We start from the raw sequence: 55,049 nt of genomic DNA, 5'->3' as shown, positions 1-55,049 counted from the left end.
GGCTGGGAACGCCACGAACTGATGAACCAGTACTTCGACACGCCGGAGCGTGACCTCGCCCGGGCCAAGGTCGCCCTGCGCCTGCGCCGCGACGGTGAAGAAGTAATCCAGACCCTCAAGACCCGTGGCCAGAGCGTCGCCGGCCTGTCCGAACGCAACGAGTACGACTGGCACCTGCCCAAGGCCAAGCTGGACCTGAAGAAACTCGAGGGCGAATGCTGGCCCGAGGCACTGGCCGAACTGGACAAGAAAACCCTCAAGGCGATCTTCACCACCGACTTCGTCCGCGAACGCGCCGAAATCGCCTGGGGCCGTGGCAAGAGCAAAGTGGTCATCGAGGCCGCGCTGGACCTGGGCCACGTCGTGGTCGGCAAGCAGAAGGAAGAAATCTGCGAGCTGGAGCTGGAGCTGCGCGAAGGCGAACCCGCCGCGCTGCTGGAGCTGGCCGCCGAGCTGGCCGCGACCCTGCCCTTGATGCCCTGCGATATCAGCAAGGCCGAACGGGGCTATCGCCTGCACGACGCGGGCAGCTATGCCCTGAGCCTTCCGGCCCCGCAACTGACTGTCGAAACTCCGCTGGACGACGCGTTCGCCGCCTTGAGCTGGCACTTGCTGGGCAGCAGCCAGCGGCTGGCCGAGCAATACCGTTTCAATGGCCATTGGCGCCTGCTGCAGGACTGGGTGGACAACCTCGCCGAACTGCGTGCGCTGCTCAGCAGCCTCGGCCAGGCCGCGCCGCGTCAATCAACTCATGATCTGCGCGTTGCCCTGGACGCGCTGCTGGAAGACTGGCGCCCACTGGTCCAGGCCGGCATCGAAGACGAAGACGTGCGCAAGGCGGCCCCGGAACAGTTCCTCGAAGAACTGCAAGACCCGCGCTGGGGCCTGTTCTCCCTCGAAGCCTCGCGCTGGCTGCTGGCCCGTAGCTGGGCCGCCGACCGCAACACCCGTGGCAACCGCCAGGGCGCGGCGCAACTGGGCAGTTGGTTGCCGCGCCTGTTGAGCGAAGAAGCCTCGTCTTTGCAGCTGCAACGCTACCAGCAACAGCCGGAAGACCTGGCCGAGCAATTGCCACGCATCGAACGGATCCAGGCCTGGCTGCACCATGCCCGCCACGTCCTCGACATTCCGGAAATGGACCGTCTCTACGGTGAATTGAACAAGCTGGCGCAACTGGCCAACGAACCGATCACCGACGAGCTTCTGGATGCGCGCAAGCAGCAGGCGATCGCGGTGTATCAGAATCGGGCGTGGAAGACTTTGTTGCGCCTGTAAGATCGCCATCGCGAGCAAGCTCGCTCCCACAACGGTCCAGCGTTGCACACAGATCTTGTGGCCGCTGAAGATCAACCGTGGGAGCGAGCTTGCTCGCGATGAGGCCAGCCCAAACATCGCAAAAACAAGCTCAGCGCACCACCGGCAAACTCGTCGTCGACTTGATCTCCGACAGCGCCACGATCGAGTTCACCTCCTGGATCCCCGGCACCATCGACAGCTTCTCGAAGAAGAACCGCTCATACGCCTCGATGTCCGCCGTGACGATACGCAGCAGAAAGTCCACCGCCCCCATCAGCACATAGCACTCCAGGACTTCGGGAAAGCCGCGGATCGCCTCGGTGAACTCGGTGAAGTTCGAACGACCGTGGGCGTTGAGCTTCACTTCGGCGAATATCTGCGTGTTCAGGCCGATTTTCTTGCGATCCAGCAATGTCACCTGTCCCCGAATGATGCCCTCCTCCTTCATCCGCTGGATCCGTCGCCAGCACGGCGATTGGGACAAACCTACCTGCTCGGCAATCTGCGCGCTGGACAGCGAAGCGTCCTCTTGCAGCAGTGCGAGTATCCTGCGGTCGTAGCTGTCCAGCTCGCTATGCATAAATAAACCTTTAATAAGCCAGATATTGATTGGAGTAATTCGCCAGAACAGCATAAAGGCATATCTTAGATAAGAAATACCTCGGGACGCATGTAAATATTTCTCCGCATACCCAGGAGATGTTCCATGCCCTCATTCGAATCCACCGCCACGCCCCCACTGCGCGCCGACGTCTGGCACACCGCCAATCCTCATCGTCGCGTCGAATATCAAGTGCTGGGCGAGGCCGAGCCGGACCTGCCTTGCCGGGTGCTCAACCTGTTCGCCTTGCAGGGCCTGACACCCGATAAAATCCATATGGAGCGCCACCATGATCAACTGTCCATGGAGGTCCTCATGGGCGGGCTGAGCTGGCACCGTGCCCAGGTGATCGCGGAAAAATTACGTAACTTGATCAGCGTGAGTTCGGTAGACATGCAAGACGTTGAAATTGCACGGGCTGGATCGGTCCAGGCAGTGAATTGAGATCGCTGCGGCAAGAATTCGAAACTCATTGGTCGGGTAGTGGCCCAACGGTACATAGCGTCGCGACTATTCTTTTGCAGACCAGGCCAAGACATCGAGGTGTCTGTATCGCGGCTTTGCTGCAATTGTCCAATAGGAATTCGAACGCTCATGTCCACCAAACACGCCACTCAGGACCGCTGGCTGGACCTTAACGATCTGCTGCGCCAACTGGTCGCCCAAGGCATCATCAGCCAGGATTCAGCGGAAACCGCACTCAATGCGCGTCGGCGCCACACCGCCAACAGCCAGTTGCACCCGCTTGAATTCATTGCCAACCAGCACCTGGACGACCTGAGCCGTCCCGGCAAGCGCCTGGATCTGGAGAACCTGACGCTATGGCTGGCCGAGCAGGCCGACCAACCCTACATGCGCATCGACCCGTTGAAGATCAACGTGGCAGCCGTTACGCCCCTGATGTCCTACGCCTTTGCACAGCGCCACAAGATCCTCGCCGTGGCGGTCGATCGCGACGCGGTCACCGTTGCCAGCGCCCAGCCTTACGTCAGCAGTTGGGAAGCGGACCTGACCCACGTGCTCAAGTTGCCGGTCAAGCGGGTGGTCGCCAACCCGGTGGATATCCAGCGCCTCAGCGTGGAATTCTACCGCCTGGCCAAGTCGGTCAGCGGTGCTACCACGGTCGAGCAGCAACCGAGCAACCTGAGCAACTTCGAACAACTGCTCAATCTCGGCGCCAGCGACCAGGAACCGGACGCCAACGACGCCCATATCGTCAATATCGTCGACTGGCTGTTCCAGTACGCCTTCCAGCAGCGCGCCAGTGATATCCACATCGAACCCCGCCGCGAGCAGGGCACCGTGCGCTTTCGCATCGACGGCGTGCTGCACACCGTCTACCAGTTCCCGCCGCAGGTGACGATGGCGATCATCAGTCGCCTCAAGAGCCTGGGTCGGATGAACGTCGCGGAAAAGCGCAAGCCCCAGGACGGACGCGTCAAGACCAAGACCCCGGACGGCGGCGAAGTGGAGTTGCGGCTGTCGACCTTGCCCACGGCATTCGGCGAAAAAATGGTCATGCGGATCTTCGACCCGGAAGTGCTGCTCAAGGATTTCGACCAACTCGGTTTTTCCGCCGACGACCTGCGCCGCTGGCAGGACATGACGCGCCAGCCCAACGGCATCATCCTGGTCACGGGGCCTACCGGGTCCGGCAAGACCACGACCCTCTACACCACGCTCAAGAAGCTGGCGACACCGGAAGTGAACCTCTGCACCATCGAAGATCCGATTGAAATGGTCGAGTCGTCCTTCAACCAGATGCAGGTCCAGCACAATATCGAGCTGTCGTTTGCCGCCGGCGTCCGCGCACTGATGCGACAGGACCCGGACATCATCATGATCGGCGAGATCCGCGACCTGGAAACCGCCGAGATGGCGATCCAGGCAGCGCTCACCGGACACCTTGTGCTCTCGACCCTGCACACCAACGATGCGCCGAGCGCCATCAGCCGCCTGCTGGAGCTTGGCGTGCCGCATTACCTGATCAAGGCCACGGTCCTCGGGGTCATGGCCCAGCGCCTGGTACGTACGCTGTGCCCGCATTGCAAGGCGCCGTTGGCCCTGGACGAAGACGACTGGCAAACCCTGACGCGCCCCTGGCAGGCACCCTTGCCCACCAATGCCCAACGGGCGGTCGGTTGCTCGGAGTGCCGTGACACCGGCTATCGCGGGCGTGCCGGGGTCTACGAAATCATGCAATTGAGCGACAGCGTCAAAGGCTTGATCCACCCCGACACCGATTTGCTGGCCGTACGCCGCCAGGCGTTCAAGGAAGGCATGCGCAGCCTGCGGCTCTCGGGCGCGCAAAAGGTTGCGGCGGGCTTGACCACCGTCGAGGAAGTATTGCGGGTAACGCCACAGAGCGAGCAGAAGTAGGCACCATCCGGCTCAAGAGGCAGAAATATCCCACAAACAAACCGGAACGGACCGTAGCGAAGATAATGACCGCTTGCCCTACACTCAGGGTTCGCTGGTCCATTTCAATTCGCACAGGGAACCGTCATGCAGATCGGTAGCGTACTTTTACTGTTCATCGGCCTCGTGGTCGCCATCCTGTTCATGGGGTTCAAGGTTGTGCCCCAGGGCTACCAATGGACCGTCGAGCGCTTTGGCCGTTACACCAATACGCTCAAGCCCGGCCTGAACATCATCATTCCGGTGATGGACCGCATCGGGCGCAAGATCAACGTCATGGAAAGCGTGCTGGATATTCCACCCCAGGAAGTCATTACCGCCGACAACGCGACGGTACAGATCGACGCCGTGTGTTTCTTCCAGGTCGTCAACACAGCCCAGGCCGCCTACGAGGTCAACAACCTCGAACACGCCATCCGCAACCTGTTGCAGACCAACATCCGCACGGTGCTGGGGTCCATGGAACTGGACGCCATGCTCAGCCAACGCGACGGCATCAACGAAAAACTGCTGCGCACCGTGGATGAGGCCACGGCGCCGTGGGGCATCAAGATCACCCGGATCGAGATCAAGGACATCAGCCCACCGGCCGACCTGATGGCCGCCATGTCCGGGCAGATGAAAGCCGAACGGATCAAGCGAGCCCAGATCCTCGAAGCGGAAGGCCTGCGAGCGTCGGCCATTCTTACCGCCGAAGGCAAGAAACAGGCGCAAATCCTCGAGGCCGAAGGCAGTCGGCAGGCCGCGTTCCTGGAGTCGGAAGCCCGCGAACGCCAGGCGCAAGCCGAAGCCCTGGCCACCCAGGTGGTGTCCCAGGCAATCGCCGACGGTAACGTCCAGGCCGTGAACTACTTCGTTGCGCAAAAATACATCGATGCCCTCGGCAAACTTGCCTCGGCCAACAACAGCAAGGTGATCCTGATGCCGCTGGAGGCCAGCCAGGTCATTGGCGCCGTCGGCGGCATCGGCGAGATCGTCAAGGCTACCTTCGACAGCAAGAAAGCCTGAGGCGCGCGTATGTGGGGTTTCCTGCAACAGATGTCGTATTGGGACTGGCTGGCGCTGGGCGTCATCCTGCTGATCCTGGAAGTGTTCGGCGCCGGCGGATATCTGCTCTGGATCGGCATGGCCGCCGCTGCGGTCGGTGTGCTGGCCTTCATCCTCCCGCAGATGGCGTGGGAGATGCAGTTCCTGCTGTTCGGCCTGTTCGCCATCGCGACAGCCCTGTATTGGTGGCGACGCCAGCGCAGCGCCGTGCGCCAGAGCGATCAGCCACACCTGAACCTGCGCGGACAGGAACTGATCGGCAAGGTCTTTCAGGTCCACGAGGCAATCGTCGATGGGCGGGGCAAGATCAAGGTGGCCGACGGCGTGTGGTTGGCGAAGGGACCCGATTCGCCTGTTGGCGCCCGGGTCAGGGTGGTGACGCAGGAGGGGACGGTGCTAACGGTTGAACGGGCGGAGTGACGCGTCATGGAACTGAATCGAGCCCTCGACAATCCAACGTCATAGTTAACCCAGTGGAGTCACCTATCATGCGTCTCAAACTTGCTGTCGCGACCCTAGCCTTGCTTTCTCTTCCTGTGGGCTCGGCAATGGCCGACACGTTTTGGCGTAACGTCATCTCGTCCGGTGCAACCACCGGATCCACCTACCTGACCTTCAAGGATAACAAGCTGATCGTCGCCGCCCAGGACGACGCCGGCAGCTTCGTCGCCAGTGACGGCAGCATCCGTGGCCCTTACCTGGAAGCCGCGATGCAGAAAGTCCGTGCCGACAACCCAGGCCTGCAGGCCACCGACATGGAACTGGCCAACGCGATCCTGGCGAAGAACGCCGTCGCCCAGCATTGATTCCCGGCCAATAAAAATGCCGCTCGATTGAGCGGCATTTTTTTGCCTGGAAAATCTTTCGGGGCTCCCACAGGTAACAGGCGTTATTCGCCGATAGCAGCCTTGTAGCCCGTCGCATCAAGCAAGTTGGCCAGGTCAGCCTCAGCATTGGACGGCTTGACCTTGAAAATCCACGAGGCATAAGGCGTGTCGTTCAATGCTTCCGGCTCGCTGCCCAGGGCTTCGTTGACTTCGACGACTTCACCTGCCACGGGCGAATAGATGTCCGAGGCAGCCTTTACCGACTCCACCACACCCGCTGTATCACCGGCCACGAACACCTTGCCAATTTCCGGCAACTCGACAAACACCACATCGCCCAAGGCTTCTTGCGCGTGATCGCTGATGCCCACGGTGACAGTACCGTCGGCTTCCAGGCGCGCCCACTCATGGCTTTCGGCGAAACGCAGTTCGGCAGGGATATCACTCATATTCTGTGTCCTCAAGAGAAGTGTCAGCGGCCGGCGGCCCGCCGTAAAAAGGTTAGATCAGGGTTTTGCCATAGCGGACGAAGGTCGGCTTGACCACCCGTACCGGGTACCACTTGCCACGAATTTCCACCTCGGCACGGTCGGCGGTGGCCATTGGGACACGAGCCAAGGCAATTGACTTGCTAAGCGTAGGAGAAAAACTACCACTGGTGATCTCCCCTTCGCCAACATCTGCGATTCGAACCACTTGATGGGCGCGCAAGACTCCGCGTTCTTCAAGCACCAACCCCACCAATTTGTGCCGCACGCCCGCAGCGAGTTCGGCTTCCAGCGCTTCGCGGCCGATGAATTGGCGACTGGCCGGCTCCCAGGCGATGCTCCAGGCCATGTTCGAAGCCAAGGGCGAAACATCCTGGTGGATGTCCTGGCCATAGAGGTTCATACCAGCTTCCAGGCGCAGGGTGTCGCGGGCGCCAAGGCCAATGGGTGAGATACCGGCGCCCACCAGGTCGTTGAAAAAGCTTGGGGCTTCATGGGCCGGAAGAACGATTTCCAGACCGTCTTCTCCGGTATAGCCGGTACGAGCGATGAACCAGTCACCGTCGGCGCGACCTTCGAAAGGCTTGAGTTGCTGGATCAATTGGCCGCGAGATTGCGTGACCAGTTCAGCGATCTTGTGCCGGGCGTGAGGCCCCTGGATCGCCAGCATCGCCAGTTCTGGACGCTCATGCAGTTGCACGTCGTAATCGCCGAGCTGCGCCTGCATCCAGGCCAGGTCCTGATCGCGGGTCGAAGCGTTGAAGACCAACCGATAGCCGTCCTCGACCCGGTAGATGATCATGTCATCGACAATGCCGCCCTGCTCATTGAGCATGGCGCTGTACAGCGCACGGCCCGCGTCCTGCAAGCGATCGACATCGTTGGCCAGCAAGCGCTGCAACCAGGCTTTGGCTTGGGGACCGGCAACGTCGATCACGGTCATGTGGGATACATCGAACACACCGCAATCGCGACGCACCTGATGGTGCTCTTCAACTTGCGAGCCATAGTGCAAAGGCATATCCCAACCGCCAAAATCGACCATCTTCGCACCGAGGGCGAGATGAAGGTCATACAGAGGCGTACGCTGTCCCATGGGTTTCTCCTTCCGGGCTTGGCGAAGGTGCGGACGGGCACTGCACAGCACGAGCATCTGAAAAGAAGAGTTTTCTGACGCTCCCAGCTACCCGGTCCGACAGACGGACCGCACCGAATGCCGCGCATTGTATCCGCATGATGTAGGACTGACACCTAGGAGGACGCTCAATAGTTGAGATCGCCTGCTAGGGGTTTCGATGGGCCGAACGTCGTATCAATCCGATGACCGGTAACAGCCCTACCAACACCAGCGTCAATGCCGGCAACGCCGCCCTGGCCCATTCTCCCTCACTGGTCATTTCAAAGATCCGCACCGCCAGGGTGTCCCAACCGAACGGGCGCATCAGCAAGGTCGCCGGCATTTCCTTGAGCACATCGACGAATACCAGCAGCGCCGCACTCAGGGTGCCCGGCAACAGCAACGGCAGATACACCTTGAAAAACAATCGTGGTCCACTGACGCCGAGGCTTCGGGCGGCCTCGGGCAAGGACGGACGAATTCGCGCCAGGCTGCTTTCCAATGGACCGTAGGCCACCGCCAGGAAACGCACCAGGTACGCCAACACCAGAGCCGAAAGACTGCCCAGCAGCAGCGGTTTGCCCGCACCGCCGAACAGGTTCGACAGCGGAATGACCCACTCACGGTCCAGATAGCTGAACGCAAGCATGATCGAGACCGCCAGCACCGAGCCCGGCAACGCATAGCCCAGGTTCGCCAGGCCGACACCGGCACGGATGGAGCGGGTCGGCGCCAGTCGTCGGGCAAAGGCCAGCAGCAAGGCGACACATACAGTAACCAGCGCAGCCAAGCCGCCCAGGTAAAGGGTATGGACGATCAGCCCGGCATAACGCTCGTCCAGGTCGAAACGACCGCGTTGCCAGAACCACACCACCAGTTGCAGCACCGGAATGACAAAAGCGCAGGCAAACACCAGGAAACACCAACCGCTGGCCGCTAACGCCTTGAGCCCTTGCAGAGGGTAAAGCGCCTTGACCCGAGGTCGCTCGTTGCCGGCTCGCAGGGCACCCCGGGCACGGCGTTCACCGTAGAGCACCATTATCACCGCCAACAGCAGGAGACTGGCCAACTGGGCCGCACTGGAAAGGCTGAAAAAGCCATACCAGGTCTTGTAGATCGCCGTGGTGAACGTGTCGAAATTGAACACCGACACCGCGCCGAAGTCCGCCAGGGTTTCCATCAAGGCCAGCGCCACGCCCGCGCCGATTGCCGGCCGCGCCATCGGCAGCGCCACGCGCCAGAACGCTTGCCATGGCGACTGTCCCAGCGCCCGGGCCGCTTCCATCAGTCCTTTGCCCTGGGCCAGGAAGGCGCCTCGGGCGAGCAGATAGACATAGGGGTAGAACACCAGGACCAGAACCAGGATCACCCCGCCAGTGGAGCGTACCCGGGGCAGGCGCAGACCGCTGCCGAACCATTCACGCATCAGCGTCTGCACGGGGCCGGCAAAATCCAGCAGGCCGACAAAGACAAACGCCAGGACATAGGCAGGAATCGCGAACGGCAGCATCAACGCCCAGTCGAGCCAGCGCCGGCCGGGAAACTCACAAAGACTTGTGAGCCAGGCCAGGCTGACGCCCAACAGCGTTACGCCGACGCCCACGCCAAGGATCAGCGTCAAGGTATTGCCCAACAGGCGCGGCATCTGGGTTTCCCAAAGATGGGACCAGATCTGCTGGTCGATGCTTTGCCAGGACAGCAGCAGCACGCTCAAGGGCAGCAGGACCAACGCAGCGACCGCGAAGACCAGGGGATACCAGCGGCGTTGGGCGGGGTGGGCCAAGGAAAGTTCTCGTTAGGCAAACAGTAACGTGGCGAGGGAGCTTGCTTCCGCTGGGCTCTGTAGGAGCTGGCGAAGCCTGCGATCTTTTGATCTTTTGATCTTTTGATCTTTTGATCTTTTGATCTTTTGATCTTTTGATCTTTTGATCTTTCGCTTGAAACTCAAGGGGCTGGGGAAAAGATCGCAGCCTCGTTGCACTCGACAGCTCCTACCAGCTCCTACCAGCTCCTACCAGTCCCTGCCAGCTCCTACAGGCCTGGTGGGAGCAAGCCCCCCCTCGCTCAATTCCAGCCAGCACGATCCATCATGCGAATGGCTTCGGCCTGGCGCTTGCCCGCCACTTCCACCGGCAAGGTGTCGGCCTTGAACGTGCCCCACGCGGCGACTTCCTTGGAGGGTTGCACTTTCGGGTTCGCCGGGAATTCCTGGTTGATGTCGGCAAAGATGCTTTGTGCTTCTGGCGTGGTCATCCACTCCACAAGCTTCTTCGCGGCGTCTGCATGCGGAGCGTGCTGGGTCAAGCCAATGCCCGACAGGTTGATGTGCACGCCGCGATCGGCCTGGTTCGGCCAGAACAGCTTCACTTTCAAATCGGGTTTCTGCTGGTGCAGGCGACCGTAGTAATAGGTATTGACGATGCCGACGTCGCATTGACCCGCGTTGATCGCTTCCAGCAGCGCGGTGTCGTCGGAGAACACGTCGGTGGACAGGTTCCTCACCCAGCCCTTGAGGATTTCCTCGGTTTTTTCCGCCCCGTGGGTTTCGATCAGGGTCGCGGTCAGGGACTGGTTGTAGACCTTCTTCGACGTCCGCAGGCACAAGCGGCCTTCCCATTCCTTGCCCGCCAGGGCCTCATAAGTGGTCAACTCGCCCGGTTTGACCCGGTCAGTGGAATAGGCAATGGTCCGCGCCCGCAGGCTCAGGCCTGTCCAGGCGTGGGAAGAGGCGCGGTATTGAGGCGGGATGTTGGCGTCGATGACCGGCGAGGTGAAGGGCTGGAGAATGCCCATCTGCTCGGCTTGCCACAGGTTGCCGGCATCCACGGTGAGCAGCAGGTCGGCGGTGGCGTTTGCGCCTTCGGCCTTGATCCGCTGCATCAGCGGCGCTTCCTTGTCGGTGATGAACTTCACCGCCACGCCGGTCTTTTTGGTGTACGCGTCGAAAACCGGTTTGATCAACTCATCGATGCGCGAGGAATAGACCACCACCTCATCGGCGGCTTGAGCGGCGGTAGTGCCGATCAGGGCCAAGGCGAGGACGGACAGCAGGCGTTTGGTTGCCGACATGGGAGCGGTCTCTGATTTGTGAACGAGCGCAAATGATAAGGACTCACATTTGGCAGCTCAATCGAACAGTTGCCGGACACATTTCCAAATGTTGCATAGCGGGGATGGTTCCGCCCTTTTCGCGAGCAGGCTCGCGCCCACATTGACCTGTTTCAACCTGACCCTATGGGGAGGGGTCTCAAGCCTTGGCCAACTCCGGCAAATCCCCGATCAACCCCAGCGCCTCGCGCACGAACAATGCCTTGGCCTCAGGCATCTGATCCACCAGTTTCAATCCGGTATTGCGCAACCAGCGCACCGGCAGCGGATCCGCCTGGAACAACCGCTCGAAGCCCTCCATCGCCGCCATCAGCGCCAGGTTGTGAGGCATGCGCCTGCGTTCGTAGCGGCTCAATACTTTCACGTCCGCCAACCGCTCACCGCGCCCCGCCGCCTGCAATAGCACTTCGGCCAGCATGGCGGCGTCAAGGAAGCCGAGGTTCACCCCCTGCCCGGCCAACGGATGGATCGTATGGGCCGCGTCGCCAATCAGTGCCAGCCCCTCGGCCACGTAGCGCTTGGCGTGGCGTTGGCGCAGCGGCACGCACAGGCGCGGGTCGGCATCGACTATCGTGCCGAGCTGACCTTCGAAGGCGCGCTCCAGTTCGTTGCGGAATCCAGCGTCATCGAGCGCCATCAAGCGCTGCGCCTCGCCGGGGGTCGTGGACCAGACGATCGAACACCAATCCTGCTGGCCGTCGCGCGCAAGCGGCAGGAAGGCCAGCGGGCCGTTGTCGGTAAAACGTTGCCAGGCCGTCAGTCGATGAGGCTTGGCGGTGCGCACGCTGGTCACGATGGCGTGGTGCAGATAATCCCATTCACGCGTGGCGACACCTGTCAGGCGACGCACGGCAGAATTCGCGCCGTCGGCAGCGATCACCAGCGGTGCCCGCAAGGTTCGGCCGTCAGCGAGAGTAAGCAGCCAGTCATCACCGGAGCGGCGCATCTGCTCCAGACGCGCATTGGCCAGCAAGCCCAGGTCGCAGTCGTGCAACCTGTCCAGCAAGGCATCCTGCACGACGCGGTTCTCGACGATATGCCCCAGCACTTCGGCATGCAGGCTGGCGGCAGAAAAATGAATCTGCCCGGTGCCGCTGCCATCCCAGACGTGCATGTCGGTGTACAGGCTGGCGCGCCGTCCGGTGATGCCGTCCCAGACGCCAAGGCGTTCGAGAATCCGCTGGCTGGCCGCCGACAAGGCGCTGACCCTCGGTTCGAAGCAAGCCTGTGGATCAAAGGGCTTGACGCTCATCGGGCTGCCGTCGAGCAACAGCACTTGCAGGCCACTGCCCTGCAACGCCAGCGCCAGGGCGCTGCCGACCATACCGGCGCCGACAATCAGCAGATCTGCACGCAATTCCATGCTTTAAGCCTGTGTAGCTGGCGACATGAGCCGCCCGTGAAAAAAATGCCCCGGCTCACGCATCGGGACGGGTTCCCAGGCCCATGGCCTGGCGAGCGAACCAGCGTTTGGCCGGCGGCAACAGATCAAGGCCCAACAGGCCCAGATTGCGACCCACGGACACCAACGGCAGATCGCTGGCGAACAAGCGCGTCACCTGGTCCGAGAATCCCACGGTCAGGGCCTGGTCCATCCGCTGGCGCTCACGATAGGCCTGCAGCACGGCGAAATCACCAGGCGTGCTGTCGCTTTCCAGCAACGCATCGGCCAGGGCTTGCGCATCGCGCAGGGACAGGTTGAACCCCTGCCCGGCGATCGGGTGCAGGCTATGGGCGGCATTGCCCAGGATCACCAGGTGCGGACGGACCTGTTCTTCAGCCTCCACCAGCGCCAACGGATAGAGGTGCCGCGCGCCGACCTGCTTGAGTGCGCCCAACCGATAGCCAAACACCTCCTGCAATTCACCGAGGAAGCTGCGCTCGTCCAATGCCGCCAGGCGTTGCGCATCCATCCCCTGCCGGGTCCAGACCAACGCACAGCGATTCTCCGGGAGCGGCAACAGGGCCATCGGACCGTCATCGGTAAACCGTTCGAACGCCATGCCGTTATGGGCTTCGCCCGGTGTGACATTGGCGATCAACGCGCTCTGGTCATAAGGTCGGTTGCGCACACCGACACCCAACTGCTCCCGCAGGCCGGAACGACCACCGTCGGCGAGCACCGCCAGGTCGCACTCGAGAACGGTTTCGTCGTCGAGGGTCAGGCGATAACCCTCGACTTGCGGCTCCATCCGAGTGACCTGCGCAGGGCACCGCCAGCTGACGACCTCCTTGTCCAGGCCTTGCCACAGGCACTGGCCGAGCCAGGCATTTTCCACGACGTAGCCGAGGGCCGGCACGCCCTCTTCCATCGCGGACAGCCGCGCCGTGGAAAACCGCCCGCGGTCGGACACGTGGATCTGCTTGATCGGCTCGGCGCGGCGGGAAATCTCCTGCCACAGGCCCAAGCGTTGATAGATCTGCCGGGCGCCGAATGACAGCGCCGAGGACCGCGCGTCATAGCTCGGCTGCCAGGTATCGCCTGGCGCAAAGGGCTCGATCAGCATGATCTTCCAGCCTCGCGCCTTTGCACCGGCCTGCAACGCGAGCGCAAGGCTCGCGCCGACCAGGCCGCCGCCGACGATTGCCACATTGACCCGGCTCATGCTGCCTGGGTCCGTGCAGCGGCCATCAGGGCCTCGATGTCTGCGACCGTTCTGGGCAAGCCACGGGTCAGGACTTCACAACCGGTCTTGGTCACTACCACGTCATCCTCGATGCGCACGCCAATGCCGCGCCATTTTTTCGCTACGCCGCGGTTGTCCGGCGAGATATAGATGCCCGGCTCCACCGTCAACGTCATGCCTGCTTCCAATACCCGCCATTCGCCACCGACGCGGTATTCGCCCACATCATGCACATCCATGCCCAGCCAATGGCCGGCGCGATGCATGTAGAACGCCCGATAGGCTTCGCTGGCAATCAACTCATCCACGTCGCCCTCAAGCAAGCCCAGGCGCACCAGCCCTTCGGTAATGACCCGGACCGTCGCTTCATGGGCCTGGTTCCAGTGCTTGTCCGGCGCGATTTCAGCGAACGCCGCTTCCTGGGCGGCCAGCACCACTTCGTAGATCGCCTTCTGCTCGGGCGAAAACTTGCCGCTCACCGGCCAGGTGCGGGTGATGTCGCTGGCGTAGCAATCGATCTCACAACCGGCATCGATCAACACCAGGTCGCCGTCCTTGAGCAGCGCGTCGTTCTGCTGGTAGTGCAGGATGCAGCTGTTGCGCCCCGCCGCGACGATGGAGCCGTAGGCCGGCATTTTTGCGCCGCCCTTGCGGAATTCGTAATCGAGCTCGGCTTCCAGGCTGAACTCATACAGCCCGGGCCGTGCCGCTTGCATCGCCCGTATATGCGCCTGGGTGGAAATCCGGGCCGCTTCGCGCATCACTTTCACTTCCGCCGCCGATTTATACAGGCGCATGTCGTGCAGCAGATGATCCAGGGCAACGAATTCGTTCGGCGGCTGGGCGCCGAGGTTGGCCTTGGAACGGATCACATTGATCCACTCCATCAGGTGCCGGTCGAATTCAGGGTTGCTGCCCATGGCCGAGTACACCCGGTCGCGGCCTTCGATCAGGCCCGGCAGGATGTCGTCGATGTCGGTGATAGGGAATGCGTCGTCGGCGCCGTAGTCGCGGATTGCGCCCTCCTGGCCGGCGCGCAGTCCATCCCAAAGCTCACGCTCGGCGTTGCGCTCGCGGCAGAAGAGGACGTACTCGCCATGGGCCCGGCCGGGCATCAGCACAATGACCGCCTGCGGCTCGGGAAAGCCGCTGAGGTATTGGAAATCGCTGTCCTGGCGATAGACATGCTCGACGTCGCGGTTGCGGATCGCAACGGCGGCGGCGGGCAGGATTGCGATGCTGTTGGGTTCCATCTGCGCCATCAAGGCCTTGCGGCGACGGCTGTATTCCGATTTCGGGATATGAATCATGGGCAGACGGTGTTCCCTTTCAAGCGATCAGTGCAAGGACGGCTTGGCAGCCGGCTCAGCGGTTTTCTTGGTCTCGGTAAACAGTAGCAGTGGCGCGACCCGCAGGTATTCCATCACTTCCATATAGTCGCTTTCGCCGTCGTCGGATTCCTCCAGGGCATCCTGGACCTGAGAGATGGCCGCCAGGTCTTGCAGGACTTCCTTGGCTTCGTCGCTCAGGGCGTATTCGCGGCGGGTCAGGCCGAAACCGGCGAGGAAGCCCTGGCACCACTGGCCCAGCGCGGCGGCGCGCTCGCTCAACGGCGCATCGTCGGTCGGCAGGAGCAGGACGACGGTCATGTCATCGCTGGTCAGCTCACCCTTGACCATTTCCTGCAGGCCGATGAGCGCGTTGCGCACGTTGTCGGCAGGCTCGCCTTCGAGCAACTCGGCGGCGTCGGCCAGCCAGCCATCGGCGTCGAAACCGGCGCCGGCACAGCTGCGACCGAGCAGCAAGCCATGCAGTTCGGCAGGCGAGACAGGATGACCGCTGGTGCTCAGCAGGGTGGCGAATGCTTGATACGGGGAATTCTGAATGGGCATGGGCAGCTAGGCGCCAGACGGCGCTATGTCTAGAATGGAGGCCTTGTATCCTACATCGACAGACTCGCCAAGACCATTAAAGGCTGTGCGACCCTTATTCCCCATCAGACACAATCCTCAGTGGACACAATGGAAGACACCGACCTGCAAGCGCTGATGGCCAGACTCGAACTGCTAATTGAACGGGTCGAGCAACTTAAGAGCCAAAACGGACTCTTATTAGCTCAGGAAAAAACCTGGCGCGAGGAACGCGCGCACCTCATTGAAAAAAACGAAATCGCCCGGCGTAAGGTCGAATCGATGATTTCGCGCCTCAAGGCCCTGGAGCAAGACTCATGAGTTCAAGCAATAGCGTCACCGTGCAGATCCTCGATAAAGAATATTCGATCATCTGCCCCCAGGAAGAGCGCAGCAACCTGGTGAGCGCCGCCCGTTACCTGGACGGCAAGATGCGCGAGATCCGCAGCAGCGGCAAAGTCATCGGCGCCGACCGCATCGCCGTGATGGCCGCCTTGAACATCACCCACGACCTGCTGCACCGCCAGGATACGCCCGACCTACAGGTCAGCGGCTCGACCCGTGAACAGGTGCGCGACCTGCTGGAACGGGTGGATTTGGTGCTGGCCACTGATCCGGACGTCAGCAAGGGCTGATTCGCGAGGCTGCCTGGGGTATACTTGCGACACTCCCTGGGGTGCTTGCCAGTTGGTGATGTCCCTGAGCCGATACGCACAACCACGGGGGTTGCACGTTGGGGCCGGTGTGCATGTCCGCTTGACGGAAAGCCTTAACGCCTCCTGCAACTTCCACCTTGAACTTTCGGGTTCAAGGGCTAAGCCGACAGCGGTTCATCCGGGGAGCCTGATTCTCGACACAATGCCAGTCATCATGACTGGCATTGTCGTTTCTGGCTTTCGCCATTTCTGGTCCGATCGTTTGCGGTTACGCTGTGGTGATGACACCGCCTCGTGAAGCCTCGATATGACAGAACCTGCGCTGCTGCCTCGCCCGCAACTCCGACGCCTGCTGCGCCAGGCCCGTCGTGCCCTGACGCCGGCCCAGCAGCGGGAAGCCGCCCGCGGGCTCTACAGACAACTGGCCCAGCATCCACTGTTTCGCCGTGCGAAGCACATTGCGCTATATCTGCCCAACGACGGCGAGATCGACCCGCGCCTGTTGCTGCGCGCCGCCCAGCGTCGGGGCAAGGCGACGTACCTGCCGGTACTGAGCCCCTGGCCGCAAACCAAGATGGTGTTCCAGCGCATTCACGCCGGCGAAAAGATGCAGCCCAACCGCTTTCGTATCCCGGAACCGCGCAAGAACATCGCCCGGCAGCGCAAGGTCTGGACGCTGGACCTGGTGTTGTTGCCGTTGGTGGGATTCGATGACGCCGGAGGCCGGCTGGGCATGGGCGGCGGCTTTTATGACCGCAGCCTGGCGTACCTGGCACGACGTAGACAGTGGCGCAAGCCGACGCTGTTGGGGCTGGCCCATGAATGCCAGAAGGTCGAACGATTGGCGCAGGCAAGCTGGGACGTGCCGCTGCAAGGAACGGTCAGCGACAGGCGATGGTATATCGCGGGATAGACGCCGCGGACAGCGGCGCCTGGAAAGCGGGCTCAGCGCTTGAGCGATGGCGCGGGCTGGGTGATTTCCACCGGCGCATCGGTCTTGTTGGCCCACAGGCTTTGGGCGTAACCCGTGGTCACGACACCCAGGCCGAACAGAATGACCAGTATCCACAACAAATCCGGTTTGCGTTTCATCGATTGCCCCCCTCAAGGCATATCACACACGATGACAGCAGCGGTTTTCTTATTGGCCGTGCAGCAGCGTCAAGCTTGGAAGGCCGGCATTTTGCGGCAACCCGGACCCACACGCAAACTCTGGCGTCAACCGACTGTCGGTTTGTCATAAAATCGCTGAACTATTTTTATCCACATCGCCCAGGAGTAGAAACCATGGCCCATTGGCTGATGAAATCCGAGCCCGACGAATTGTCCATCCAGGGCTTGGAAAAGCTCGGCCAAGCGCGCTGGGACGGCGTTCGCAACTACCAGGCGCGCAATTTCCTGCGGGCCATGGCGGTGGGCGATACGTTCTTTTTCTACCATTCCAGTTGCCCGGAGCCAGGCATCGCCGGGATTGGCAAAATCATCAAGGCTGCCTATCCCGATCCCACGGCCCTAGAGCCTGACAGTCATTACTTCGACGCCAAGGCCAGCCCGGAAAAAAATCCCTGGACCGCCATCGACGTAGCCCATGTCGAGACATTCCAGCGCGTACTCAAGCTCGACTACCTCAAGCAACAGACGGCCCTGGCTGAAATGCCGCTGGTGCAAAAAGGCTCGCGACTTTCGGTGATGCCAGTAACGGCGGAGCAATGGGCGGCGGTGGTTGCGCTGAAGCCCTGAGAAATAGGGCGGCTGGTCAACCGCCTTCGCGAGCAAGCTCGTTCCCACAGTGGATTTCGCCGATCACACAATGCCTGGGGGTGCGAGCCTGCTCGCGAAAGGGCCCGCCTAGTCGCCGCAATACTTATTGAATGATCAGGTTGTTGAACAACAGATCCTCAACCATCGGCTTGCCGGTCTCGTCATTCATCACCTGCTGGGTTTGCTTCAACGCTTCCTGACGCAGCTTCTCCTTGGCTTCAAGGTTGTTCATGGTCTCGGTCGTCTGCTGGGCGAACAGCGCCACCAACTGGTTGCGAATCAACGGCTCGTTAGCCTTCACCGCTGCAGCGGCGGCGTCACCGGTTACGCGCAGGGCGACGTCGGCCTTGTAGACCTTCAGCTTGGCTGTACCGTCCAGCCCATAATTCCCCACGAAGGGAGGGCTCAGGGTGATGTAACTGACTTTCGGCGCCTCGCCTTCCTTGGCTTCCTTGCCCTCTTCGGCCATCACTGCCGCTGGCAGCGACAGGGCCAGCATCAACATGATCCACGCTTTCACAATCGACTCCTCATCCGGTTTGCGGCCCAGCATACCGACCCGCCGTCCAAGCACAAGCTTATGGCCGGCTATCAGGGCGGGACATGCTCGTTGACCCATTGACTCCCACACCTACACTTATCGGCCATCACTCCCAAAGGAATAGCCCTGATGAAAGCCGTGCTGTGCAAAGAATTCGGTCCCGCCGAATCGCTGGTGCTGGAAGACGTCGCCAGCCCCGTCGTGAAAAAGAACGAAGTGCTGCTGGATGTGCACGCCGCCGGGGTGAATTTTCCTGACACGCTGATCATCGAAGGCAAATATCAGTTCAAGCCGCCCTTCCCGTTTTCTCCCGGCGGCGAAGCGGCAGGCATCATCAGCGAGGTGGGCGAGAAAGTCAGTCACTTGAAAGTCGGTGACCGGGTCATGGCACTGACCGGCTGGGGCAGCTTCGCCGAACAGGTGGCGGTTGCGGGCTACAACGTATTGCCGATTCCTTTGTCCATGGATTTCAACACGGCTGCCGCGTTCAGCATGACTTATGGCACGTCGATGCACGCCCTCAAGCAGCGGGCCAACCTCCAGCCCGGTGAGACCTTGCTGGTGCTCGGCGCTTCCGGCGGCGTCGGTCTGGCGGCGGTGGAAATCGGCAAGGCCATGGGGGCTCGCGTGATCGCCGCCGCCAGCAGCGCGGAAAAACTTGCCGTGGCCAAGGCCGCCGGCGCCGACGAGCTGATCAACTACACCGAAACCAGCCTCAAGGACGAAATCAAGCGCCTCACCGACGGCCAGGGCGCCGACGTGATCTACGACCCGGTGGGCGGCGACCTGTTCGACCTGGCCGTGCGCGCTATCGCCTGGAATGGCCGGCTGCTGGTGGTCGGCTTCGCCAGCGGACGCATCCCCGAGCTACCGGTAAACCTGGCCTTGCTCAAGGGTGCCTCGGTGGTCGGCGTGTTCTGGGGCTCCTTTGCCCAACGCCAGCCCCAGGATAACGCGGCCAACTTCCAGCAACTGTTCGGCTGGTTCGCCGAAGGCAAGCTCAAGCCGCTGGTGTCGCAGGTTTACCCCTTGAGCAACGCCGCCCAGGCGATCAATGATCTGGGGCAGCGCAAGGCAGTCGGGAAAGTGGTGGTCCAGGTTCGCTGATCCATTACCTGGGCGGTTTATCCTTACCGGGTCGAAACCCTGCGACCCGCTTGCGCCATCCCCATACCGTCGCCCATTTATATCTGGGCGACATGTTCATAAAAGAACATGCAATCTCCAACATTTCGGCTGTTTTGCGGATGCGAACCGATGCTATTTTCGGTAACGAAACTGTAACATTCGCATCCGCAGTCAAAACAAGAAATCTGGAGCTCTTGAATGTTTGCTTTCTTTCGACCCGCTGCACACCAGGCAGTCCTGCCTGAAGAAAAAATAGACAGCACCTACCGACGCCTGCGCTGGCAGATCTTCGCCGGGATTTTCATCGGCTATGCCGGTTATTACCTGCTGCGCAAGAATTTCTCCCTGGCGATGCCGTATCTCATCGACGAGGGTTACACCCGCGGCCAGCTTGGCTTGGCCATGTCGGCCATTGCCATTGCCTATGGCTTGTCGAAGTTCTTGATGGGCCTGGTGTCCGACCGCTCCAACCCGCGCTACTTCCTACCGTTCGGCTTGCTGGTATCAGCCGGGGTGATGTTCATTTTCGGTTTCGCGCCCTGGGCAACCTCCAGCGTGACGATCATGTTCATCCTGCTGTTCATCAACGGCTGGGCCCAAGGCATGGGTTGGCCGCCGAGCGGACGGACCATGGTGCACTGGTGGTCGCAGAAGGAACGCGGCGGCGTGGTATCGGTGTGGAACGTCGCGCACAACGTGGGCGGCGGCCTGATCGGCCCGCTGTTCCTGCTGGGCATGGCCTGGTTCAACGACTGGCACGCGGCATTCTATGTACCCGCTACCGTAGCGCTCGCCGTTGCGGTGTTTGCCTTCGCAACCATGCGCGACACCCCGCAATCGGTGGGCCTGCCACCAATCGAGAAATACAAGAACGACTACCCGGAAGGCTACGACGCCAGCCACGAGAACGAATTCAGCGCCAAGGAAATCTTCGTCAAGTACGTGCTGCGCAACAAGATGCTCTGGTACATCGCCATGGCCAACGTCTTCGTCTACCTGCTGCGCTACGGCGTGCTGGACTGGGCGCCGACCTACCTCAAGGAAGCCAAGGGCTTCACCGTGGACAAGAGCTCCTGGGCCTATTTCTTCTACGAGTGGGCCGGTATTCCGGGCACGCTGTTGTGCGGCTGGATGTCCGACAAGATCTTCCGTGGCAACCGTGGCCTGACCGGCATGGTGTTCATGGCCCTGGTGACCGTGGCGACGCTGGTTTACTGGCTGAACCCGGCCGGCAACCCGACCGTAGATATGATTGCCCTGGTTTCCATCGGCTTCCTGATCTATGGCCCGGTGATGCTGATCGGTTTGCAGGCATTGGAACTGGCACCGAAGAAAGCCGCCGGTACCGCTGCGGGCTTCACCGGTCTGTTCGGGTATCTGGGTGGTTCGGTCGCGGCCAGTGCCGCCATGGGCTACACCGTGGACCACTTTGGCTGGAACGGCGGCTTCGTGCTGCTGATCGGCGCCTGCCTGCTGGCGATGGCGTTCCTCGCGCCAACCCTGTGGCACAAGCAGATCGCCAGTCAGAGCCGCGAAGCAGTCGCCTGATCCAGAGCTGATTGGCAGCGCTTGAGCCGCGCCTCCAGGTTCCGATCTGGCATGGCGTGGCTGCGCAGGGCGTTAATGGTCTGCTCGACATAATCGCGAGTCGTGCCATAACGCCCGCAAGCGCTTTCGAACACTTGGCTCAGCACATGGTCCGGCAGGTTGCCGGCATAGCTGGGCAGGTGTCGCTCCAACACGAAGCCCAAGGCTTGTACCCGATTGCCATCCTCGAGACGGCACGTCAGCCAGTGCGGACGATAAGAAGGGACTGGCATCTCGCGCTGCCACAGGGCGAATAGCGAATCCTCGAGGTTCTCCTCCGGCAACCGGTAGGCGAATCCGCTGCAGGACCCGCCGCGATCCAACCCAAACACCAAACCTGGCAATTCCGGGGTGCCCCGGTGTTCGTGGGACCATAGATACAAGCCGCGATGATAACCATGGACCCGGCCACGCATCCGCTCCACCGCCGTGCACTCCGGACGCCAGATCAACGAACCGTAGGCGAACAGCCAGACCGGGCCGCCCTGGTGAAGGCTCATGGTCGATCGCATCGAGGCGAGCAATTGTTCACGGGTCAGTTGGGCACCCAGCTCGAGCCGGGGCGGGTACAGGGCGCAGCTTATGGCGGATTCGATAGCGGTCATGGCCGTTAGCGGTTGGCTCCTCGCGGGACAAAAGAGCGTCATTGCGTTGACGTTTGTGGGGATCAAGGCAAGTTAAATGCCATTGCGTCTGTATATACGTTATCGGTATCTGGCCCGCCAGCTAAATACCGAAACGCAATATAGGAAGTTATATCGGCTGGATATGGGCTTTTGTGGCGAGGGAGCTTGCTCCCGCTGGGTCTGTAGGAGCTGTGTAGGAGCTGTGTAGGAGCTGCCGAGCGAAGCGAGGCTGCGATCTTTTCACGGCCAATTGAGTCTTAAGCGAAAGATCAAAAGATCAAAAGATCAAAAGATCAAAAGATCGCAGCCTTCGGCAGCTCCTACAAGGCGCAACCGAGCGGGAGCAAGCTCCCTCGGCACAACGGCACAGCTCAAGGCTAGGTGGGTTCAAGCCCGCGGCGCATACGCGAACACATCGGCGCGCATCTGATGGGCGTCCATGCCGGCTTCCACCAGCGCATCGAGCGTGGCGTAGATCATGGCCGGCGAGCCGCTGGCGTAGACGTAGACGCCGGAGAGATCGCTGATGTCCTCGCACACCGCCTCGTGGAGCATGCCGCAGCGCCCCTCCCAACCACAAAGATCGCTGACGACTTTGTGCAGATACAGGTTTGGCAGCTTCTTCCACTCATCCCAGTGTTCGATTTCATAGAAATCTTCCGGCCGCCGCACGCCCCAGTACAGATGCACCGGGTGCTTGAAGCCCTGGGCGCGGCAGTGCTCGATCAGACTGTGCATCTGCGCCATTCCGGTGCCGGCGGCAATCAACACCAGCGGGCCATCCGGGAGTTCGGACAAATGGGTATCGCCGAATGGCATCTCGATGCGCACATTGGGGTTGCGCTGCAGTTGTTCCAAAAGCGTTTGCGCACTGTTTTCGCGCACCAGCACATGCAATTGCAGGTCGCGCCCCGAGTGCGGCGCCGAGGCCAGGGAGAACGCCGACTTCTCACCGTTCTCCCGCTCGATCATCAGGTATTGCCCGGCGTGATAGCGCGGAGGTTTACCCGCCGGCGCTCGCAAGCGCACCCGCCAGACATCGCCACCCACCTCGGCGCACTCGATCACCTGGCATGCGAGCGTGCGCACCGGCAGCTCACCCGGCGACAACACGCCATCCCACAGCAGCACGCAGTCCTCCAGAGGTTCGGCGATGCAGGTAAAGACCTCACCGTGGTCACGCACTTCACCGGCCTGCTCCACGCGACCTTCCACCAACAACGCGCCACAAACGTGGCAGTTGCCGTTGCGGCAGCTCTGTGGGCATTCGTAACCCAGGCGCCGCGCGCCATCGAGTATCCGCTCGGCCGGCTCTATCTCCAGCACCGCACCGGAAGGCTGCAAGGTTACACGCATCAATCTATTCCTAACTGATTCCAGATGGCATCGATCCGTTGGGTAACGGCTTCATCCTTGACGATAACCCGGCCCCACTCACGGGTGGTCTCACCGGGCCATTTATGCGTGGCATCGAGCCCCATCTTCGACCCCAGGCCAGACACCGGCGAGGCGAAGTCGAGGTAGTCGATCGGCGTGTTCTCGATCATCACCGTGTCGCGCTTGGGGTCCATGCGCGTGGTGATGGCCCAGATCACGTCGTTCCAGTCCCGTGCGTTGATGTCGTCGTCAGTGACAATAACGAACTTGGTGTACATGAACTGTCGTAAAAACGACCAGACGCCCAACATGACTCGCTTGGCATGCCCCGGATACGACTTCTTCATGGTCACCACGGCCATGCGGTACGAGCAACCTTCGGGTGGAAGATAGAAATCGGTGATTTCCGGAAACTGCTTTTGCAGGATCGGCACGAACACTTCGTTCAGCGCCACGCCAAGAATGGCCGGCTCATCAGGTGGACGACCGGTGTAGGTGCTGTGGTAGATCGGCTTGATGCGATGGGTGATGCGCTCGACGGTGAACACCGGGAAGCTGTCCACCTCGTTGTAGTAACCGGTGTGGTCGCCGTAGGGACCTTCATCGGCCATTTCGCCGGGATGGATCACACCTTCAAGAATGATCTCGGCGGTGGCCGGCACTTGCAGGTCATTGCCACGGCACTTCACCAGCTCGGTACGGTTGCCGCGCAACAGGCCGGCAAATGCATATTCGGAAAGACTATCGGGCACCGGCGTGACCGCGCCGAGGATCGTGGCGGGGTCCGCGCCGAGGGCCACGGACACCGGGAACGGCTGGCCAGGGTGTTTTTCACACCACTCACGGTAATCCAGCGCGCCGCCCCGATGGCTCAGCCAGCGCATGATGACCTTGTTACGGCCGATCACCTGCTGACGGTATATACCCAGGTTCTGGCGGTCCTTGTTCGGGCCCTTGGTGACGGTCAGGCCCCAGGTGATCAGCGGCCCGACATCGCCCGGCCAGCAGGTCTGCACCGGGAGCATGGCCAGGTCGACATCGTCGCCCTCGATCACCACTTCCTGGCAGATCGCGTCCTTGACGACTTTCGGCGCCATGGAAATGATCTTGCGGAAAATCGGCAGCTTGGACCAGGCGTCCTTCAGGCCCTTCGGCGGCTCGGGTTCCTTGAGGAACGCCAGCAGCTTGCCGATTTCGCGCAGCTCGCTGACGGCGTCCGCGCCCATGCCCAAGGCTACCCGCTCCGGTGTGCCGAACAGGTTGCCCAGTACCGGAATGTCATAACCCGTCGGGTTTTCGAACAGCAGCGCCGGGCCTTTGGCCCGAAGCGTGCGGTCACAGATTTCCGTCATCTCCAGCACTGGAGAGACAGGAACCTGAATGCGTTTCAACTCGCCGCGCTGTTCAAGCTGCTGCACGAAATCCCGAAGATCCTTGAATTTCATTGAGATGCCACCCCGAAAATAGGCGTACATCCTACCTGCTCTAACGCCCAAACAGCAGCCCGTGCGTGCGCAGCAGTGATCAATTGCCGGTTGCTCCCAACAACACCGGGGCAAACAGGGGGCTCAGCCGGGCACTACCGAGATCAGACAGATGGTCCTCGTCCTTGTACTGCGAGTAACCGTTGACCTCAATGCTGCAGACCTGTCCCGCACACATCAACGGGGTCGGGTCAATGACATGCACACCGGGATCGGCGCTACTCATCGAGTCAAACAAGGCACTGAGGAAATGTTGACGGGCCAAGTGCTCCTCAAGTGGGCGACCCAACCCTTCAGCTGAACGCCCAGCCCGGGCCAGGCTCGTCAATCTGCTGATAGCGCCCTTGCGCTGCAGGGGCACTTCCTTGAACAACCACACCCGTACGCCCGCCGCCCTCAACATCGCCACCCGAGCCTTGAGCGCCGCAGCCATACGCGCCTCGGCTTCGGCCGTGTTGTCGGAGGCGTTGAGCAATACCTTCTTGTCGCCGTCCTCACGACCGTAGACGTACAGACTCCAATTGGAAGCCAGCACCACATCCTTGATCTGCAGGTGACGAACCTGTTCCATGGTCTTTTCGTTGAAGTCCCTGCAGCGCTGGCGCAAGTCATCGCTGACGATTGGCGGGCAAGCGCTCATGCTGTAAAGCCAAACCGGGCGCCCTTCACGCGTGGCATTGCCTTCAATCGCCGGCAACAACGCAGCGGCGTGGCTATCGCCCCAAAACAGTTGGGTTGCCGGCACCTCTTTGCTCTCGCCAACCAGGCAGGCCTTGTCCAGGTTCTTGTCAGAAGTCACGAGCATGCATTCCATCTGCCCAGCCTTCCAATCCCGTGCTTGCGCATACTCCAATGCCTTGCCGGTAAGGCGCTGGGGAAAGCCATCCGCCGAGCGCACCACCGAACCTGTCACCGCCAGGGCGACCATGGCCAACAAACCGCCCACCAACACCGGCTTGCGCCCAGGCAACACGCGCTTCTCACGAAACGGAAGCTCTACGAAACGCCAGCTCAGCCAGGCAAGACCCAACGCCAGCAGGATCCAGCCCACAGCTTCCAAATGCCCGATACCGTCGATGGAAACGGCATTGGCGTAGACGTAGACCGGCCAATGCCACAAGTAAAGGGAATAGGAAATCAAGCCAATCCAGACGAGCACCCTGGTACCGAGCAGTCGGGCGACCCAGCTCGAACCCTGCCCCCCGGACCATATCAGCGCAGTGGCGCCGAGGACCGGCAGTAAAGCAGCCCAACCTGGAAACGTCGTGGCCCTGTCAAAAGTGAACACCGCCGCCAGCACCGCTGCCAACCCGGCCACGCCCGCCAAGTGACAGACCCACGGCTTCGCGATGTGTCTCGGCTTTGGCAATACCGCAAGCATCGCACCGCACAACAGCTCCCAAGCGCGTGTCGGCAACGAAAAAAAAGCCACGTCAGGTTTGCGGTCGATATAAGCGACGTTCAGCCCGAAGGAAATCAGCAATACGGCAAACAGCATCCAGCGCCAATGACGAACATGGCGCATCAACAACACCATCAGCAACGGGAAGAAAATGTAGTACTGCTCTTCGACGGCCAAGGACCAGGTATGAAGCAGCGGTTTCAGATCCGACGCTGGCTCGAAGTAACCGTCCTCACGCATGAACAAGATGTTCGAAATGAACAGCGACTGGTAACGAACCGTTCGGCCAAGCTCCGAAAAATCCTTGGCGGTCAGCAACAACCAGCCCAAGGCTAACGTCACCAACAGCACCAGGCTCAAGGCTGGGAGGATGCGGCGCGCACGTCGGGCCCAGAAATCGACGAAGCTGAAGCGCTGCGCACTGATCTCGCGAAACAGGATGCCGGTTATCAAGAATCCGGAGATGACGAAGAAGACATCGACCCCGACAAAGCCGCCACTGAACGTGCTGAAGCCGAAGTGAAACAGTACCACCGGGATAACGGCCAGGGCCCTCAAGCCATCGATGTCACGGCGATTGCCAAACGTGTGCATAACGCTCCTTGTCGTTTGAAGTACAGACGTCAACAGCAAGGACACTGCTGGTCTTGGAAAGTTGTCCATTTTGATACATTCAGCCGAAAAAAAGGGCGCCCTGTGCGGGGCGCCCTTTTTATGCGTAGCTTCGTGTTACTTGCGCTTCATCGACAGGAAGAACTCGTCGTTGGTCTTGGTCGTTTTCAGCTTGTCGACCAGGAACTCGATGGCAGCGACTTCATCCATTGGATGCAGCAGCTTGCGCAGGATCCACATGCGCTGCAGCTCGTCGTCGGCGGTCAGCAACTCTTCGCGACGGGTGCCGGAACGGTTGATGTTGATGGCCGGGAATACGCGCTTCTCGGCAATGCGACGGTCCAGGGGCAGTTCCATGTTGCCAGTACCCTTGAACTCTTCGTAGATCACTTCGTCCATCTTCGAACCGGTTTCAACCAGCGCGGTAGCAATGATGGTCAGCGAACCGCCTTCCTCGATGTTCCGTGCAGCGCCGAAGAAACGCTTCGGCTTCTCCAGGGCATGGGCATCGACACCACCGGTCAGCACCTTGCCGGAGCTCGGGATCACGGTGTTGTAGGCACGGGCCAGACGGGTGATGGAGTCGAGCAGGATCACCACGTCCTTCTTGTGCTCGACCAGGCGCTTGGCCTTCTCGATCACCATTTCGGCAACCTGCACGTGGCGGGTTGGCGGTTCGTCGAAGGTCGAGGCGACTACTTCGCCGCGCACGGTGCGCTGCATCTCGGTCACTTCTTCCGGGCGTTCGTCGATCAACAGCACGATCAGGTGAACTTCAGGGTTGTTACGGGCGATGTTGGCCGCGATGTTCTGCAGCATGATCGTCTTGCCCGCTTTCGGCGGTGCCACGATCAAGCCACGCTGGCCTTTGCCGATGGGTGCGCACAGGTCGATGACACGACCGGTGAGGTCTTCGGTGGAACCGTTGCCGGCTTCCATCTTCATGCGCACGGTCGGGAACAGCGGGGTCAGGTTCTCGAAGAGAATCTTGTTCTTCGCGTTTTCCGGACGATCGAAGTTGATCGTGTCGACCTTGAGCAGCGCGAAGTAACGCTCGCCTTCCTTCGGAGGGCGGATCTTGCCAACGATGGTGTCACCGGTGCGCAAGTTGAAGCGACGGATCTGGCTCGGCGAGACGTAGATATCGTCTGGGCCGGCGAGATAGGAAGCGTCTGCGGAGCGAAGGAAGCCGAAGCCGTCCTGGAGAATCTCCAGCACGCCATCACCGGAGATTTCCTCGCCGCTTTTCGCGTGCTTCTTGAGCAGGGAGAAAATCACGTCCTGCTTGCGCGAACGGGCCATATTTTCTATGCCCATCTGTTCGGCCAATTCGAGCAGTTCGGTAATCGGCTTTTGCTTGAGTTCAGTCAGATTCATATAGGAATGACGTAATCATTTATGGAGGGGGGAAATTAAGCTTTTGGCTTAATGAGGCCGCGCCGCGGAGAAGGCGACAGGATCGCGTACTTGTTCGAAAGGAGAGCGTCGGCGACGGCTTGCAGGGGGCAATGGAGAAACCATTGCGGGGCCGAATGTAACACCTCGATTTACGAGCGTCTAGCCCCGAATAACGAAAAAGCCCCGCAATTTGCGGGGCTTTTGGCAGGACATTCGACGCTTAGATGTTGGCGTCGAGGAATGCCGCCAGTTGCGACTTCGACAGCGCGCCGACCTTGGTGGCCTCGACATTGCCGTTCTTGAACAACATCAGGGTCGGGATACCGCGCACGCCGTGCTTGGCCGGGGTTTCCTGGTTTTCGTCGATGTTCAGCTTGGCAACGGTCAGCTTGCCCTTGTAGGTCTCGGCAATCTCGTCCAGGACCGGAGCGATCATTTTGCAAGGACCGCACCACTCAGCCCAATAGTCGACCAGCACTGCGCCTTCGGCCTTGAGTACGTCAGCTTCGAAGCTAGCGTCGCTAACGTGTTTGATCAGATCGCTGCTCATGGAAATCTCCGGGGTAATCAGCAAAAAAACGTGGCCCATCATAGCTGCCCTTCCCAGGTTCAGGAAGCCGCAGTTGATTGAGTCTCGCTATGACGGTCGATGGCTTTGGGTATCGCCGGCGTCATGGGCCAGCAGGCGCGACAAAGCAAATGCCGGTACGCAGCGCAGCGTTACGTACATGTTCCTGCATGGCTTTTTGTGCGGGGGCCGAGGCTCGGCGGGCCAACGCGCGAAGGATCTTGCGGTGTTCCTGCCAAGTCTCCATCGCCCGCTCCGCCCTGATGAACGGTAGCTTCTGGCTCTCCAGGAAGATGTCGGCGCTGGCGGTGAGAATGCTCAGCATGGCCTGGTTGCCGCTGGCCAGCAGGATGCGTCGATGAAATTCGAAATCCAGCTGGGCCGCCGCGTCGAAGTCTCCGGCCTTCAGTTCACGGCGCATGGCCTCGACGTTGTCGTCCAATGCATCGAGTTCATCGGTGCTCAACGTCACGGCCGCCAAACCCGCCGCGAAACCCTCGAGGGCGTAGCGTAATTGAAAGATATCCACAGGCGAGGCCTGGGCGGCGAAGGGCCAACCCGGTGTCGAGTCGCTGCGCGGTTCTTGCGCGGCCGATTGCACGAATACCCCCCGGCCCGGCTGCACACTGATCATCCCCAGGGCGCTCAGCGATGACAGCGCCTCACGCAGGGACGCCCGGCTTACGCCCAGTTGCACCGCCAGATCGCGCTGCGAGGGCAGCGCATCCCCCGGGCCGAAGCCCTCGTCGGCGATCAGTTTACGGATGGCTTGCAATGCCACTTCAGGAACGGCACGAGCAATGGAATTCATGATTTTTCAGACAAACCGGGCCAGTGAGCGGCTAGTTGTAATGCTATTCGCCGTGCCCGGCAAGTCGTGCCCCAGCAGGGTTCGGCGGCAAATGCCGACGCCCGATAAAGGTGCGAAACGCGGCCCAACTGTTCAGACCAGTAAGACCGCGCCCCACCAGCAAACCCGTGGCTTCCGGAGGACAAACGGCTGCTTGGCATGGCCTGTGCTCTGTCCGAACGCAGAAATCACATCACCGATTGCGGAGATTCGCCATGATCCAGCGTTGCAGCGTTCTGCTCACTGCTCTGTTTGCCAGCCTGATGCTCACCCAGCTGCCTGCCCACGCCGATGGCCTGGAGGATGTGGTCAAGCGCGGCACGCTCAAGGTCGCGGTGCCCCAGGACTTCCCGCCATTCGGTTCCGTAGGGCCGGACATGAAGCCCCGCGGCCTGGACATCGACACCGCGAAACTGCTGGCCGACCAGCTCAAGGTCAAGCTTGAACTGACGCCGGTCAACAGCACCAACCGCATCCCTTTCCTGACCACCGGCAAGGTCGACCTGGTGATTTCCAGCCTGGGCAAGAACCCGGAGCGCGAAAAGGTCATCGACTTTTCCAGCGCCTACGCGCCGTTCTACCTGGCCGTGTTCGGCCCGCCCGACGCCGCCATCAACGGCCTGGACGACCTCAAGGGCAAGACCATCAGCGTCACCCGTGGCGCCATCGAAGACATCGAGCTGACCAAGGTCGCCCCCGAAGGCGTCACCATCAAGCGTTTCGAAGACAACAATTCGACAATTGCCGCTTACCTGGCCGGCCAGGTGGACCTGATCGCCAGCGGCAACGTGGTGATGGTCGCCATCAGCGAACGCAACCCCAAGCGCGTCCCCGCGTTGAAAGTGAAACTCAAGGATTCGCCGGTGTACGTGGGCGTGAACAAGAACGAGCCGGCGTTGCTGGACAAGGTCAACCAGATCCTCGCCACCGCCAAGACCGATGGCAGCCTGGAGAAAAATTCCCAGGCCTGGCTCAAGCAGCCGCTGCCGGCCGACCTTTGATCGTCGCTTGAGAGGCTGAGCATGGCTTATCAGTTCGATTTCCTGCCGGTGGTGCAAAACACCGAGCTGCTGTTGCGCGGTGCGCTGTTCACCCTCGAGCTGACGGCCATTGGCGCGCTGCTCGGGGTCGGCGTTGGCATCGTCGGGGCGGTGGTCCGGGCCTGGAATATCCGTCCGTTCGCGCCGATTTTTGGCGTGTACGTGGAGTTGATCCGCAACACGCCGTTCCTGGTGCAGTTGTTTTTCATCTTCTTCGGCCTGCCGTCCCTGGGTTTGCAGATTTCCGAGTGGCAGGCGGCGGTGCTGGCGATGGTGATCAACCTGGGCGCGTATTCCACCGAGATCATCCGCGCCGGCATCCAGGCAATCCCGCGGGGCCAACTGGAAGCGGCCGCGGCGTTGGCGATGAGTCGCTTCGAGGCGTTCCGCCACGTGGTGCTGCTGCCGGCGCTGGGCAAGGTCTGGCCGGCCTTGAGCAGCCAGATCATCATTGTGATGCTCGGCTCGGCGGTCTGTTCGCAGATTGCCACCGAAGAGCTGAGTTTCGCCGCCAACTTCATTCAATCGCGCAACTTCCGCGCCTTTGAAACCTACGCACTGACGACGCTGATCTATCTGTGCATGGCGCTGTTGATCCGCCAGTTCCTGAATTGGATCGGGCGTCGCTACATCGCCAGGAGCAGCCAATGAGCGATTTCACCTTCTGGGACGTGGTGCGCAACCTGCTCACCGGCCTGCAATGGACCCTGGCGCTGTCGCTGGTGGCGTTTATCGGCGGCGGTGTGATCGGCATGTTGGTGATGGTGCTGCGCATATCCAAACGCGCCCTGCCCCGCAACATCGCCCGCACGTATATCGAGCTGTTCCAAGGCACGCCACTGTTGATGCAGCTGTTCCTGGTGTTCTTCGGCGTGGCGCTGGCCGGGGTGGAGATTTCTCCCTGGATGGCCGCGGCGATTGCCCTGACGCTGTTTACCAGCGCCTACCTGGCGGAGATCTGGCGCGGCTGCGTCGACTCGATTTCCAACGGCCAGTGGGAAGCCTCGGCGAGCCTGGCCCTCAACCCGCTGGAACAGTTGCGCTACGTGATCCTGCCCCAGGCCCTGCGCATTGCCGTGGCGCCGACGGTGGGGTTTTCCGTGCAAGTGGTCAAGGGCACGGCCGTCACCTCGATCATCGGCTTTACCGAACTGACCAAGACCGGCGGCATGCTCGCCAACGCCACGTTCGAGCCGTTCATGGTGTATGGCCTGGTCGCCCTCGGCTACTTCCTGCTCTGCTACCCCTTGTCCCTCAGTGCGCGCTACCTGGAAAGGAGACTGCATGCCTCTGCTTAGAATTACCGCCCTGCATAAATACTACGGTGATCATCACGTGCTCAAAGGCATCGACCTGAGCGTCGAGGAAGGCCAGGTGGTGGCGATCATCGGCCGCAGCGGCTCGGGCAAATCCACCCTGCTGCGCACCCTCAACGGCCTGGAATCGATCAATGATGGCGTGATCGAAGTCGACGGCGAATACCTCGATGCCGCCCGCGCCGACCTGCGCAGCCTGCGACAGAAAGTCGGGATGGTGTTCCAGCAGTTCAACCTGTTCCCGCACCTGACGGTCGGCGAGAACGTGATGCTGGCGCCGCAGGTTGTGCAAAAAGTGCCCAAGGCCAAGGCGGCCGAACTGGCGCGGCAGATGCTGGAACGGGTCGGGCTTGGCGAAAAATTCGATGCCTTCCCTGACCGTTTGTCCGGCGGCCAGCAGCAACGGGTAGCAATCGCCCGCGCCCTGGCGATGTCGCCCAAAGTGTTGCTGTGCGATGAAATCACCTCGGCGCTGGACCCGGAGCTGGTCAACGAAGTGCTCAGCGTGGTGCGTCAACTGGCCAAGGAAGGCATGACGCTGATCATGGTCACCCATGAAATGCGCTTCGCCCGGGAGGTGGGCGACAAGCTGGTGTTCATGCACCAGGGCAAGGTGCACGAGGTGGGCGATCCCAAGGTGTTGTTCGCTGATCCGCAGACAGCGGAACTGGCGAACTTCATCGGGACGGTCGAGCCGGCCTGACGGTCGATGAACGCTCTTGTGGCGAGGGCGCTTGCTCCCGCTGTAGCTGTGTAGGAGCTGACGAGTGCAACGAGGCTGCGATCTTTCCACTGCCAATCGAGTCTGGAGCGAAAGATCAAAAGATCGTCCGAACGCGGCCCGAGCCTTCGCCAGCTCCTACAGAATCGAGCGGGAGCAAGCTTCCTCGCCACAAGGGCACCCCGCAGCCTGCTCTGGCTCAAGGGTTTGGTTCAGGTGCGTTGGCGTAAGCGGTCGATCGTGGCAGGATGGCAAGGTTATCGACCGAGACTTTTTGACCATGCCGCCATCCCAAGCCAAGAATCTGTCCCTGATCGCTGCCATTGACCTGGGCTCCAACAGCTTCCACATGGTCGTCGCCAAGGCCCAGAACGGGGAAATCCGCATTCTTGAGCGGCTCGGCGAGAAGGTCCAACTGGCCGCCGGCATCGACGAAGAGCGCAAGCTCAGCGAAGAATCGATGCAACGCGGGCTCGATTGCCTGAAGCGCTTTGCCCAACTGATCAACGGCATGCCCCTGGGGGCGGTGCGGATCGTCGGCACCAACGCCCTGCGCGAGGCGCGCAACCGCGGCGAGTTCATTCACCGCGCCGAAGAGATCCTCGGCCATCCGGTGGAAGTCATCTCCGGCCGCGAAGAAGCGCGCCTGATCTACCTCGGCGTTTCCCACACCCTGGCCGACACCCCCGGCAAACGCCTGGTGGCGGACATCGGAGGCGGCAGTACCGAGTTCATCATCGGCCAGCGCTTCGAACCGCTGCTGCGCGAAAGCCTGCAAATGGGCTGCGTCAGCTACACCCAACGTTATTTCCGCGACGGCAAGATCACCCCGGCCCGCTATGCCCAGGCGTACACGGCGGCGCGCCTGGAAATCATGAGCATCGAACACGCCCTGCATCGCCTGACCTGGGATGAGGCCATCGGCTCCTCGGGGACCATTCGTGCCATTGGCCTGGCCCTCAAGGCTGGCGGCCATGGCACCGGTGAAGTCAACGCCGAGGGCCTGGCCTGGCTCAAGCGCAAGGTGTTCAAGCTCGGCGAATCGGACAAGATCGATTTCGACGGCATCAAGCCTGATCGCCGGGCGATTTTCCCGGCGGGCCTGGCGATCCTCGAGGCGATTTTCGACGCACTCGAACTGCAACGCATGGATCACTGCGAAGGCGCCCTGCGCGAAGGCGTGCTGTATGACCTGCTGGGTCGTCATCATCACGAAGACGTGCGCGAGCGCACCCTGGGCTCGCTCATGGAGCGTTATCACGTCGACCAGGAACAAGCCGTACGGGTCGAGCGCAAGGCGCTGCATGCCTTCGACCAGGTGGCCGACGATTGGGACCTGAACGACGGCGTCTGGCGTGAACTGCTGGGCTGGGCGGCCAAGGTGCATGAGGTGGGCCTGGACATCGCCCACTATCACTATCACAAGCACGGCGCCTACCTGATCGAGCACTCGGACCTGGCGGGCTTTTCCCGCGAAGACCAGCAAATGCTCGCGCTACTGGTACGCGGCCATCGACGCAATATTCCGAAGGATAAATTCGCCGAATTCGGCGACGACGGCATCAAGCTGATTCGCCTGTGCGTGCTGCTGCGCTTTGCGATCCTGTTCCACCACATCCGTGGCACCCAGGAAATGCCCCAGGTGGCCCTGCGTGCCGACGGCGACCAGTTGGATGTGATGTTCCCTGACGGTTGGTTGGAAGAGAACCAACTGACCCAGGCCGACTTCGCCCAGGAAGCGGAATGGCTGACCCGGGTGGGAATCGTGCTGAACATTCGCTGATTGCTTGCCGGTGGCTCTGCAATCCCGCTTGCTTGCGCTGGACCTGTAGGAGCTGCCGAGCGAAGCGAGGCTGCGATCTTTCCCCTGACACTTGAGTCTCAAGCGAAAGATCAAAAGATCGCAGCCTTCGGCAGCTCCTACAGTGCAGCCAGTGGGAGCAAGCGCCCCGCTGCAGACCTTAACGAACCGCCAGCACCGGGCTGCTCAAACGCTCCAGCAAGGTCGCCTGGGCGCTGCGCGGGTTCTGGTTGCCGGTCGGGGTGTTGCGGATGTAGCGGCCATCCGACTGCAAACTCCAACTGTGGGTGTTGTCGGTGAGGTAACTCTCCAGCTCTTTCTTGACCCGCAGGATCAGCTTCTTGCCTTCCACTGGGAAGCAGGTCTCGACCCGCTTGTCGAGGTTGCGCTCCATCCAGTCGGCACTGGACAGGAACATCTGCTCCTCGCCACCGTTGAGGAAGTAGAACACCCGCGTGTGTTCCAGGAACCGCCCGATGATCGAGCGGACGTGGATGTTGTGGGACACCCCCGGGATGCCTGGCCGCAGGCAGCACATGCCGCGCACCACCAGGTCGATGCGCACGCCCGACTGGCTGGCCTTGTACAACGCACGGATGATCTTCGGATCGGTCAGCGAGTTGAACTTGGCGATGATGTGCGCCGGCTTGCCGTCCAGGGCGAATTGCGTCTCCCGGGCGATCATGTCGAGCATGCCCTTTTTCAGGGTGAACGGCGCGTGCAGCAGCTTCTTCATGCGCAACGTCTTGCCCATGCCGATCAACTGGCTGAACAACTTGCCGACGTCTTCACACAGGGCATCGTCGGAAGTGAGCAGGCTGTAGTCGGTGTAGAGACGGGCGTTGGCGGCGTGATAGTTGCCGGTGCCCAAGTGGGCGTACCGCACGATCTCGCCGGCCTCACGGCGCAGGATCAGCATCATCTTGGCGTGGGTCTTGAAGCCGACCACGCCGTAGATCACCACCGCGCCGGCCGCTTGCAGGCGGCTGGCCAATTGCAGGTTGGATTCCTCATCGAAGCGTGCGCGCAGCTCGATCACCGCCGTGACCTCCTTGCCGTTTCGCGCCGCATCCACCAGCGCATCGACGATTTCCGAGTTGGCGCCGCTGCGGTACAGGGTCTGGCGCACCGCCAATACATGGGGGTCCTTGGCAGCCTGGCGCAGCAAGTCGACCACCGGCGTGAACGACTCGAAGGGGTGCAGCAGCAAGATGTCCTGCTTGCTGACCACGCTGAAAATGTTCTCGCTGTTTTGCAGCAGTTTCGGGATCTGCGGGGTGAACGGCGTGTATTGCAGCTCCGGATGGCTGTCCAGGCCGGTGATGCTGAACAGGCGCGTCAGGTTCACCGGGCCATTGACCTGGTACAACTCGGTCTCATGCAGGTTGAATTGCTTGAGCAGGTAGTCGGACAGGTGTTTGGGGCACGTATCGGCCACTTCCAGGCGTACCGCATCGCCATAGCGACGGGAGAACAGCTCGCCGCGCAGGGCGCGGGCCAGGTCTTCGACGTCCTCGGTGTCCACCGACAGGTCGGCGTTACGCGTCAGGCGGAACTGGTAGCAGCCCTTCACTTTCATGCCTTGGAACAGGTCATCGGCGTGAGCATGGATCATCGACGACAGGAACACATAGTTGTCGCCCGGGCCGCCGACGTCTTCGGGCACACGGATGATCCGCGGCAACAGGCGCGGCGCTGGAATGATCGCCAGGCCGGAATCGCGGCCAAAGGCGTCGATGCCTTCCAGCTCGACGATGAAGTTCAGGCTCTTGTTCACCAGCAGCGGGAACGGGTGCGTCGGGTCGAGGCCGATCGGGGTGATGATCGGCGCGATCTCGTCGCGGAAATAGCGGCGCACCCAGGTCTTGAGCTTGGTGGTCCAATAGCGGCGACGGATGAAGCGCACCTGGTGCTTTTCCAGCTCCGGCAACAGGATGTCGTTGAGGATCGCGTACTGCCGGTCCACATGACCGTGGACCAGTTCGCTGATGCGGGCCAGGGCCTGGTGCGGTTGCAGGCCGTCGGCACCGGCCTGCTCGCGAGCGAAGGTGATCTGTTTCTTCAGGCCGGCGACGCGAATTTCGAAGAACTCGTCCAGGTTGCTGGAGAAAATCAGCAGGAATTTCAGCCGCTCCAGCAGCGGATAGGACTCGTCCAGCGCCTGTTCCAGCACGCGGATGTTGAATTGCAGTTGCGACAGCTCGCGGTGGATGTACAGGCTGCTGTCATCCAGGTTGGGGATTGCAATCGCTGGCGCTGGGGCCGCCTCAGGCACGGCCGGTGGAGTCGGCTCCAGCTCTGGCGGCGTTTCGGCGACCTGCTCGACCACGGGCTGGGCGTCTTTTACGGCAACTTCTGTGAGTCCTTCGGTATTCATCGCAAGTTCCTGGGAGGCTATTTCTGCTCTCGAAGCAATTGGGCGGCGCGCACGGCAAAGTAAGTCAGGATGCCATCAGCGCCCGCGCGTTTGAAAGCGGTCAGGGACTCGAGAATCACCCCTTCGTTCAACCAGCCGTTCTGTATCGCGGCCATGTGCATCGCGTATTCGCCGCTGACCTGATAAACAAAGGTCGGCACTTTGAACTCATCCTTGACCCGATAAAGAATGTCCAGATAAGGCATCCCCGGCTTGACCATGACCATGTCTGCCCCTTCTGACAAGTCAGCGGCCACTTCGTGCAGGGCTTCATGGCCGTTGGCCGGGTCCATCTGATAGGAGGCCTTGTTGGCCTTGCCCAGGTTCAGGGCCGAGCCGACCGCGTCGCGGAATGGCCCGTAATAGGCACTGGCGTACTTGGCCGAGTAGGCCATGATGCGCACGTTCACATACCCGGCCACTTCCAGGGCTTCGCGGATTGCCTGGATGCGGCCGTCCATCATGTCGGACGGCGCCACCACCTGCGCGCCAGCCTCGGCGTGGGACAGCGCTTGGCGGACCAGCGCATCGACGGTGACGTCGTTCTGCACGTAGCCTTCTTCGTCGAGAATGCCGTCCTGGCCATGGGTGGTAAAGGGGTCCAGGGCAACGTCAGTGATCACGCCCAGTTCGGGGAAACGCTCGCGCAGGGCACGGGTCGCGCGTTGGGCGATGCCCTGCGGATTCCAGGCTTCGGCGGCGTCCAGGGACTTGAGCTCGGGTGGCGTGACCGGAAACAGCGCCAACGCCGGAATCCCCAGCTCGACCCACTCGGCCGCGGCTTCAAGCAGCAGGTCGATGGTCAAGCGTTCCACGCCGGGCATCGAAGCCACCGCTTCACGACGATTCTCCCCGTCCAGCACGAACACTGGCAGGATCAGGTCGTTGGTTGTCAGGACGTTTTCACGCACCAACCGGCGAGAGAATTCATCGCGGCGGTTGCGACGCAGACGGGTGGCGGGAAACAGACGATTGGCAGGGGTAAAGCTCACGGCAGACTCCTGAGCCCGCAGACGGGCGAGCGTGACAGTTATAAGCGGCCATTATGACGAACGTATGACAGTTGTGCGTAAGCGTGACCGGTAGTCGCAGTCATTGTCTTCTGTAGGAAATGTTAACGTCGAGACACATTTCGATACTTTCCTGAATGTGCCTGAAGGGTTAGGCTGCGCGTTCATTTCGCCAGCACCCAGACAATGCTCCAACAATTTCTGCATGACTTCGGCTACTTTGCTCTCTTTATCGGGACGTTCTTCGAAGGCGAAACCATCCTCGTGCTCGCAGGTTTCCTGGCGTTCCGTGGCTACATGGACATCAACCTGGTGGTGGTCGTGGCGTTTTGCGGCAGCTACGCGGGCGATCAGCTGTGGTATTTCCTGGGGCGCAAGCACGGACGCAAGCTGTTGGCGCGCAAGCCGCGCTGGCAGTTGATGGGCGATCGGGCGCTGGAACACATCCGCAAGCATCCGGACATTTGGGTGCTGAGCTTTCGCTTCGTCTACGGCCTGCGCACGGTGATGCCGGTGGCCATCGGGCTGTCGGGCTATCCGCCAGGCCGCTACTTGCTGCTCAATGGCATCGGGGCGGCCATCTGGGCCACGGCGCTGGCCGCCGCCGCGTACCACTTCGGCGCGGTGCTCGAAGGCATGCTGGGTAGCATCAAGAAATACGAATTGTGGGTGCTCGGTGCCCTGCTGTTGCTGGGCTTGGGCTTGTGGCTGCGTCGGCGCATCAAGAATGCGCGGCTGGCCAGGAAGGTCCTGGAAGCCGAGCGCCAGGAACAGAGCAGGTCCGGCGCACCTACGACGCCAAACGAGTAGACCGGCTGCGGCAGCAATACAGCCCGATACCGCTGAGCAGGCAATAGCAGGACACCCCCACCCAGGCCAGCGGACTGCCCGGCCAAAGCCCGGTCATCGGTGCCAGCCACACCAGCGGCAGGCTCGAAGCCAGCCGCAGCAGTTCCAGCTTCAGCGCCCAAGGGCGATTCTCCAGGGCCACGCCCAACACGAACAGACCGAACGCCACCGCGCCCCCACCCAGTATCAGGGCGGCGACCGGCAGGCTGTGTTCAAGGTTCATCAAATAGCTGCCCAAGGCGATGTAGACGCAGAACTGCAGCGCCACATATCCCTGCTTGCGAGGTTCCAGCAGCGCTTCGAATTTGCGGAACTGGCCCAGGTCCGGCTTGTTCAGCGGGTACCTGGCCGCGACATCCGCCGGACGCCAACCGGTGGGCATGAACCAGATCCGCAGCTTGTCCCACCAACGCCCCGCCCGCCGCGCATCGGCCCACAGTTGCGCATAAAACTGCAGGTTGGCCCACAACGGATTCCAGCTCGCCAGGGGCGTGGTCACGCCAAAGATCACCGGTTCTCGATCATCCTCTTCCTGGAAGGTGCCAAACAGACGGTCCCAAATAATGAACACCCCGCCGTAGTTGCGATCCATGTAGAGAGGGTTCTGTGCATGGTGGGCACGATGATTGGACGGCGTGACGAAGCACCACTCCAGCCAGCCGAGCTTGGAAATGTGCTGGGTGTGGACCCAGAACTGGTAAAGCAGATTCAGCGCCGCGACGCTGACGAACACCACCAGCGGCACGCCCAGGACCGCCAGCGGCAGATAGAAAATCCAGCTCAGCAGGAAACCGGTGCTGGTCTGGCGCAGCGCGGTGGAGAGGTTGTAGTCCTCGCTCTGGTGATGCACCGAATGAGCCGCCCAGAGAATGTTGCGCTCGTGCCCCATGCGGTGCAGCCAGTAATAACAGAAGTCGTAGGACACGAAGGCGAACACCCAGGTCCAGGCGTTATCGGCAGGCAACTCGATAATTGCCAAGTGTTCCAACGCAAAGGCGTAGGTCACCAGTCCAACGCCTTTGGTGAGCAGGCCTGTCGTGGTCGAAAGCACCCCGGTACTCAAACTGTTGATCGCATCCGCCACGCGGTAGTGGCTCACGCCACGCCAGTGATCGGCGAGCAACTCGACGGCAATCAGCACGAAGAAAAACGGCACGGCATACAGGATGAAATTCATGACGCGACCTGGGCAGGCAAGGCGGGAGAAGTCGGCAGATTAGGTGTAGCCGCCGGTTCCCCCTATGGCAACGAGTGACAAATTAGTAGACATTTAACGCCATGAATCTGGAGAAAAGCCCATGAGCAAAAAAGTTGCAGTGATCCTTTCCGGCTGTGGCGTGTATGACGGCGCAGAGATCCACGAAAGCGTGATCACTCTGTTGCGTCTCGACCAGCGCGGCGCGCAGGTTCAATGCTTTGCGCCAAACATTGCCCAATTGCATGTCATCAACCATCTGACCGGCGAAGAAATGCCCGAAAGCCGCAACGTGCTAGTGGAATCCGCGCGCATCGCCCGAGGCGATGTAAAAGACCTGCGCGAAGCCAAGGCCGAAGACTTTGACGCGCTGATCGTGCCCGGCGGTTTCGGATCGGCAAAAAACCTGTCCAATTTCGCTGTCGAGGGTCCCGGATGCACCGTCCAGCCGGAAGTCCTGGCGTTGACCGAAGCCTTTGCCGAGGCTGGGAAACCGGTGGGACTGATGTGTATCTCCCCCGCCCTGGCGGCGAAGATCTATGGCCCGGGAGTGAACTGCACCATCGGCACCGATGCCGACACGGCCGCTGCCGTGACCAAGATGGGCGGAAATCACGAGGAATGCCTGGTCACCGATATCGTCGAGGACACCGCGCGCAAACTGGTCAGCACACCCGCCTACATGCTGGCCAAGAACATCAGTGAAGCGGCGTCGGGCATCAACAAGCTGGTGGACCGGGTGTTGGAGTTGACGCACGAGAACGATGCCTGACCCCATTTCCACTTTCCTGTGTGGGAGCTTGCTCGCGATAGCATCCGATCAGTCACACGTGTATTGGCTGACACACCGCTATCGCGAGCAAGCTCGCTCCCACAGGGGATCCACGAGAATCAGGACAAGCGAGCCAACCGCGTCAGGATCCGATCCAGCGCATTGGCAAACCCTTGCTTGTCCCGCTCGCTGTACGCCGCCGGCCCGCCGCCCATATGGCCCTGCTCACGCAAGTCGGTGAACAGATTGCGCACCGCCAGTCGATCGCCCATGTTCTGCGCGTCGAACTCCTTGCCCCTGGGGTCCAGGGCGGCGACGCCCTTCTTCACCAGGCGGTCGGCCAGTGGCACGTCGCTGCAGATGACCAACTCACCGGGCATGGCATGCTCCACCAGGTAATCATCCGCCGCATCAGGACCGCTCGGCACCACGATCAGTTTCACCAGGGCGAGGCCTGGCTTGATCTGCGGTTGCCCGGCCACCAGCACCACTTCGAACTGGCGCTTCAAGGCGAACTTGACCACCAGCTCCTTCGCCGCCTTGGGGCAGGCGTCTGCATCGATCCATACGCGCATCAGGGTTGTTCCTCTTTGAAAGCTTCGCGAGCAGGCTCGCTCCCACAAAGGACAGCCTACCTCCTGTGGGAGCGCGCCTGCTGGCGAAAGGGCTTCAGGAAACCTGGACCCGACGTTTCTCCACCACCCAGCTGCGCCCGTACAGCACAACGATCGCGGTGATCGCCACCGCCTGGGCCGCCAGCGAATAAGCGTCGGCATGAATGCCCAGCCAATCGAAGTCGAAGAACGCCACCGGCCGCGTGCCAAAGATGCCGGCTTCCTGCAATGCCTTCACACCATGGCCGGCGAACACCACCGACAGCGCACACAGCAACGCGGCGTTGATGCTGAAAAACAGCGCGAGCGGCAGTTTCGCCGAGCCGCGCAAGATCACCCAGGCCAACCCCACCAGCAATACCAGCGCCGACGCGCCGCCGGCCAGCACCGCGTTGTGCCCGGCGGGACCGGCCTGCAGCCACAGGGTCTCGTAGAACAGGATCACCTCGAACAATTCGCGGTAGACCGAGAAAAACGCCAGGATCGCAAAACCGAAACGGCCACCACCGCCCACCAGGCTGCTCTTGATGTAATCCTGCCAGGCCGCTGCGTGGCGTCGATCATGCATCCACACACCCAGCCACAGCACCATGACACTGGCGAACAGCGCCGTCGCGCCTTCGAGCAATTCCCGCTGTGCGCCGCTGACATCAATCACATACGCGGCCACCCCCCACGTCGCCAGACCGGCAAGCAAAGCCAATCCCCAACCGATGTTGACGCTGCGAACCGCCGATTGCTGGCCGGTATTGCGCAAGAACGCCAGGATCGCCGCCAGCACCAGAATCGCTTCGAGGCCTTCGCGCAGCAGAATCAGCAAGCCGGAGATATAGCTCAGCGACCAACTCAAGCCATCGCCACCCAACAGGCCCGCGGACTCTTTCAATTTCGCCTTGGCCGCGTCCAGGCGCTGTTCGGCCTGCGCCACCGGCAAGCCGTCCTGCAAGGACTGACGGAACGCCATCAGGGCCTTTTCGGTGTCCTTGCGCACAGTGGGGTCGACGTTATCGAGCGAGCTCTCCACCAGCTCGAAACCTTCCAGATAGGCCGCTACCGACAGGTCATAGGCTTGGTCATGATCGCCAGCACGGTACGCCGCGATGCTTTTATCCAACGTGGCGGCGGTGTAGTCGAGCAACTGCCCCGGACCGCGCTGCACTTGTGGCGGTTGGGCGCGTTGGGCACGGAACGTCGCAGCCGCGGCAGGGCCCTGGGCAGCCAGGACTTCAGCCGGGGTCTGCCGGGCGAGATCGGCGAGGTTGTACGTCACGTCGCTCTTAGCCGCGGCTGGGTCGGCGCTGAAACTGGCGATGTAGGTGGCCAGGTCCCAGCGTTGCCGATCATCGAGTTGATCGGCAAACGCTGGCATGTCCGTGCCCTCGATACCCATGCCCAAGGTGTTGTAGATCGCATAGAGGCTCAGCCGATCAAGACGCTGGCCGTCACGCAGGTTCGACGGCGGCGGCTCCAGGCCAACGCCCGCCGGGCCATCGCCGGCACCGCTGTCTCCGTGACAGACCGAGCAATTCTGCGCATACAGCGGCGCGCCGCGTGTCGGGTCCGGCGTAATGATCGGCGCCTGGCTGACTTCGTACGCGACCGCGAGCCTTGCGCCCAATTGCCGCGCCATGCGAGCCACGTCGCCGCCCTCCTGGCGCGCGGTAATCGCCTTGCGCAAGGTATCGACACCTTGAGCCAGTTCAGCTTTTTCAGGCTTGGCTGGCAATTCGGCAACCAACCCTGCCAACACCCCGGTGAATTCCAGTTGCTCGCGGTATTCGGAATCGTCGATGACCTTCCCCGCCTCGACAGCCGCCGGGTAATCCGCCCCGATGTAATCCAGCAGATGCAGCGCCTTGGGAGCGCCTTCGACGGTATCGGCCAGCAAGTTGGCACTGGACAGCGCCAGCAACGGCAGCATCAGCCAGGCCAGGAAACGAAACGGGGCAGTCATGAATGACTCTCGATTGGAAATAAGAAGTAACACATTGTTCACTTCCAATGCGCTTGGCTCAAGTGCCTATGTGTTCAAGCAACGCTTTTTCATCGGATATTCACGCTTTGGAGGTGACATCACAAAAACATCATTTAGGAATTAAAAAGCCACTACTCCGACCGAAGCGCTGTTTATAATGCGCCGCCTTCTTATCAACAGATGGCATAAGCGCTCCTCGCACCGAGGAACCGACGGCGCCCCCCAAGGCCTGTCCGTGGATCGCCTCAGCCCGACCCGCACACCCAGGCTGCTATTCAGGGAAGAAATGTTCATGGCATCCCGTGCCGTTTTTTCGGTCGCCCTTGGTGCGATCACCTTGCTGTCCGGCTGTTCGGCCTTCCGCAACTACGACAGTGAGCTGGCCCAGACCAATCAGCAACTGGCCTCCGGCAACGTCGACGCCGCATTGACCCTGTTGGAAAAGAACAACGCCAGCCAGGACAAAGACCTGCTCTATTTCTTCGAAAAGGGTGAGCTGCTGCGGGCCAAGGGTGATCTGTCCGGCAGCCAGACGGCCTGGACCAGCGCTGACCAACAGGTCGGACAATGGGAAGACGCGGTCAAGCTCGACACCGCCAAGTACCTCGCGCAGTTCGGCAGCTTCCTGGTCAACGACAAGGTCCGGCGCTACGAGGGCTATGACTATGAAAAGGTCATGCTCACCACGCAGATGGCCCTGAACCTGCTGGCCGTGAATGATTTCGACGGCGCGCGGACGCAAATCAAGAAGACCCACGAGCGCGAAGCGGTGATTGCCGACCTGCGCGACAAGGAATACCTCAAGCGCGAGGAAGACGCCGAGAAGCAAGGGGTCAAGACCAAATACAAGGACCTCGAGGGTTATCCGGTCGCCAGCCTGGACGCACCGGAAGTGGTCAGCCTGAAGAACAGCTACCAGAGCGCGTTCAGCCACTACCTGGCGGGCTTCGTCTATGAGGCCTTGGGCGAGAAAGACCTGGCTGCGCCGGGTTATCGCAAAGCCGCCGAGCTGCGTCCCAATACCCCGTTGCTGGAGCAGGCCCTGCTCAATCTGGACAAGCCTGCCGCCAAGGGCGACGACAGCGATATCCTGATCGTGGTGCAGAGCGGCCTGGCGCCCTCCCGGGATTCGATCCGCATCCCGCTGCCCTTGCCCATCAGCGGCAACGTGGTGATCACGCCGCTGTCGTTCCCGTTGATCAAGCCGGACACCTCCACCGCGACCTTCGCCCAGATCGGCGTCGACGGCCGTCAACTGGACCTGACCCAGCTCAACAGCACCACCGCCATGTCCCGCCGCGCCCTGCGTGATGACATGCCGGGGATCATCCTGCGCACAACCGTGCGTGCGGTGAGCCGTGGCGTGGCGCAGAAACAAATCAACGAAACCAACCCCTTGGCCGGCCTGGCCGTGGGCATTACCTCGGCCGTGCTCGAAGGGGCCGATACCCGGACCTGGCGCACCCTGCCGGACTACACCCAAGTGGTGCGGCTGCGCCTGAAGAAAGGTGAGCATCAGGTCACGCTGCCCAGCGCAGTTGGCGGCTCGGTGGTGAAGGTCAAGGTCGATCAGCGTTACCAGGTCATCACCCTGCGAGCGGTGGGCAACCAGGTTTTCGCCGGCGGCCTGGCGGCCCAGGTCATCCCGAGCGCCAATCCCACCGCCATTGCCCTCAAGCAACCTTAAGAACGGAGTCTTGTTCACATGCGTTTAAAACTGATCGCCGTCGGCGCCCTGGCCTTGCTGGCCGGCTGCGCCACCCCACCGCCACCGGAGCCGGGCAGCGCCGCCAGCAAGGTCGTGGCGATGGGCAAGACCAAGAACATCGTGGTCGGCGCCATGCGCGTCGCCCGGGAAAACGGCTACCTGACCGTCAACGTGCAGTTGAGCAATACCAGCTTCAACAACAAGAACATGTACTACCGCTTTGCCTGGCTGGGGCCGGAAGGCTTCCCGATCGCTGAAGAGGAAAGCTGGAAAAGCCTGACCCTGTACGGCGAACAGACCCGTTTCCTGCCAGCCATCGCCCCAACGCCCAAGGCCGTGGATTTCCGATTGGAAATCAATACCCCTTGAGCCCGGGCCATAGGAGCTGATGTAAGCACAGTGTAGGAGCTGACGAGTGCAACGAGGCTGCGATCTTTCCCCAGACACTTGAGTCGCAGGCGAAAGATCAAAAGATCGTCCGAACGCGGCCCGAGCCTTCGGCAGCTCCTACAGTGCACAGCCCAGCGAGGCGGTGCGACGTTTCGCTAAATCCCCTCGCCACAAAACAACTTTTATTTGAGAGCACCCAATGTTCCTACGCATCTCCTCCCTCGCCCTCGCCGCCCTGCTCGTCAGCGGCTGCGCCAACAACTCGCCGGTACTGGGCAACAAGAGCATCAGCTATGGCGACACCAAGGCCGTGGAAACCGTCACCAATGAATTCGGCTCCACCGACCTGCAGATGATCGCCGAATCGATGACCCGCTCCCTCGCCCAATCCGGCGTCCTGCAGGGTCGCCCGGTGGTTCAGGTCTATGACGTGAAGAACAAGACCAGCGAGTACATCGACACCCGTGAAATCACCACCAGCATCAAGACCCAGCTGATGAAGACTGGCGCGGCGCGTTTTGCCAGCGACAACAACGCCATGGACAGCCAGGTCGACCAGCTCAAGTTGCAGAACCAGAGTGGCTTGTACAAAAAGAGCACCGTGGCCAAGACCGGCAACATGATCGCGGCCAAATACCGCATCGAGGGCTCCATCAGCTCCATCGTCAAGCGCAGCGAAGACTACAAGGACGTCTTCTACAAATTCAGCCTGCAACTGATCGACGTCGAAAGTGGCCTGGCCGAATGGATGGACGAAAAAGAAATCCGCAAGACCACGGAGCGATAAGCCATGCGCACATGGATCGGCATGATGGCCCTGGCTTGCGCATTCACCGCGCAAGCGGCCCCAAGAGTCGCGGTGACCGACCTGGCGTACCAGGAACGTGTGGAGGAATACATCCACACGGTTTCGGCCCAGAACAATTTCCAGGCGAACGGATACGCCGCCAGCGCTTCGTCGAGCTACGACGAAATGGAGGCCACCAGCAGCTACATCGAGCAGGGCGAGCTGCGCAAGTTCACCGGTGATATCAAAGGCGAGATCCTGCGCAGCGGGATGTTCCAGTTGGTGCAGGGCACGCCGTATACCGCATCGTCGAAGGGCGACGTCTACGACGTGATCAAGCGGATCAAGGCGGGGAATTTCAAGGGCGCCGACTACGTGCTGTTCGGCACCGTGTCGGACATCGACTTCACCCGCGACATCAACGCGCTGGGCACTGCCGACAGCTACTCGGCGGTGCTTGCCCTGACGCTGGTGGCGGATTTCAGCCTGATCAATACCAAGACCTTTGAAATCACCTCGGCCTTTACCGCCATGGGCGAAGGCCAGGACACCAAGCTGATGAACCACCGGGACGTGCACATCAGCCTCAATCGTCCACGGGTCGTACGCGAAGTGTCCAAGGCGCTGGGGGAAGACGTGGCGCAGCAGTTGAGCGAACAGCTCGGCGGCCCGATCCATGAACAGGCCGGCGAACCTGTGCAGCGCAACAACCTGCCGAGGGATACGGCGCCGGTGATCCTGCGCTGATCAATATCCTTGGGAGGGTGCTTTCTGTGGCGAGGGGATTCAGCGAAACGTCGCACCGCCCCGTTGGGGTGCGTAGCAGCCCCAGGATTTTGCGGTCGCTACGCAACCGAGCGGGAGCAAGCTCCCTCGCCACGGAAAACCTTCGACAAAGCTTTTACCTACACCGCAGCCTTGCGAATCGTCGCCAGCAAACCCGCCGCGCCAATGAACAGCCCGGCAAAGGTCCGGTTCATCCGCCGTTGCTGCTTAGGGGTCCGCAACAGGCGCAACACCCTGGACGCCAGCCCGGTGTACCCGGCCATGACAATCAGGTCGACGCAAACCATTGTCACGCCCAGGATCAGGTACTGCTTGACCAGGGGGGCGTGGGGATCGATGAATTGCGGCAGCACCGCGAGCATGAACACCAGGGCCTTGGGGTTGCTGATGTTCACCAGGAAACCGCGGAACACCAGTGCCAGCGGCTTGCCGATGGGCCGAACGGCTGCATCGTCGCTGAGATCACCGGGGATCGCCCGCCATTGCTTGACACCCAGGTAGACCAGGTAGGCCACGCCGAACCATTTGATGGCGTAAAACGCGGTGGCCGAAGCGGTAAGGATCGCGCCGACGCCTGCCGCGACGATCGCGATCTGCAACGCCAGGCCCAATTGCAGGCCCAAGGCGTTCCAGTAGCCACGCCAGAAGCCGTACTGCAGGCCACTGGACATCGAGGCAATGGCCCCGGCGCCCGGTGACAGACTGATAACCCAACAAGCGGCGAAGAACGCCAGCCACGTTTCTAGCAACATTGCACACCTCAGCTCGGATCCGTCGAAACGAATAAGCTAATGCGCCGCCGTTGGGATAACCACCGATTTTTTCGTGCGCCAGCAAATAAGGCTATTCGACGAACCCGCCAACCGGAAACGCCTCGCTGCCGCGCCAACGACGGACCGAGCGCTGGAAGAACAACGTATTGGGCACTTGCACCATTGAGCTTCCGGTCCCGAGCTCCTCGGGTTCGATCAACGTCGTGTAGAGCAGATTGATCGCCACCACCCGGCCCTTGATGCCTGGCTTGTCGGTGGCTTCGACCAGCTCGACCACGTCACCGAGGCGGAACGGCCCGACGGTGTAGATCAGAATGGCGCACAGCAGGTTCGACAACACGCTCCAGATGGCGAAGAAGGCCACCGCCGCCACGGCAACGAACCCCGACAGCGCCGTCCACAGAACCGTGGCCGAAACGCCCAGGCGCTCCAGTGCCACCAGCACGGCGCTGCCCATGATCAACCAGCGCAGCACACCGCGCAGGATGATGACCAACTGGGGCGGCAGCGGGTAGCGCTCACCCAGGCCCGTGAGCGCACGCGCCACGAAACGCTGGGCCACGTAACCTACCAGCAAGATCAGCAGGACTTGCACGCCGAGCCAGATCGGCTCGATCCACATGACGGGTATGGGCAAGGACAACGCTTCCATCAGGACAGCGCCTCCAGCTCCGCTTGCAAGTTTTCCAGCAACTCCAAGGCTTGCATCCACGCCTCCTCAAGCTCCGCTTCCCGAACCTTCAGCTTGGCCTGCTCGGCCAGCAAGTCACGCAGCTCATCTTTGCGCGCTGCCTCGTAGAGACCACTGTCACCCAGGCTGGTTTCGATTTTCTGCAGTTTTTCATGGAGCTTGCCCAACTCGGCCTCGAGCTTGTCGGCCTCGCGCTTGTGTGGCGCCAGTTGCTGGCGCAACGCCGCGGCGGCCTGGCGCTGGGCCTTCTTGTCGGTCTTGTCCGGATTGACCGGCGTGGTGCTGACCGGTGCGTTGCGCTGGCGATAGTCCACCAGCCAGCGCGCATAGTCTTCAAGGTCGCCGTCGAACTCTTCAACCTTACCGTCCGCGACCAGGAAGAAGTTGTCAGTGGTGCTCTTGAGCAAATGCCGGTCGTGGGACACCACCAGCACGGCGCCGCTGAACTCCTGCAAAGCCATGGTCAGGGCCAGGCGCATTTCCAGGTCCAGGTGGTTGGTCGGTTCGTCGAGCAGCAACAGGTTCGGCCGGCCCCAGGCGATCAACGCCAGCGCCAGGCGAGCCTTTTCACCACCGGAGAAGTTCAGCACCGGCTCGTCGATACGCGCCCCGCGGAAATCAAAGCCGCCGAGGAAATCCCGCAGTGTCTGTTCGCGTTCGTTCGGGGCCAGGCGCTGCAGATGCAGCAATGGGCTGGCCTTCGCATCAAGGGAGTCCAATTGATGCTGGGCGAAATAACCGACCACGGTGTTTTCACCGCGTGTCAGGCGCCCGGCCAAGGGCTCAAGCTCGCCGGACAGATTCTTGATCAAGGTCGACTTACCGGCACCGTTAGGCCCCAGCAGACCGATCCGCGCGCCGGGCGTCAGTTGCAACTTGACCTTCTCCAGCACGGTTTTGTCGCCATAGCCCAGTCGCGCATCGGACAGGTCGATCAGTGGGCTGGAGATCTTCGACGACTCGCGGAAGACAAAATCGAATGGCGAATCGACATGGGCCGCCGACAGCTCTTCCATCCGCTCCAGTGCCTTGATCCGGCTCTGCGCCTGGCGAGCCTTGGTAGCCTGGGCCTTGAAGCGGGCGATGTAGCTTTCCATGTGCGCGCGCTGCGCCTGCTGCTTCTCGTAGGCTTGTTGCTGCTGCGCCAGGCGCTCGGCCCGAGCCCGCTCGAAGGCACTGTAGCCGCCGCGATACAGGGTGAGCTTACGCTGGTCGACATGGGCGACGTGATCGACCACGGCGTCGAGGAAATCCCGGTCGTGGGAGATCAGCAGCAGCGTGCCGGGATAGCCCTTGAGCCAGTCTTCGAGCCAGATGATGGCGTCGAGATCCAAGTGGTTGGTCGGCTCGTCGAGCAACAGCAAGTCCGATGGGCACATCAGGGCTTGCGCCAGGTTCAGGCGCATCCGCCAGCCGCCGGAGAAATCACCGACCTGACGGTCCATCTGTTCGTTGGTGAAGCCCAGGCCGGCCAGCAATTTACGAGCGCGGGCGTCGGCAGTGTAACCGTCGGCACTGTCGAGCTCGGCGTGCAGGCGGGCTTGGGCGGCGCCATCATGCGCGGCTTCGGCTGCGGCCAGGTCACGCTGGACCTGACGCAGGCGCACGTCGCCGTCGAGCACGTAATCCACCGCCAGGCGTTCGAGGGTATCGACCTCCTGGCGCATGTGGGCGATGCGCCAATCGGCCGGCAGGAAGCAGTCACCGGAGTCCGGGTGCAACTCGCCACGCAACAAGGCGAACAGGCTCGATTTGCCGGCGCCGTTGGCACCGATGAGGCCGGCTTTGTGGCCGGCGTGCAGGGTCAGCTCGGCGTCTTCTAGCAGACGTTGCGGGCCACGCTGTAAAGTCAGGTTCTGAAGTCGAATCATAATGGCGGCGGAGTCTACCAGCTTCGCTCGCAACTGGCGCGAGTAGCACGATGTCCTCTGATCTGTGGAGCTTTTCCCTCGACCTCTACGCCAAGCCTGGCGTGGAGCCCGCGTGCCTGGCGCTACAGGCAGCCGGCGCAAACGTCTGCCTGGTGCTCTGCGGGCTGTGGCTGGAACAGCGTGGCGTGACGTTCGATGAACAGCGGCTGGAGCAACTTCGGAACCTGGCGGAGCCGTGGGATGAACAGGTCGTACAGCCATTGCGTGCGCTGCGCATTCAATGGAAAGAGGCTGCCCGGGAGGATGCAAGGCTGAATGGCCTGCGCGAGCAGATCAAGCGACTGGAGTTGGAAGCCGAGCGGCAACTACTCGAGCAATTGGAGACAGTGACCAAGGGCTGGCCGAAGGAACGACACGCGGGCGCGGGTCAATGGTTGCAAAGCGTGGCGGGAAGCGCCGGCCGCCTTCACCACGACGCGCTGCATCAGCTGCGCGTCGCGGTGTCCGACACTTAGGAAGCGCGGGGTGGAGTGCTGCCCGATGCCGCGGTAACGCTCGGATTCACAGCCGGTGCCGGGGTGCTGGCCGTTGGCGCGGGCGTCGCCGTAGGGGCAGGCGCTGGCGCGGCAGGCTTGGCAACCGGAGCAGTCGCTGGTTTTGCAGCGGCAGGCTTTTTCACGGCGGGCTTGGTCGCTGCTGGTTTGGTGGCGGGTTTGGCAGCGGCCGGCTTGGCCGTTACTGGTTTGGCCGCCGCAGGTTTGGCGGCTGCAGGTTTGGCTGCTGCAGGTTTCGCCGCAGGTTTCGCCGCAACCTTGGCAGGCGCTTTGGCTGCAGCTGGCTTGGCTGCCGATTTCGCTGCAGGCTTGGTCGCTGGTTTGGCCGCTGGTTTGGCCGCAGCGGTTTTTGCCGCAGTTGGCTTGGCGACTGCAGGCTTCGCAGCGGCTGGTTTGGCAACGGCTTTAGTGGCAGGTTTGGCAGCGGCGGTCTTCGTCGCGACGGGCTTGGCGGCGACTTTTGCAGCGGGTTTGGCGACAGCAGGTTTCGCAGCCGTGGCTTTCGCAGCAGGCTTGGCAGCCGCCTTGCTCGCCGCTGGTTTTACTGCACTGGCAGCCACCGGTTTTTTAGCAGCAGGTTTGGCAGCTGGCTTGCTGGCAGCTTTTGCCCCAGCCTTGGCGGCTGGCTTGACGGGCGCCTTGGCTGGCGTTTTTGCAGCGGCAGGTTTAGCCACGGGTTTCTTGGCCGATACAGCGGCAGGCTTCGCAGCACGAAGGCTCAGTGCCTTGCCTACGGCTTCCTGGACGCGACCGACACCCTGGGCCAGCTTCAGGCTTTCCTGTGCGTCACGCTTGAGCTGCAGGATGTAGGCGCGGGTTTCGGATTGGCGATCCTTCAGGGAGTCGAGCAGGTCTTCGAGTTCTTTCACGGCGTCTTTTGCCTTGGCTTGCGCCTTGGCCTTGCCAGCGGTTGCCGCGTCTTGCAGTTTGGTGCGCGACTTGTGCAGTTTTTCCTGCGCCTTGCCGCGTTGTTTTTCCAGCTTGGCGAGCAATTTTTCAGCATCAGCCAGGGCTTGGGAGCAGGCATTTTCCAGATGCTCGAGCAAGCTGCCCGACAGTTGTTGGAGCAAGTGCAACGGAGTGTTTACAGGCTTCTTGGTGGCCGACATGGTTTACCTCCTGACTGACGTGAGTGCGGCTCATACTAGACCTCTGCTGCAACCGCCGCTAGGGCATGTTGACACTACACATGGCGTTGCGTTGCAAGTCGCAAAAAATCTTCTGCGGCATTGCCACGACCATGCGCTTCCACAGATATCGACACTGGCATAATCCCTCGAATCGAGGCCGGAGCAAGCACACATGTCGCGTCACCTTTTTCTACTCTTTTGCTTGGTCTTCCCTATGGCGCAGGCCACGGAGAAAACCAACGCAAACGATGCCCACGACCTGGCCTACAGCCTCGGCGCGAGCCTTGGCGAACGCTTGCGCCAAGACGTGCCCGACTTGCAGATACGGGCCTTGGTCGAAGGCCTGCAACAGGCCTACCTCGGTAAACCGCTGGCCCTGAAGGACGAGCGCATCGAACAGATCCTCGCCGAACATCAGGCGCAACTGACCGCGCAATCGGCATCACCCGAAACCCAAGTGGCGTTGAAGACCGAGCAGAAATTTCTCAACGATGAAAAAAGCCGGCCGGGCGTGCAACAACTGCCGGATGGGATCCTGCTGACCGAACTCAAGCCCGGCAACGGCAGCAAAGCCGGCCCTCACGGCAAGGTCCAGGTGCTGTATGTCGGTCGGTTGCCGGACGGCACCGTATTCGATTCCAACCATCAAGCGCAGTGGTTCAACCTCGATAGCGTGATCGACGGCTGGCGCAGCGCGCTGCCGCAGATGCCGGTGGGTGCGAAATGGCGGTTGGTGATTCCGTCGGCGCTGGCCTACGGTGCCGAAGGCGCAGGGGATGTGATTCCGCCTTTCACGCCACTGGTGTTTGAAATCGAATTGCTCGGCGCGACGACCTGAATCGGCATAGGGGTCGGCCTTTTCACAGGCCGCTCCCCTGCCACACCACCCGGCATGCGGGTCCGCACCGGGCGGTTCGAGAGATTGAGGTTATGAGAGTCGCACCAGACCCAGCCTGTCGAACCAGGCCACATCCAGCACTCGATTAAGCTCAAAGCGGCTGTTACGCCACCAACTACATGAGTTAGCCGCCACTTTCCGTGCGGTTTGAGCACTGGCCCCCAGAGCCCGCAGTTCGCGATAGATCGTCGGTCCACGCCTCCATTGCTTAAGCTGGATCGCTCGCAGTCGGTGTCGTATCCATTCGTCCAGCTCTCGCCAGACCTTCGGTGTTTGCGATAACCCAAAATAAGCTTTCCAGCCCAAGAGATAAGGACGTAAGTTTTCGACAACCTGCCCCATGCTGCGTCCCCCTGAGCGACGGGTGAGCACGCGTATTCGCTGCTTGAACTGCTTGCGCGCCTTGACCGACACCGTTCTCTTGACGCCTTTGGGTGACGCCCAAAAGGCATAGCCCAGAAACTTGCGACCAAATGCACTCGCCACCGCACTCTTGCTCTCGTTGACACTCAAGTGCAGTTTTTCATACAGACGCTTCAGCAGGACCATCACTCGCTGCCCAGTCTTCTTGCTGCGAACGTACACATTCGCATCATCGGCATAACGCACGAAACAATGGCCCCGACGTTCAAGCTCTCGATCCACTTCGTCCAGCAGCACATTCGCCAACAGCGGCGACAGCGGACCGCCTTGCGGCGCCCCGCAGCGGCTTTTCTCGACTACTCCATTGATCTGCGTTCCCGCATCCAGATACGCCCGAATCAGCCGGATAGCCGCCCGATCCGCAATCCGCTTGCATAAACGATCAATCAAAATGTCGTGGTCGACCCGGTCGAAGAACTTCTCCAAATCAACATCCACTACCACTTTGCGTCCCGAAGACACATGTCGCTGAGCCGCCAAAATGGCGTCCTGCGCACTGCGCCCCGGACGAAAACCGTAGCTGTGTTCACTGAAGGTTGGATCGAGCAGTGGCTGCAGGACTTGCAGCAATGCTTGTTGGATCAACCGGTCGGTGACCGTTGGAATGCCCAACTCGCGTTCGCCGCCGTCAGGCTTGGGGATGACCGCGCGTCGTACCGGACTGGGCCGGTAGACGCCTGAGAGAAGCTGTTCACAGATCACAGGCCATCGGGTCTGCAAAAGTTTCGCGGTCTGTTCAATGTCCAAACCGTCGACTCCTGCCGCCCCTTTGTTAGCCCTGACTCGTTTCCAGGCTCGTTTCAGGTTTGCTCTCGCAAAGGCCCGTTCCAGCAGCCCTTGCCCTGCGTTGTCGGTTTCATTTTGCGGGCAATTGACCTCGTCGCTGATGGGGCTTCTCACGGCTTCACCGCTCGCGTCCTCACATCCGCCCCGCGTTTGGCAGGCTTCTGACTTCCGGTTTCTCGCATCAACATGGCCTATAACGCTTTCTCTCGTTCGGCCCTTCGTCAAAAAAGACTACTACGGCCTCTGCTGACTTCTCGCTCCGGTTTTTTTCACCGTCGCCCTTTCAGGCACAAGGCGAGATCTCCCCAGGTAAGAACGCAATCCTTCCCCGCACAACCGCCGAATTTACGCTGCCGCCCTTTGACCACAAGAGCTTCGCGATTTGCAGCTCGCTCGCCCTGGTCAGCATCGCCTTATATCCAGTTCTTGTTCATCGGCTCGCGGTTTCGATTCACGCTTCCTCCCCACACTCGGTCGCCCTCATGCAGTTGCGCTTCACTTCGTTCGCTGTGGTCAGCTCACGGTGGGACTTTCACCCACAAGATTGCGCCCATGCTGGGCGCACAGCAAAAAAAAAACGGTGCGCAATGCGCACCGTTTTTCGTTTACCGCGAATCCCTCAAGCCTGGACCGCAGCCTCTTCCTTATGGGCGTTGTGCAACACTTCGATCAGGCAGTCTTCCAGCTCGAAACGCTCGTGGAGCAAGCCACCCAGCTCCTTGAATTTTTCCGCCACGCATTTGCCTTCGTCGCAGAGATCATTGAAGGCCAGCAATTTTTCGGTGATGACGTCGATGCGCGGATAAATCGTGTCGGCCAATTCCAGGCCGCGCTTGTCGTTGAAGGCCTTGGCCTCGCTCGTCAGTTGTTCGTATATCTCGAAATGACCGGCAGAGACATAGTCCACCAGCACGCCACAAAACTCCTGCAACGGCTTGCGGCTTTCACTCAACGCTTCGGGCTTGCCGCCAAGAGCATCATAGGCCCGAACCAGTTCGTGACGCTCCTGCAACCAGCGGTCGATCAGCAGATGCACCCCACCCCAGCGTTCCTGAGCATTCTGACAACTTTCGAGCATGGTGATTTCTTCCCTTCTGAGTCATGCCCCTCGCAG

At 61.2% G+C, this 55,049-nt stretch carries 54 protein-coding genes and 1 other RNA gene (1 of these 55 running past the window's edge); 26 read left to right on the top strand and 29 right to left on the bottom strand.

The genetic code is table 11. The annotated features are described in order from the left end of the window. Positions 1 to 1,275, top strand: partial view of a CYTH domain-containing protein gene (locus M8Q45_RS26255; RefSeq protein WP_249876978.1) — the 3' portion only. Its footprint begins 93 nt before the window's first position; only the last 1,275 of its 1,368 coding nucleotides appear in the window; its start codon lies beyond the left edge, outside the window; it ends in the stop codon at positions 1,273 to 1,275. Between the two features lie 130 nt (positions 1,276 to 1,405). Here the strand turns inward: M8Q45_RS26255 and M8Q45_RS26250 are convergent, their stop codons facing one another. Continuing rightward, the gene (locus tag M8Q45_RS26250) at positions 1,406 to 1,876 is read right to left on the bottom strand and encodes an Lrp/AsnC family transcriptional regulator (protein ID WP_249876977.1); all 471 of its coding nucleotides are present in this window, start codon (positions 1,874 to 1,876) and stop codon (positions 1,406 to 1,408) included. A 126-nt stretch (positions 1,877 to 2,002) separates the two neighbouring features. Here M8Q45_RS26250 and M8Q45_RS26245 point away from each other — a divergent pair, with 126 nt between their 5' ends. The 5 genes from M8Q45_RS26245 to M8Q45_RS26225 all read left to right on the top strand — a co-directional run bounded on the left by M8Q45_RS26245 (position 2,003) and on the right by M8Q45_RS26225 (position 6,168). Next, complete coding sequence (locus M8Q45_RS26245) at positions 2,003 to 2,341, top strand: ACT-like domain-containing protein (RefSeq protein WP_249876976.1); 339 nt, start codon at positions 2,003 to 2,005, stop codon at positions 2,339 to 2,341. A 150-nt stretch (positions 2,342 to 2,491) separates the two neighbouring features. Beyond that, the gene (tfpB, locus tag M8Q45_RS26240; RefSeq protein ID WP_249876975.1) at positions 2,492 to 4,276 is read left to right on the top strand and encodes a type IV pilus assembly ATPase TfpB; all 1,785 of its coding nucleotides are present in this window, start codon (positions 2,492 to 2,494) and stop codon (positions 4,274 to 4,276) included. 126 nt (positions 4,277 to 4,402) lie between these two features. After that, positions 4,403 to 5,323 carry an SPFH domain-containing protein gene (locus tag M8Q45_RS26235; RefSeq protein WP_003206668.1) on the top strand — a complete coding sequence of 307 codons (921 nt, stop codon included), beginning with the start codon at positions 4,403 to 4,405 and terminating at the stop codon, positions 5,321 to 5,323. A gap of 9 nt (positions 5,324 to 5,332) precedes the next feature. Next, positions 5,333 to 5,782, top strand: coding sequence for an NfeD family protein (locus tag M8Q45_RS26230; protein ID WP_249876974.1), 450 nt, complete (start codon positions 5,333 to 5,335; stop codon positions 5,780 to 5,782). Positions 5,783 to 5,847: 65 nt separating this feature from the next. Next, the gene (locus M8Q45_RS26225; protein ID WP_249877397.1) at positions 5,848 to 6,168 is read left to right on the top strand and encodes a DUF2388 domain-containing protein; all 321 of its coding nucleotides are present in this window, start codon (positions 5,848 to 5,850) and stop codon (positions 6,166 to 6,168) included. An 83-nt stretch (positions 6,169 to 6,251) separates the two neighbouring features. Here M8Q45_RS26225 and gcvH read toward each other — a convergent pair whose 3' ends face one another. From gcvH to M8Q45_RS26185, 8 genes are all read right to left on the bottom strand, one after another. Next, on the bottom strand, positions 6,252 to 6,638 hold the full coding sequence (gene gcvH, locus M8Q45_RS26220; RefSeq protein ID WP_249876973.1) for a glycine cleavage system protein GcvH: 387 nt from the start codon (positions 6,636 to 6,638) through the stop codon (positions 6,252 to 6,254). A 52-nt stretch (positions 6,639 to 6,690) separates the two neighbouring features. Then, positions 6,691 to 7,773, bottom strand: coding sequence for a glycine cleavage system aminomethyltransferase GcvT (gcvT, locus tag M8Q45_RS26215; RefSeq protein ID WP_249876972.1), 1,083 nt, complete (start codon positions 7,771 to 7,773; stop codon positions 6,691 to 6,693). A 187-nt stretch (positions 7,774 to 7,960) separates the two neighbouring features. Next, complete coding sequence (locus tag M8Q45_RS26210; RefSeq protein ID WP_249876971.1) at positions 7,961 to 9,577, bottom strand: ABC transporter permease; 1,617 nt, start codon at positions 9,575 to 9,577, stop codon at positions 7,961 to 7,963. Positions 9,578 to 9,858: 281 nt separating this feature from the next. Beyond that, positions 9,859 to 10,863, bottom strand: a complete 1,005-nt coding sequence (locus M8Q45_RS26205; RefSeq protein WP_249876970.1) for an extracellular solute-binding protein — start codon at positions 10,861 to 10,863, stop codon at positions 9,859 to 9,861. A 178-nt stretch (positions 10,864 to 11,041) separates the two neighbouring features. Next, positions 11,042 to 12,259 carry a 2-octaprenyl-3-methyl-6-methoxy-1,4-benzoquinol hydroxylase gene (locus tag M8Q45_RS26200; protein WP_249877396.1) on the bottom strand — a complete coding sequence of 406 codons (1,218 nt, stop codon included), beginning with the start codon at positions 12,257 to 12,259 and terminating at the stop codon, positions 11,042 to 11,044. Between the two features lie 61 nt (positions 12,260 to 12,320). Continuing rightward, positions 12,321 to 13,508, bottom strand: coding sequence for a 2-octaprenyl-6-methoxyphenyl hydroxylase (ubiH, locus tag M8Q45_RS26195; RefSeq protein WP_249876969.1), 1,188 nt, complete (start codon positions 13,506 to 13,508; stop codon positions 12,321 to 12,323). Continuing rightward, positions 13,505 to 14,839: a Xaa-Pro aminopeptidase gene (pepP, locus tag M8Q45_RS26190; protein WP_249876968.1), complete on the bottom strand. Its 1,335-nt coding sequence runs from the start codon at positions 14,837 to 14,839 to the stop codon at positions 13,505 to 13,507. Before pepP ends, ubiH begins: the two co-directional genes overlap by 4 nt. Before the next feature lie 27 nt (positions 14,840 to 14,866). Further along, positions 14,867 to 15,421 (bottom strand): YecA/YgfB family protein, encoded by a 555-nt coding sequence (locus M8Q45_RS26185; protein WP_249876967.1) that lies wholly within the window; start codon positions 15,419 to 15,421, stop codon positions 14,867 to 14,869. A gap of 129 nt (positions 15,422 to 15,550) precedes the next feature. Between M8Q45_RS26185 and M8Q45_RS26180 the strand changes: the two genes are divergently transcribed. The 4 genes from M8Q45_RS26180 to M8Q45_RS26165 all read left to right on the top strand — a co-directional run bounded on the left by M8Q45_RS26180 (position 15,551) and on the right by M8Q45_RS26165 (position 17,008). Beyond that, entirely contained in the window at positions 15,551 to 15,760 is a 210-nt protein-coding gene (locus M8Q45_RS26180; RefSeq protein WP_030138125.1) for a TIGR02449 family protein, read from the top strand. After that, positions 15,757 to 16,074: a cell division protein ZapA gene (locus M8Q45_RS26175; RefSeq protein WP_030138126.1), complete on the top strand. Its 318-nt coding sequence runs from the start codon at positions 15,757 to 15,759 to the stop codon at positions 16,072 to 16,074. Before M8Q45_RS26180 ends, M8Q45_RS26175 begins: the two co-directional genes overlap by 4 nt. A gap of 30 nt (positions 16,075 to 16,104) precedes the next feature. After that, a non-coding RNA gene (ssrS, locus tag M8Q45_RS26170) (6S RNA) lies at positions 16,105 to 16,284 on the top strand. A gap of 118 nt (positions 16,285 to 16,402) precedes the next feature. Beyond that, a complete protein-coding gene (locus M8Q45_RS26165; protein ID WP_249876966.1) occupies positions 16,403 to 17,008 on the top strand; it encodes a 5-formyltetrahydrofolate cyclo-ligase in 606 nt (201 codons plus the stop codon). Between the two features lie 32 nt (positions 17,009 to 17,040). Here M8Q45_RS26165 and M8Q45_RS26160 read toward each other — a convergent pair whose 3' ends face one another. Then, positions 17,041 to 17,187 carry a hypothetical protein gene (locus M8Q45_RS26160; RefSeq protein WP_230147726.1) on the bottom strand — a complete coding sequence of 49 codons (147 nt, stop codon included), beginning with the start codon at positions 17,185 to 17,187 and terminating at the stop codon, positions 17,041 to 17,043. A gap of 195 nt (positions 17,188 to 17,382) precedes the next feature. Here M8Q45_RS26160 and M8Q45_RS26155 point away from each other — a divergent pair, with 195 nt between their 5' ends. After that, positions 17,383 to 17,835: an EVE domain-containing protein gene (locus M8Q45_RS26155; RefSeq protein ID WP_249876965.1), complete on the top strand. Its 453-nt coding sequence runs from the start codon at positions 17,383 to 17,385 to the stop codon at positions 17,833 to 17,835. A 124-nt stretch (positions 17,836 to 17,959) separates the two neighbouring features. On the opposite strand, the gene M8Q45_RS26150 is transcribed toward M8Q45_RS26155, so the two are convergent. After that, positions 17,960 to 18,376: a flagellar basal body-associated protein FliL gene (locus tag M8Q45_RS26150; RefSeq protein ID WP_030138132.1), complete on the bottom strand. Its 417-nt coding sequence runs from the start codon at positions 18,374 to 18,376 to the stop codon at positions 17,960 to 17,962. Positions 18,377 to 18,526: 150 nt separating this feature from the next. Between M8Q45_RS26150 and M8Q45_RS26145 the strand changes: the two genes are divergently transcribed. Together M8Q45_RS26145 and glpT are read left to right on the top strand one after the other, a co-directional pair. After that, positions 18,527 to 19,504: an NADPH:quinone oxidoreductase family protein gene (locus M8Q45_RS26145; protein WP_249876964.1), complete on the top strand. Its 978-nt coding sequence runs from the start codon at positions 18,527 to 18,529 to the stop codon at positions 19,502 to 19,504. A gap of 219 nt (positions 19,505 to 19,723) precedes the next feature. Beyond that, entirely contained in the window at positions 19,724 to 21,073 is a 1,350-nt protein-coding gene (glpT, locus tag M8Q45_RS26140; protein WP_249876963.1) for a glycerol-3-phosphate transporter, read from the top strand. Here the strand turns inward: glpT and M8Q45_RS26135 are convergent. The 7 genes from M8Q45_RS26135 to M8Q45_RS26105 form a co-directional block, all read right to left on the bottom strand. Next, positions 21,049 to 21,717: a gamma-glutamylcyclotransferase gene (locus tag M8Q45_RS26135; RefSeq protein WP_249876962.1), complete on the bottom strand. Its 669-nt coding sequence runs from the start codon at positions 21,715 to 21,717 to the stop codon at positions 21,049 to 21,051. The genes glpT and M8Q45_RS26135 overlap by 25 nt on opposite strands. A 408-nt stretch (positions 21,718 to 22,125) precedes the next feature. After that, positions 22,126 to 23,094 (bottom strand): CDP-6-deoxy-delta-3,4-glucoseen reductase, encoded by a 969-nt coding sequence (locus M8Q45_RS26130; RefSeq protein WP_249876961.1) that lies wholly within the window; start codon positions 23,092 to 23,094, stop codon positions 22,126 to 22,128. Further along, positions 23,094 to 24,560 carry a 4-hydroxy-3-polyprenylbenzoate decarboxylase gene (gene ubiD, locus M8Q45_RS26125; protein ID WP_249876960.1) on the bottom strand — a complete coding sequence of 489 codons (1,467 nt, stop codon included), beginning with the start codon at positions 24,558 to 24,560 and terminating at the stop codon, positions 23,094 to 23,096. Before ubiD ends, M8Q45_RS26130 begins: the two co-directional genes overlap by 1 nt. Positions 24,561 to 24,639: 79 nt before the next feature. Next, a complete protein-coding gene (locus M8Q45_RS26120) occupies positions 24,640 to 26,595 on the bottom strand; it encodes an acyltransferase family protein (RefSeq protein WP_249876959.1) in 1,956 nt (651 codons plus the stop codon). A 135-nt stretch (positions 26,596 to 26,730) separates the two neighbouring features. Next, positions 26,731 to 27,990, bottom strand: a complete 1,260-nt coding sequence (gene rho / locus M8Q45_RS26115; protein ID WP_003206716.1) for a transcription termination factor Rho — start codon at positions 27,988 to 27,990, stop codon at positions 26,731 to 26,733. A gap of 241 nt (positions 27,991 to 28,231) precedes the next feature. Beyond that, a complete protein-coding gene (trxA, locus tag M8Q45_RS26110) occupies positions 28,232 to 28,561 on the bottom strand; it encodes a thioredoxin TrxA (RefSeq protein WP_003206727.1) in 330 nt (109 codons plus the stop codon). 121 nt (positions 28,562 to 28,682) lie between these two features. Then, positions 28,683 to 29,390, bottom strand: coding sequence for a FadR/GntR family transcriptional regulator (locus M8Q45_RS26105; protein ID WP_249876958.1), 708 nt, complete (start codon positions 29,388 to 29,390; stop codon positions 28,683 to 28,685). A gap of 254 nt (positions 29,391 to 29,644) precedes the next feature. Between M8Q45_RS26105 and M8Q45_RS26100 the strand changes: the two genes are divergently transcribed. The 5 genes from M8Q45_RS26100 (at position 29,645) to ppx (ending at position 34,289) form a co-directional block, all read left to right on the top strand. Then, on the top strand, positions 29,645 to 30,430 hold the full coding sequence (locus M8Q45_RS26100) for a transporter substrate-binding domain-containing protein (protein ID WP_249876957.1): 786 nt from the start codon (positions 29,645 to 29,647) through the stop codon (positions 30,428 to 30,430). 21 nt (positions 30,431 to 30,451) lie between these two features. After that, positions 30,452 to 31,120 carry an amino acid ABC transporter permease gene (locus tag M8Q45_RS26095; RefSeq protein WP_249876956.1) on the top strand — a complete coding sequence of 223 codons (669 nt, stop codon included), beginning with the start codon at positions 30,452 to 30,454 and terminating at the stop codon, positions 31,118 to 31,120. Next, complete coding sequence (locus M8Q45_RS26090) at positions 31,117 to 31,767, top strand: amino acid ABC transporter permease (protein WP_249876955.1); 651 nt, start codon at positions 31,117 to 31,119, stop codon at positions 31,765 to 31,767. The genes M8Q45_RS26095 and M8Q45_RS26090 overlap by 4 nt, the downstream gene beginning before the upstream one ends. Continuing rightward, positions 31,754 to 32,488 (top strand): amino acid ABC transporter ATP-binding protein, encoded by a 735-nt coding sequence (locus M8Q45_RS26085; RefSeq protein WP_030138144.1) that lies wholly within the window; start codon positions 31,754 to 31,756, stop codon positions 32,486 to 32,488. The genes M8Q45_RS26090 and M8Q45_RS26085 overlap by 14 nt, the downstream gene beginning before the upstream one ends. Positions 32,489 to 32,786: 298 nt before the next feature. Next, entirely contained in the window at positions 32,787 to 34,289 is a 1,503-nt protein-coding gene (gene ppx, locus M8Q45_RS26080; RefSeq protein ID WP_249876954.1) for an exopolyphosphatase, read from the top strand. Between the two features lie 178 nt (positions 34,290 to 34,467). On the opposite strand, the gene ppk1 is transcribed toward ppx, so the two are convergent. Together ppk1 and hemB are read right to left on the bottom strand one after the other, a co-directional pair. Then, entirely contained in the window at positions 34,468 to 36,684 is a 2,217-nt protein-coding gene (gene ppk1 / locus M8Q45_RS26075) for a polyphosphate kinase 1 (protein ID WP_249876953.1), read from the bottom strand. A 17-nt stretch (positions 36,685 to 36,701) separates the two neighbouring features. After that, on the bottom strand, positions 36,702 to 37,715 hold the full coding sequence (gene hemB / locus M8Q45_RS26070; RefSeq protein ID WP_249876952.1) for a porphobilinogen synthase: 1,014 nt from the start codon (positions 37,713 to 37,715) through the stop codon (positions 36,702 to 36,704). A gap of 204 nt (positions 37,716 to 37,919) precedes the next feature. Between hemB and M8Q45_RS26065 the strand changes: the two genes are divergently transcribed. Further along, complete coding sequence (locus tag M8Q45_RS26065) at positions 37,920 to 38,543, top strand: DedA family protein (protein ID WP_249876951.1); 624 nt, start codon at positions 37,920 to 37,922, stop codon at positions 38,541 to 38,543. On the opposite strand, the gene M8Q45_RS26060 is transcribed toward M8Q45_RS26065, so the two are convergent. Continuing rightward, positions 38,524 to 39,759, bottom strand: coding sequence for a sterol desaturase family protein (locus M8Q45_RS26060; RefSeq protein ID WP_249876950.1), 1,236 nt, complete (start codon positions 39,757 to 39,759; stop codon positions 38,524 to 38,526). The two genes, M8Q45_RS26065 and M8Q45_RS26060, sit on opposite strands and share 20 nt — an antisense overlap. A gap of 121 nt (positions 39,760 to 39,880) precedes the next feature. Between M8Q45_RS26060 and elbB the strand changes: the two genes are divergently transcribed. Then, positions 39,881 to 40,549, top strand: a complete 669-nt coding sequence (gene elbB / locus M8Q45_RS26055) for an isoprenoid biosynthesis glyoxalase ElbB (protein WP_249876949.1) — start codon at positions 39,881 to 39,883, stop codon at positions 40,547 to 40,549. A gap of 119 nt (positions 40,550 to 40,668) precedes the next feature. Here the strand turns inward: elbB and M8Q45_RS26050 are convergent, their stop codons facing one another. Next, a complete protein-coding gene (locus M8Q45_RS26050) occupies positions 40,669 to 41,124 on the bottom strand; it encodes a YaiI/YqxD family protein (RefSeq protein ID WP_249876948.1) in 456 nt (151 codons plus the stop codon). A gap of 94 nt (positions 41,125 to 41,218) precedes the next feature. Continuing rightward, positions 41,219 to 43,117 carry an FTR1 family protein gene (locus M8Q45_RS26045; protein ID WP_249876947.1) on the bottom strand — a complete coding sequence of 633 codons (1,899 nt, stop codon included), beginning with the start codon at positions 43,115 to 43,117 and terminating at the stop codon, positions 41,219 to 41,221. 313 nt (positions 43,118 to 43,430) lie between these two features. On the opposite strand from M8Q45_RS26045, the gene M8Q45_RS26040 reads away from it, so the two are divergent. The 4 genes from M8Q45_RS26040 (at position 43,431) to M8Q45_RS26025 (ending at position 46,770) form a co-directional block, all read left to right on the top strand. Continuing rightward, positions 43,431 to 44,825, top strand: coding sequence for a COG3014 family protein (locus M8Q45_RS26040; RefSeq protein ID WP_249876946.1), 1,395 nt, complete (start codon positions 43,431 to 43,433; stop codon positions 44,823 to 44,825). An 18-nt stretch (positions 44,826 to 44,843) separates the two neighbouring features. Beyond that, positions 44,844 to 45,215, top strand: coding sequence for a YcfL family putative periplasmic lipoprotein (locus tag M8Q45_RS26035; RefSeq protein WP_030138154.1), 372 nt, complete (start codon positions 44,844 to 44,846; stop codon positions 45,213 to 45,215). 220 nt (positions 45,216 to 45,435) lie between these two features. After that, entirely contained in the window at positions 45,436 to 46,023 is a 588-nt protein-coding gene (gene lpoB / locus M8Q45_RS26030) for a penicillin-binding protein activator LpoB (RefSeq protein ID WP_249876945.1), read from the top strand. Positions 46,024 to 46,026: 3 nt separating this feature from the next. Then, entirely contained in the window at positions 46,027 to 46,770 is a 744-nt protein-coding gene (locus M8Q45_RS26025) for a penicillin-binding protein activator LpoB (protein WP_249876944.1), read from the top strand. Positions 46,771 to 46,928: 158 nt separating this feature from the next. Here the strand turns inward: M8Q45_RS26025 and rhtB are convergent, their stop codons facing one another. The 3 genes from rhtB to M8Q45_RS26010 form a co-directional block, all read right to left on the bottom strand. Then, entirely contained in the window at positions 46,929 to 47,561 is a 633-nt protein-coding gene (gene rhtB / locus M8Q45_RS26020; RefSeq protein ID WP_249876943.1) for a homoserine/homoserine lactone efflux protein, read from the bottom strand. A gap of 91 nt (positions 47,562 to 47,652) precedes the next feature. After that, positions 47,653 to 48,234, bottom strand: coding sequence for a mechanosensitive ion channel family protein (locus M8Q45_RS26015; RefSeq protein ID WP_030138158.1), 582 nt, complete (start codon positions 48,232 to 48,234; stop codon positions 47,653 to 47,655). Then, positions 48,234 to 50,144 carry an ATP-binding cassette domain-containing protein gene (locus tag M8Q45_RS26010; protein WP_249876942.1) on the bottom strand — a complete coding sequence of 637 codons (1,911 nt, stop codon included), beginning with the start codon at positions 50,142 to 50,144 and terminating at the stop codon, positions 48,234 to 48,236. Before M8Q45_RS26010 ends, M8Q45_RS26015 begins: the two co-directional genes overlap by 1 nt. 50 nt (positions 50,145 to 50,194) lie before the next feature. On the opposite strand from M8Q45_RS26010, the gene M8Q45_RS26005 reads away from it, so the two are divergent. Continuing rightward, positions 50,195 to 50,659 carry a TIGR02444 family protein gene (locus tag M8Q45_RS26005; protein ID WP_249876941.1) on the top strand — a complete coding sequence of 155 codons (465 nt, stop codon included), beginning with the start codon at positions 50,195 to 50,197 and terminating at the stop codon, positions 50,657 to 50,659. On the opposite strand, the gene M8Q45_RS26000 is transcribed toward M8Q45_RS26005, so the two are convergent. Further along, the gene (locus M8Q45_RS26000) at positions 50,656 to 51,807 is read right to left on the bottom strand and encodes an AlgP family protein (protein WP_249876940.1); all 1,152 of its coding nucleotides are present in this window, start codon (positions 51,805 to 51,807) and stop codon (positions 50,656 to 50,658) included. The two genes, M8Q45_RS26005 and M8Q45_RS26000, sit on opposite strands and share 4 nt — an antisense overlap. 193 nt (positions 51,808 to 52,000) lie before the next feature. On the opposite strand from M8Q45_RS26000, the gene M8Q45_RS25995 reads away from it, so the two are divergent. Beyond that, positions 52,001 to 52,666 carry an FKBP-type peptidyl-prolyl cis-trans isomerase gene (locus M8Q45_RS25995; protein WP_249876939.1) on the top strand — a complete coding sequence of 222 codons (666 nt, stop codon included), beginning with the start codon at positions 52,001 to 52,003 and terminating at the stop codon, positions 52,664 to 52,666. A gap of 90 nt (positions 52,667 to 52,756) precedes the next feature. On the opposite strand, the gene ltrA is transcribed toward M8Q45_RS25995, so the two are convergent. Both ltrA and rsd read right to left on the bottom strand, forming a co-directional pair. After that, the gene (gene ltrA / locus M8Q45_RS25990; RefSeq protein ID WP_249873426.1) at positions 52,757 to 54,049 is read right to left on the bottom strand and encodes a group II intron reverse transcriptase/maturase; all 1,293 of its coding nucleotides are present in this window, start codon (positions 54,047 to 54,049) and stop codon (positions 52,757 to 52,759) included. Between the two features lie 505 nt (positions 54,050 to 54,554). Beyond that, positions 54,555 to 55,013: a sigma D regulator gene (gene rsd / locus M8Q45_RS25985; RefSeq protein ID WP_181288066.1), complete on the bottom strand. Its 459-nt coding sequence runs from the start codon at positions 55,011 to 55,013 to the stop codon at positions 54,555 to 54,557. Between the last annotated feature and the right edge of the window lie 36 nt (positions 55,014 to 55,049).

Source organism: Pseudomonas sp. T1.Ur, from assembly GCF_023516725.1.
Taxonomy (GTDB): domain Bacteria; phylum Pseudomonadota; class Gammaproteobacteria; order Pseudomonadales; family Pseudomonadaceae; genus Aquipseudomonas; species Aquipseudomonas alvandae.
This window is presented reverse-complemented; position numbering and strand designations above follow the sequence as displayed.

What these genes read in the sequence shown, in the direction of transcription:
- M8Q45_RS26250 (WP_249876977.1), bottom strand. Translation starts at nt 1,876, where the DNA reads ATGCATAGCGAGCTGGACAGCTACGACCGCAGGATACTCGCACTGCTG.
- M8Q45_RS26245 (WP_249876976.1), top strand. Translation starts at nt 2,003, where the DNA reads ATGCCCTCATTCGAATCCACCGCCACGCCCCCACTGCGCGCCGACGTC.
- tfpB (WP_249876975.1), top strand. Translation starts at nt 2,492, where the DNA reads ATGTCCACCAAACACGCCACTCAGGACCGCTGGCTGGACCTTAACGAT.
- M8Q45_RS26235 (WP_003206668.1), top strand. Translation starts at nt 4,403, where the DNA reads ATGCAGATCGGTAGCGTACTTTTACTGTTCATCGGCCTCGTGGTCGCC.
- M8Q45_RS26230 (WP_249876974.1), top strand. Translation starts at nt 5,333, where the DNA reads ATGTGGGGTTTCCTGCAACAGATGTCGTATTGGGACTGGCTGGCGCTG.
- gcvH (WP_249876973.1), bottom strand. Translation starts at nt 6,638, where the DNA reads ATGAGTGATATCCCTGCCGAACTGCGTTTCGCCGAAAGCCATGAGTGG.
- gcvT (WP_249876972.1), bottom strand. Translation starts at nt 7,773, where the DNA reads ATGGGACAGCGTACGCCTCTGTATGACCTTCATCTCGCCCTCGGTGCG.
- M8Q45_RS26205 (WP_249876970.1), bottom strand. Translation starts at nt 10,863, where the DNA reads ATGTCGGCAACCAAACGCCTGCTGTCCGTCCTCGCCTTGGCCCTGATC.
- ubiH (WP_249876969.1), bottom strand. Translation starts at nt 13,508, where the DNA reads ATGAGCCGGGTCAATGTGGCAATCGTCGGCGGCGGCCTGGTCGGCGCG.
- pepP (WP_249876968.1), bottom strand. Translation starts at nt 14,839, where the DNA reads ATGATTCATATCCCGAAATCGGAATACAGCCGTCGCCGCAAGGCCTTG.
- M8Q45_RS26185 (WP_249876967.1), bottom strand. Translation starts at nt 15,421, where the DNA reads ATGCCCATTCAGAATTCCCCGTATCAAGCATTCGCCACCCTGCTGAGC.
- M8Q45_RS26180 (WP_030138125.1), top strand. Translation starts at nt 15,551, where the DNA reads ATGGAAGACACCGACCTGCAAGCGCTGATGGCCAGACTCGAACTGCTA.
- M8Q45_RS26175 (WP_030138126.1), top strand. Translation starts at nt 15,757, where the DNA reads ATGAGTTCAAGCAATAGCGTCACCGTGCAGATCCTCGATAAAGAATAT.
- M8Q45_RS26165 (WP_249876966.1), top strand. Translation starts at nt 16,403, where the DNA reads ATGACAGAACCTGCGCTGCTGCCTCGCCCGCAACTCCGACGCCTGCTG.
- M8Q45_RS26160 (WP_230147726.1), bottom strand. Translation starts at nt 17,187, where the DNA reads ATGAAACGCAAACCGGATTTGTTGTGGATACTGGTCATTCTGTTCGGC.
- M8Q45_RS26155 (WP_249876965.1), top strand. Translation starts at nt 17,383, where the DNA reads ATGGCCCATTGGCTGATGAAATCCGAGCCCGACGAATTGTCCATCCAG.
- M8Q45_RS26145 (WP_249876964.1), top strand. Translation starts at nt 18,527, where the DNA reads ATGAAAGCCGTGCTGTGCAAAGAATTCGGTCCCGCCGAATCGCTGGTG.
- glpT (WP_249876963.1), top strand. Translation starts at nt 19,724, where the DNA reads ATGTTTGCTTTCTTTCGACCCGCTGCACACCAGGCAGTCCTGCCTGAA.
- M8Q45_RS26135 (WP_249876962.1), bottom strand. Translation starts at nt 21,717, where the DNA reads ATGACCGCTATCGAATCCGCCATAAGCTGCGCCCTGTACCCGCCCCGG.
- M8Q45_RS26130 (WP_249876961.1), bottom strand. Translation starts at nt 23,094, where the DNA reads ATGCGTGTAACCTTGCAGCCTTCCGGTGCGGTGCTGGAGATAGAGCCG.
- ubiD (WP_249876960.1), bottom strand. Translation starts at nt 24,560, where the DNA reads ATGAAATTCAAGGATCTTCGGGATTTCGTGCAGCAGCTTGAACAGCGC.
- M8Q45_RS26120 (WP_249876959.1), bottom strand. Translation starts at nt 26,595, where the DNA reads ATGCACACGTTTGGCAATCGCCGTGACATCGATGGCTTGAGGGCCCTG.
- rho (WP_003206716.1), bottom strand. Translation starts at nt 27,990, where the DNA reads ATGAATCTGACTGAACTCAAGCAAAAGCCGATTACCGAACTGCTCGAA.
- trxA (WP_003206727.1), bottom strand. Translation starts at nt 28,561, where the DNA reads ATGAGCAGCGATCTGATCAAACACGTTAGCGACGCTAGCTTCGAAGCT.
- M8Q45_RS26105 (WP_249876958.1), bottom strand. Translation starts at nt 29,390, where the DNA reads ATGAATTCCATTGCTCGTGCCGTTCCTGAAGTGGCATTGCAAGCCATC.
- M8Q45_RS26100 (WP_249876957.1), top strand. Translation starts at nt 29,645, where the DNA reads ATGATCCAGCGTTGCAGCGTTCTGCTCACTGCTCTGTTTGCCAGCCTG.
- M8Q45_RS26095 (WP_249876956.1), top strand. Translation starts at nt 30,452, where the DNA reads ATGGCTTATCAGTTCGATTTCCTGCCGGTGGTGCAAAACACCGAGCTG.
- M8Q45_RS26090 (WP_249876955.1), top strand. Translation starts at nt 31,117, where the DNA reads ATGAGCGATTTCACCTTCTGGGACGTGGTGCGCAACCTGCTCACCGGC.
- M8Q45_RS26085 (WP_030138144.1), top strand. Translation starts at nt 31,754, where the DNA reads ATGCCTCTGCTTAGAATTACCGCCCTGCATAAATACTACGGTGATCAT.
- ppx (WP_249876954.1), top strand. Translation starts at nt 32,787, where the DNA reads ATGCCGCCATCCCAAGCCAAGAATCTGTCCCTGATCGCTGCCATTGAC.
- ppk1 (WP_249876953.1), bottom strand. Translation starts at nt 36,684, where the DNA reads ATGAATACCGAAGGACTCACAGAAGTTGCCGTAAAAGACGCCCAGCCC.
- M8Q45_RS26065 (WP_249876951.1), top strand. Translation starts at nt 37,920, where the DNA reads ATGCTCCAACAATTTCTGCATGACTTCGGCTACTTTGCTCTCTTTATC.
- M8Q45_RS26060 (WP_249876950.1), bottom strand. Translation starts at nt 39,759, where the DNA reads ATGAATTTCATCCTGTATGCCGTGCCGTTTTTCTTCGTGCTGATTGCC.
- elbB (WP_249876949.1), top strand. Translation starts at nt 39,881, where the DNA reads ATGAGCAAAAAAGTTGCAGTGATCCTTTCCGGCTGTGGCGTGTATGAC.
- M8Q45_RS26050 (WP_249876948.1), bottom strand. Translation starts at nt 41,124, where the DNA reads ATGCGCGTATGGATCGATGCAGACGCCTGCCCCAAGGCGGCGAAGGAG.
- M8Q45_RS26045 (WP_249876947.1), bottom strand. Translation starts at nt 43,117, where the DNA reads ATGACTGCCCCGTTTCGTTTCCTGGCCTGGCTGATGCTGCCGTTGCTG.
- M8Q45_RS26040 (WP_249876946.1), top strand. Translation starts at nt 43,431, where the DNA reads ATGGCATCCCGTGCCGTTTTTTCGGTCGCCCTTGGTGCGATCACCTTG.
- M8Q45_RS26035 (WP_030138154.1), top strand. Translation starts at nt 44,844, where the DNA reads ATGCGTTTAAAACTGATCGCCGTCGGCGCCCTGGCCTTGCTGGCCGGC.
- lpoB (WP_249876945.1), top strand. Translation starts at nt 45,436, where the DNA reads ATGTTCCTACGCATCTCCTCCCTCGCCCTCGCCGCCCTGCTCGTCAGC.
- M8Q45_RS26025 (WP_249876944.1), top strand. Translation starts at nt 46,027, where the DNA reads ATGCGCACATGGATCGGCATGATGGCCCTGGCTTGCGCATTCACCGCG.
- rhtB (WP_249876943.1), bottom strand. Translation starts at nt 47,561, where the DNA reads ATGTTGCTAGAAACGTGGCTGGCGTTCTTCGCCGCTTGTTGGGTTATC.
- M8Q45_RS26015 (WP_030138158.1), bottom strand. Translation starts at nt 48,234, where the DNA reads ATGGAAGCGTTGTCCTTGCCCATACCCGTCATGTGGATCGAGCCGATC.
- M8Q45_RS26010 (WP_249876942.1), bottom strand. Translation starts at nt 50,144, where the DNA reads ATGATTCGACTTCAGAACCTGACTTTACAGCGTGGCCCGCAACGTCTG.
- M8Q45_RS26005 (WP_249876941.1), top strand. Translation starts at nt 50,195, where the DNA reads ATGTCCTCTGATCTGTGGAGCTTTTCCCTCGACCTCTACGCCAAGCCT.
- M8Q45_RS26000 (WP_249876940.1), bottom strand. Translation starts at nt 51,807, where the DNA reads ATGTCGGCCACCAAGAAGCCTGTAAACACTCCGTTGCACTTGCTCCAA.
- M8Q45_RS25995 (WP_249876939.1), top strand. Translation starts at nt 52,001, where the DNA reads ATGTCGCGTCACCTTTTTCTACTCTTTTGCTTGGTCTTCCCTATGGCG.
- rsd (WP_181288066.1), bottom strand. Translation starts at nt 55,013, where the DNA reads ATGCTCGAAAGTTGTCAGAATGCTCAGGAACGCTGGGGTGGGGTGCAT.